At 48.9% G+C, this 57671-nt stretch carries 59 protein-coding genes and 3 riboswitches (2 of these 62 only partly in view); of the genes, 12 read left to right on the top strand and 47 right to left on the bottom strand.

All coding sequences use genetic code 11. The annotated features are described in order from the left end of the window. A protein-coding gene (locus KNP99_RS13170) for a multidrug efflux MFS transporter (RefSeq protein ID WP_088837959.1) crosses the window boundary here: on the bottom strand, positions 1 to 379 show its start. Its footprint begins 818 nt before the window's first position; 379 of the gene's 1197 nt are visible here — the first part of the coding sequence; it begins with the start codon at positions 377 to 379; its stop codon lies beyond the left edge, outside the window. A gap of 306 nt (positions 380 to 685) precedes the next feature. Between KNP99_RS13170 and KNP99_RS15360 the strand changes: the two genes are divergently transcribed. Continuing rightward, positions 686 to 955 (top strand): hypothetical protein, encoded by a 270-nt coding sequence (locus KNP99_RS15360; RefSeq protein ID WP_251133103.1) that lies wholly within the window; start codon positions 686 to 688, stop codon positions 953 to 955. Positions 956 to 966: 11 nt separating this feature from the next. Then, positions 967 to 1419 (top strand): hypothetical protein, encoded by a 453-nt coding sequence (locus KNP99_RS15355; RefSeq protein WP_251133102.1) that lies wholly within the window; start codon positions 967 to 969, stop codon positions 1417 to 1419. A 71-nt stretch (positions 1420 to 1490) separates the two neighbouring features. On the opposite strand, the gene KNP99_RS13160 is transcribed toward KNP99_RS15355, so the two are convergent. The 31 genes from KNP99_RS13160 to prfA all read right to left on the bottom strand — a co-directional run bounded on the left by KNP99_RS13160 (position 1491) and on the right by prfA (position 30316). Further along, positions 1491 to 2414 (bottom strand): siderophore ABC transporter substrate-binding protein, encoded by a 924-nt coding sequence (locus KNP99_RS13160; RefSeq protein WP_215193310.1) that lies wholly within the window; start codon positions 2412 to 2414, stop codon positions 1491 to 1493. Positions 2415 to 2434: 20 nt separating this feature from the next. Beyond that, a complete protein-coding gene (locus tag KNP99_RS13155; RefSeq protein ID WP_214802880.1) occupies positions 2435 to 3193 on the bottom strand; it encodes an iron ABC transporter ATP-binding protein in 759 nt (252 codons plus the stop codon). After that, entirely contained in the window at positions 3190 to 4137 is a 948-nt protein-coding gene (locus KNP99_RS13150) for an iron chelate uptake ABC transporter family permease subunit (RefSeq protein ID WP_215193309.1), read from the bottom strand. The genes KNP99_RS13155 and KNP99_RS13150 overlap by 4 nt, the downstream gene beginning before the upstream one ends. Then, on the bottom strand, positions 4124 to 5080 hold the full coding sequence (locus KNP99_RS13145; protein ID WP_088837963.1) for an ABC transporter permease: 957 nt from the start codon (positions 5078 to 5080) through the stop codon (positions 4124 to 4126). The genes KNP99_RS13150 and KNP99_RS13145 overlap by 14 nt, the downstream gene beginning before the upstream one ends. A gap of 961 nt (positions 5081 to 6041) precedes the next feature. Then, complete coding sequence (gene mreB, locus KNP99_RS13140; RefSeq protein ID WP_088837964.1) at positions 6042 to 7022, bottom strand: rod shape-determining protein MreB; 981 nt, start codon at positions 7020 to 7022, stop codon at positions 6042 to 6044. A 174-nt stretch (positions 7023 to 7196) separates the two neighbouring features. Further along, on the bottom strand, positions 7197 to 8501 hold the full coding sequence (gene murA, locus KNP99_RS13135) for a UDP-N-acetylglucosamine 1-carboxyvinyltransferase (protein WP_029331739.1): 1305 nt from the start codon (positions 8499 to 8501) through the stop codon (positions 7197 to 7199). Positions 8502 to 8734: 233 nt separating this feature from the next. Next, positions 8735 to 8968, bottom strand: a complete 234-nt coding sequence (locus KNP99_RS13130) for a DUF1146 domain-containing protein (RefSeq protein ID WP_029331740.1) — start codon at positions 8966 to 8968, stop codon at positions 8735 to 8737. Positions 8969 to 9277: 309 nt separating this feature from the next. Then, positions 9278 to 9691, bottom strand: coding sequence for a F0F1 ATP synthase subunit epsilon (locus KNP99_RS13125; protein ID WP_088837965.1), 414 nt, complete (start codon positions 9689 to 9691; stop codon positions 9278 to 9280). 26 nt (positions 9692 to 9717) lie between these two features. Next, the gene (gene atpD / locus KNP99_RS13120; RefSeq protein ID WP_088837966.1) at positions 9718 to 11136 is read right to left on the bottom strand and encodes a F0F1 ATP synthase subunit beta; all 1419 of its coding nucleotides are present in this window, start codon (positions 11134 to 11136) and stop codon (positions 9718 to 9720) included. 36 nt (positions 11137 to 11172) lie between these two features. Next, positions 11173 to 12024, bottom strand: a complete 852-nt coding sequence (atpG, locus tag KNP99_RS13115) for an ATP synthase F1 subunit gamma (RefSeq protein WP_088837967.1) — start codon at positions 12022 to 12024, stop codon at positions 11173 to 11175. Between the two features lie 58 nt (positions 12025 to 12082). Beyond that, positions 12083 to 13591, bottom strand: a complete 1509-nt coding sequence (gene atpA / locus KNP99_RS13110) for a F0F1 ATP synthase subunit alpha (protein ID WP_029331744.1) — start codon at positions 13589 to 13591, stop codon at positions 12083 to 12085. A gap of 19 nt (positions 13592 to 13610) precedes the next feature. Further along, positions 13611 to 14144, bottom strand: a complete 534-nt coding sequence (locus KNP99_RS13105; protein WP_088837968.1) for a F0F1 ATP synthase subunit delta — start codon at positions 14142 to 14144, stop codon at positions 13611 to 13613. After that, complete coding sequence (atpF, locus tag KNP99_RS13100; RefSeq protein WP_088837969.1) at positions 14144 to 14677, bottom strand: F0F1 ATP synthase subunit B; 534 nt, start codon at positions 14675 to 14677, stop codon at positions 14144 to 14146. The genes KNP99_RS13105 and atpF overlap by 1 nt, the downstream gene beginning before the upstream one ends. A gap of 125 nt (positions 14678 to 14802) precedes the next feature. Then, on the bottom strand, positions 14803 to 15015 hold the full coding sequence (gene atpE, locus KNP99_RS13095) for a F0F1 ATP synthase subunit C (protein ID WP_012371545.1): 213 nt from the start codon (positions 15013 to 15015) through the stop codon (positions 14803 to 14805). Between the two features lie 75 nt (positions 15016 to 15090). Then, positions 15091 to 15834 (bottom strand): F0F1 ATP synthase subunit A, encoded by a 744-nt coding sequence (gene atpB, locus KNP99_RS13090; protein WP_088837970.1) that lies wholly within the window; start codon positions 15832 to 15834, stop codon positions 15091 to 15093. Between the two features lie 8 nt (positions 15835 to 15842). Next, entirely contained in the window at positions 15843 to 16229 is a 387-nt protein-coding gene (locus KNP99_RS13085; protein WP_088837971.1) for an ATP synthase subunit I, read from the bottom strand. Further along, complete coding sequence (locus tag KNP99_RS13080; protein WP_014971404.1) at positions 16226 to 16444, bottom strand: AtpZ/AtpI family protein; 219 nt, start codon at positions 16442 to 16444, stop codon at positions 16226 to 16228. The genes KNP99_RS13085 and KNP99_RS13080 overlap by 4 nt, the downstream gene beginning before the upstream one ends. Before the next feature lie 1130 nt (positions 16445 to 17574). Continuing rightward, a complete protein-coding gene (gene wecB, locus KNP99_RS13075) occupies positions 17575 to 18714 on the bottom strand; it encodes a non-hydrolyzing UDP-N-acetylglucosamine 2-epimerase (RefSeq protein WP_215193308.1) in 1140 nt (379 codons plus the stop codon). A gap of 104 nt (positions 18715 to 18818) precedes the next feature. Further along, a complete protein-coding gene (upp, locus tag KNP99_RS13070; RefSeq protein WP_029331752.1) occupies positions 18819 to 19448 on the bottom strand; it encodes a uracil phosphoribosyltransferase in 630 nt (209 codons plus the stop codon). A gap of 75 nt (positions 19449 to 19523) precedes the next feature. Further along, positions 19524 to 20501: a hypothetical protein gene (locus KNP99_RS13065; protein WP_088837973.1), complete on the bottom strand. Its 978-nt coding sequence runs from the start codon at positions 20499 to 20501 to the stop codon at positions 19524 to 19526. Between the two features lie 132 nt (positions 20502 to 20633). Then, entirely contained in the window at positions 20634 to 21278 is a 645-nt protein-coding gene (locus KNP99_RS13060; RefSeq protein ID WP_214767759.1) for an ABC transporter ATP-binding protein, read from the bottom strand. After that, positions 21275 to 22306 carry an ABC transporter permease gene (locus KNP99_RS13055; RefSeq protein WP_214770995.1) on the bottom strand — a complete coding sequence of 344 codons (1032 nt, stop codon included), beginning with the start codon at positions 22304 to 22306 and terminating at the stop codon, positions 21275 to 21277. The genes KNP99_RS13060 and KNP99_RS13055 overlap by 4 nt, the downstream gene beginning before the upstream one ends. A 70-nt stretch (positions 22307 to 22376) precedes the next feature. Further along, positions 22377 to 23747: a sensor histidine kinase gene (locus tag KNP99_RS13050; protein ID WP_214767763.1), complete on the bottom strand. Its 1371-nt coding sequence runs from the start codon at positions 23745 to 23747 to the stop codon at positions 22377 to 22379. Next, on the bottom strand, positions 23744 to 24412 hold the full coding sequence (locus tag KNP99_RS13045) for a response regulator transcription factor (RefSeq protein ID WP_214770991.1): 669 nt from the start codon (positions 24410 to 24412) through the stop codon (positions 23744 to 23746). Before KNP99_RS13045 ends, KNP99_RS13050 begins: the two co-directional genes overlap by 4 nt. A 112-nt stretch (positions 24413 to 24524) precedes the next feature. Next, complete coding sequence (glyA, locus tag KNP99_RS13040; protein WP_088837978.1) at positions 24525 to 25784, bottom strand: serine hydroxymethyltransferase; 1260 nt, start codon at positions 25782 to 25784, stop codon at positions 24525 to 24527. Between the two features lie 111 nt (positions 25785 to 25895). Beyond that, the gene (locus tag KNP99_RS13035; protein WP_214767769.1) at positions 25896 to 26435 is read right to left on the bottom strand and encodes a TIGR01440 family protein; all 540 of its coding nucleotides are present in this window, start codon (positions 26433 to 26435) and stop codon (positions 25896 to 25898) included. After that, positions 26436 to 26876, bottom strand: coding sequence for a ribose 5-phosphate isomerase B (rpiB, locus tag KNP99_RS13030; RefSeq protein WP_029331763.1), 441 nt, complete (start codon positions 26874 to 26876; stop codon positions 26436 to 26438). Between the two features lie 5 nt (positions 26877 to 26881). Further along, entirely contained in the window at positions 26882 to 27397 is a 516-nt protein-coding gene (locus tag KNP99_RS13025; protein WP_029331765.1) for a low molecular weight protein arginine phosphatase, read from the bottom strand. 17 nt (positions 27398 to 27414) lie between these two features. After that, a complete protein-coding gene (locus KNP99_RS13020; RefSeq protein ID WP_088837979.1) occupies positions 27415 to 28413 on the bottom strand; it encodes an L-threonylcarbamoyladenylate synthase in 999 nt (332 codons plus the stop codon). After that, positions 28410 to 29258, bottom strand: a complete 849-nt coding sequence (gene prmC, locus KNP99_RS13015; protein ID WP_214811540.1) for a peptide chain release factor N(5)-glutamine methyltransferase — start codon at positions 29256 to 29258, stop codon at positions 28410 to 28412. The genes KNP99_RS13020 and prmC overlap by 4 nt, the downstream gene beginning before the upstream one ends. Further along, on the bottom strand, positions 29258 to 30316 hold the full coding sequence (prfA, locus tag KNP99_RS13010; protein ID WP_214770987.1) for a peptide chain release factor 1: 1059 nt from the start codon (positions 30314 to 30316) through the stop codon (positions 29258 to 29260). The genes prmC and prfA overlap by 1 nt, the downstream gene beginning before the upstream one ends. A gap of 177 nt (positions 30317 to 30493) precedes the next feature. Here prfA and KNP99_RS13005 point away from each other — a divergent pair, with 177 nt between their 5' ends. The 6 genes from KNP99_RS13005 (at position 30494) to treC (ending at position 37017) form a co-directional block, all read left to right on the top strand. Beyond that, the gene (locus KNP99_RS13005) at positions 30494 to 30862 is read left to right on the top strand and encodes a GntR family transcriptional regulator (RefSeq protein ID WP_088837981.1); all 369 of its coding nucleotides are present in this window, start codon (positions 30494 to 30496) and stop codon (positions 30860 to 30862) included. Beyond that, a complete protein-coding gene (locus KNP99_RS13000) occupies positions 30856 to 31722 on the top strand; it encodes an ATP-binding cassette domain-containing protein (RefSeq protein ID WP_214767772.1) in 867 nt (288 codons plus the stop codon). The genes KNP99_RS13005 and KNP99_RS13000 overlap by 7 nt, the downstream gene beginning before the upstream one ends. Then, positions 31715 to 32680: a hypothetical protein gene (locus KNP99_RS12995; protein WP_088837983.1), complete on the top strand. Its 966-nt coding sequence runs from the start codon at positions 31715 to 31717 to the stop codon at positions 32678 to 32680. The genes KNP99_RS13000 and KNP99_RS12995 overlap by 8 nt, the downstream gene beginning before the upstream one ends. A 50-nt stretch (positions 32681 to 32730) precedes the next feature. Beyond that, positions 32731 to 33438 carry a trehalose operon repressor gene (treR, locus tag KNP99_RS12990; protein WP_214805812.1) on the top strand — a complete coding sequence of 236 codons (708 nt, stop codon included), beginning with the start codon at positions 32731 to 32733 and terminating at the stop codon, positions 33436 to 33438. A gap of 470 nt (positions 33439 to 33908) precedes the next feature. After that, positions 33909 to 35348, top strand: coding sequence for a PTS system trehalose-specific EIIBC component (treP, locus tag KNP99_RS12985; RefSeq protein ID WP_088837985.1), 1440 nt, complete (start codon positions 33909 to 33911; stop codon positions 35346 to 35348). A gap of 25 nt (positions 35349 to 35373) precedes the next feature. After that, positions 35374 to 37017 (top strand): alpha,alpha-phosphotrehalase, encoded by a 1644-nt coding sequence (gene treC / locus KNP99_RS12980; protein WP_214808895.1) that lies wholly within the window; start codon positions 35374 to 35376, stop codon positions 37015 to 37017. 197 nt (positions 37018 to 37214) lie between these two features. On the opposite strand, the gene KNP99_RS12975 is transcribed toward treC, so the two are convergent. The 7 genes from KNP99_RS12975 to ribD all read right to left on the bottom strand — a co-directional run bounded on the left by KNP99_RS12975 (position 37215) and on the right by ribD (position 45812). Next, positions 37215 to 38576, bottom strand: coding sequence for an alanine/glycine:cation symporter family protein (locus tag KNP99_RS12975; protein WP_088837987.1), 1362 nt, complete (start codon positions 38574 to 38576; stop codon positions 37215 to 37217). Between the two features lie 163 nt (positions 38577 to 38739). Then, the gene (locus tag KNP99_RS12970) at positions 38740 to 39504 is read right to left on the bottom strand and encodes a DUF6612 family protein (RefSeq protein WP_215193307.1); all 765 of its coding nucleotides are present in this window, start codon (positions 39502 to 39504) and stop codon (positions 38740 to 38742) included. A gap of 72 nt (positions 39505 to 39576) precedes the next feature. Beyond that, positions 39577 to 42228, bottom strand: coding sequence for a putative bifunctional diguanylate cyclase/phosphodiesterase (locus KNP99_RS12965; protein ID WP_251133101.1), 2652 nt, complete (start codon positions 42226 to 42228; stop codon positions 39577 to 39579). A gap of 279 nt (positions 42229 to 42507) precedes the next feature. Continuing rightward, positions 42508 to 42969, bottom strand: a complete 462-nt coding sequence (gene ribH, locus KNP99_RS12960) for a 6,7-dimethyl-8-ribityllumazine synthase (RefSeq protein ID WP_088837990.1) — start codon at positions 42967 to 42969, stop codon at positions 42508 to 42510. Between the two features lies 1 nt (position 42970). Beyond that, positions 42971 to 44155, bottom strand: coding sequence for a 3,4-dihydroxy-2-butanone-4-phosphate synthase (gene ribB, locus KNP99_RS12955; RefSeq protein WP_214770968.1), 1185 nt, complete (start codon positions 44153 to 44155; stop codon positions 42971 to 42973). Beyond that, positions 44155 to 44781: a riboflavin synthase gene (gene ribE, locus KNP99_RS12950; RefSeq protein WP_088837992.1), complete on the bottom strand. Its 627-nt coding sequence runs from the start codon at positions 44779 to 44781 to the stop codon at positions 44155 to 44157. Before ribE ends, ribB begins: the two co-directional genes overlap by 1 nt. Then, positions 44766 to 45812: a bifunctional diaminohydroxyphosphoribosylaminopyrimidine deaminase/5-amino-6-(5-phosphoribosylamino)uracil reductase RibD gene (gene ribD / locus KNP99_RS12945; RefSeq protein ID WP_215193305.1), complete on the bottom strand. Its 1047-nt coding sequence runs from the start codon at positions 45810 to 45812 to the stop codon at positions 44766 to 44768. The genes ribE and ribD overlap by 16 nt, the downstream gene beginning before the upstream one ends. 158 nt (positions 45813 to 45970) lie before the next feature. Further along, positions 45971 to 46115, bottom strand: a riboswitch (FMN riboswitch). A gap of 151 nt (positions 46116 to 46266) precedes the next feature. Next, positions 46267 to 46371, bottom strand: a riboswitch (SAM riboswitch). Positions 46372 to 46586: 215 nt separating this feature from the next. Beyond that, a riboswitch (SAM riboswitch) is annotated at positions 46587 to 46689 on the top strand. Between the two features lie 60 nt (positions 46690 to 46749). On the opposite strand from ribD, the gene KNP99_RS12940 reads away from it, so the two are divergent. After that, entirely contained in the window at positions 46750 to 47508 is a 759-nt protein-coding gene (locus tag KNP99_RS12940; protein ID WP_088837993.1) for an alpha/beta hydrolase, read from the top strand. A 183-nt stretch (positions 47509 to 47691) separates the two neighbouring features. Here KNP99_RS12940 and KNP99_RS12935 read toward each other — a convergent pair whose 3' ends face one another. Further along, positions 47692 to 48309 carry a thymidine kinase gene (locus tag KNP99_RS12935; protein WP_034801409.1) on the bottom strand — a complete coding sequence of 206 codons (618 nt, stop codon included), beginning with the start codon at positions 48307 to 48309 and terminating at the stop codon, positions 47692 to 47694. A 182-nt stretch (positions 48310 to 48491) separates the two neighbouring features. Between KNP99_RS12935 and KNP99_RS12930 the strand changes: the two genes are divergently transcribed. Then, positions 48492 to 49142 (top strand): DedA family protein, encoded by a 651-nt coding sequence (locus KNP99_RS12930; RefSeq protein WP_214767790.1) that lies wholly within the window; start codon positions 48492 to 48494, stop codon positions 49140 to 49142. A gap of 35 nt (positions 49143 to 49177) precedes the next feature. Here the strand turns inward: KNP99_RS12930 and KNP99_RS12925 are convergent, their stop codons facing one another. Together KNP99_RS12925 and rho are read right to left on the bottom strand one after the other, a co-directional pair. Then, entirely contained in the window at positions 49178 to 49423 is a 246-nt protein-coding gene (locus KNP99_RS12925) for a type B 50S ribosomal protein L31 (protein ID WP_012371588.1), read from the bottom strand. Between the two features lie 97 nt (positions 49424 to 49520). Next, entirely contained in the window at positions 49521 to 50885 is a 1365-nt protein-coding gene (gene rho, locus KNP99_RS12920) for a transcription termination factor Rho (protein WP_029331794.1), read from the bottom strand. A 351-nt stretch (positions 50886 to 51236) separates the two neighbouring features. Between rho and KNP99_RS12915 the strand changes: the two genes are divergently transcribed. Together KNP99_RS12915 and KNP99_RS12910 are read left to right on the top strand one after the other, a co-directional pair. Next, the gene (locus tag KNP99_RS12915) at positions 51237 to 51923 is read left to right on the top strand and encodes a C40 family peptidase (RefSeq protein WP_088837995.1); all 687 of its coding nucleotides are present in this window, start codon (positions 51237 to 51239) and stop codon (positions 51921 to 51923) included. A 122-nt stretch (positions 51924 to 52045) separates the two neighbouring features. Beyond that, the gene (locus KNP99_RS12910; RefSeq protein ID WP_214808908.1) at positions 52046 to 52819 is read left to right on the top strand and encodes an SDR family NAD(P)-dependent oxidoreductase; all 774 of its coding nucleotides are present in this window, start codon (positions 52046 to 52048) and stop codon (positions 52817 to 52819) included. A 506-nt stretch (positions 52820 to 53325) separates the two neighbouring features. Here KNP99_RS12910 and glpX read toward each other — a convergent pair. The 5 genes from glpX to KNP99_RS12885 form a co-directional block, all read right to left on the bottom strand. Then, entirely contained in the window at positions 53326 to 54291 is a 966-nt protein-coding gene (gene glpX, locus KNP99_RS12905) for a class II fructose-bisphosphatase (protein ID WP_088837997.1), read from the bottom strand. Between the two features lie 32 nt (positions 54292 to 54323). Beyond that, positions 54324 to 55574: a UDP-N-acetylglucosamine 1-carboxyvinyltransferase gene (murA, locus tag KNP99_RS12900; protein ID WP_215193304.1), complete on the bottom strand. Its 1251-nt coding sequence runs from the start codon at positions 55572 to 55574 to the stop codon at positions 54324 to 54326. 27 nt (positions 55575 to 55601) lie between these two features. Then, positions 55602 to 56249: a fructose-6-phosphate aldolase gene (gene fsa / locus KNP99_RS12895; RefSeq protein WP_029331801.1), complete on the bottom strand. Its 648-nt coding sequence runs from the start codon at positions 56247 to 56249 to the stop codon at positions 55602 to 55604. A gap of 165 nt (positions 56250 to 56414) precedes the next feature. Beyond that, entirely contained in the window at positions 56415 to 57269 is an 855-nt protein-coding gene (gene fba, locus KNP99_RS12890; protein ID WP_088837999.1) for a class II fructose-1,6-bisphosphate aldolase, read from the bottom strand. Positions 57270 to 57401: 132 nt separating this feature from the next. Next, on the bottom strand, positions 57402 to 57671 hold the 3' portion of the coding sequence (locus KNP99_RS12885; RefSeq protein WP_088838000.1) for a response regulator. The gene runs 105 nt beyond the window's last position; only the last 270 of its 375 coding nucleotides appear in the window; the start codon falls outside the window, past its right edge — the gene reads right to left on this strand; the stop codon is at positions 57402 to 57404.

The following is a 57671-nucleotide window of genomic DNA, read 5'->3' as shown; positions in this document are numbered from 1 at the left end:
TTTGAGAAGCAATCAAGGTGATTCCGGCTGAAATGAATCCGGAGACCGCTCCCATGACGAGCCGTAAGAAAACAAGCTGATACACATCTTGCACAAAACTGATTAAAAACATGACAATCGACATGCCGAGGCTTGCCCGGAGCAGCATCAATTTCCGTCCTTTTCTATCGGCAAGGCGTCCCCAAATCGGTGAGACGATGGCTGCGACGAGGAACGTTGCTCCGAACGCAATCCCGGACCAGGTCGTAATCTCCTGACGTCCATCGACGCCAAGCTCTTCAATGAATAATGGCAAAAACGGTAAAACGAGACTGAGTGCAGCGGCAGTCAAAAAACTCCCGATCCACACGACGATTAAATTTCTTTTCCACAACGGCATTGTGGCATCACTTCCTTTTTAATGGTAATTCCGAGGTCAAGCAACAACTTCTAATATACACTTCACAATGTGAAATGTCTAGGTTTTGAACTGATGCAATAGTCTCAAAGACTATTGATGGATACTGATTTTAAGCAAACGAACCGATAGTAGGAGTACCTTGCAGACGGAGTGAACACTAGTTTTCTCGTCAGTCTCGTCTGCGTCTCGTTTTTCAGTCTGTTGCTGCCGTCAAGCGGTAAAGCCGCTCTCCCCGTCACGCGCCATACGGTGATGTGATCGATTCCGGAAGCGAAGTCCATCCCCGTGAAAATCAATCAGCTCGCCAACCGGCAGATGAAGCGTGTCTATCTTCATGTTGCTGTGGAGGGGGACCGGATTCTCTATCGAACATTCGTCGAGGCCGCGCATGCAGCAGGAATTGAAGTTTACTTCCTGTTCGGACAACCACGCTGGATTACGAATGAAGGCGCGACCTTCCGACCGAATGCCGAAGACCCGCTCGCCTGGATTACCCTCTATCAAAGTGAGACGATGCAGCATCCGGATGGAATCAGCGTCGATCTCGAACCGTAGGCCCTACCGGAGTGGACGACGAATCAATCTGCCGTTATCGCTTCTTATCAACGAATCCTGACTGCCTTTCAGGAGCGGGCAACGATGGAAGGGCTACCGCAACTCTTTCTTCCGTTTTGGTTCCTACGGTCACGGATGTCTCCGGACGTCCTGTCAGTGCCTGGGCGATGGATCTTGCAAGCGAAGTGACCTTAATGAGTTACCGGACTGTCTACGGTGGTGGAAACGGCTTATCCGCCATCACGCTCGTCGATACGTTGTATGCGGCAAACTACCAGCACAACCTGTCGTACGCTCTCGAGTTCACGGAACTACCGGAGACACCGAGCATCACCTTTTATGGTCAGTCACGGCAAGCCTTGAACCAACTCGTCAATCAGACGATGAATAGCTCCCTCCCCCCGCGTGCCATCGACTATCATGACTTTGAGGCCTATCAGGCGTTCATGCAAAATACGAAGTGATTGATTGGCAAGATTCTTTCAGCTATCGATGAAAAAAAGCTCAGTCCTTCACGGATTGAGCTTTTTTGCTGTTACAGTGCTGTTTTGATTTCTTCCAACATTTTTTCGATCGATTGGATACCGCCACCAGACAGATACCACACGTCTCCACTCAAGTAGACGACCTTATTATTTTTGACGGCATCGACTTTTTTCAATAATTCATTGTCCATCGCTTGTTTCGCCGTTGCGCCTTCACCGATTGCTTCTCCACGATCGATGACGAAGATGATGCCCGGATTTTTTTTGACGATGTATTCGTACGAGACATCTTGTCCGTGGACGGCTTGATCAAGAGTCGTATCGATTGCTTTTAAACCAAATGCATCGTAAATCAAGCCAAAACGAGAGCCCGGTCCGAACGCACTCATGCTCTTATCCCCTGCGAGCAGGACAAGTGACTCAGGTGCTTCTTTAGCATCCTCTTTGACTGCCGCGATTTTTTCATCTACTTCTTTTAATGCAGCTGTCGCTTCTGCTTCTTTTCCGAACAATTCACCGAGCATGTTGACGTTATCTTTGAACGATGTCATGTAGTCCTGTGTATCGATTCCTACATAAATCGTCGGTGCAATCTTGCTGAACTCTTTATACATTTCCGATTGACGGGCTGAGATCAGGATGACGTCTGGTGCAAGTTCACTGATTGCTTCAAAGTTTGGTTCTTTTAAACTTCCGACGTTCGTATACTGCTCTGCTTCATATTGCTTAAGATAGGCTGGAACGAGTTCTTTCGGTAGACCTGCCACTTCGACACCGAGTTCATCGAGTGTATCGAGTGCACCAAAATCAAAGACGACGACTTTTTTTGGGTCTTTGACGACCTCAGTTGAACCTAATTCATGTTTGATTGTCATTTTTTCGTCGCTTGAAGCGGCTGATTCATTTGTTCCTTTTCCACACGCACCGAGTGCGACGACACAAATTGCAATAACGAGTAAGAACCACTTTTTCATGTTAATTGATCTCCCTTATGTTAAGTATAGTAGAGGCAAATTTTATGATCATCCATCTGTTCCAACGTTAAATCCATTTCATACAGGTTTTCGAGTAACGACTGTTCCATCAATTGCTCTGTCGGACCCGTCGCAACGATTTGTCCTTCTTTCATCGCGACCATCTGATCTGAGTAAACGGATGCGAAGTTCAAGTCGTGTAAGACGACGACGATCGTTTTATCTTCCTCGTCGACGAGCTTCCGGAGTAACTTCATCACCTGGACGGCATGACGCATGTCGAGGTTATTCAATGGTTCGTCGAGCAAGATATAATCCGTATCTTGGGCAATTACCATGGCGATGAAGGCACGTTGCTTCTGACCTCCGCTGAGGGCGTTGATTTGTTTATCTTGCATCTCTTCGAGGCCGACGTATGCAATCGCTCGATCGATTTTCTCGTGATCAAGGGCGGTCAGTCGTCCTTTCGAATACGGAAAACGACCAAACCCGACGAGCTCACGGACCGTCACACGCAGTCCGAGGTGATTGCTTTGTTTTAAAATCGACAGTCGCTTCGCCAAGTCATCTGACGGAAATTGACTGATTGCCGTCCCATCCAGTGTGACGACGCCCGCATCCGCTTTCGCGAGACGGCTAATCATTGAGAGGACCGTACTTTTTCCCGCACCGTTCGGTCCGATGAAGGATGTCAATTTACCTTTCGGGATCGTGAATGTCGCCTCTTCGACGACGGTCTTCGTTCCGAACCGTTTCGTGATGTTGTCAATCGTAATCATCGGTCGACTCCTTTCAGCAAGAGATAAATAAAGTAGCTACCACCAATCAAGTTCAAGATGACACTGAGCGTCGTCGAGAAGTTCAAGACGTGCTCGACAATCAACTGCCCCCCGACTAACGCGATCACACCAAGTAAAACTGTCGCGACCGCTAAAGCGTGATGGCGGTACGTCGGGATGAGTTGATAGGCGACGTTGACAATCAATAGCCCTAAAAACGTAATCGGTCCAATTAAAGCCGTTGCAATCGAAATATAGATGGCGACGATGATTAACAGACGTTTGACGATTTTTTCATACGGAATGCCCAAGTTAATCGCATGGTCGCGTCCGAGTGCCAATACGTCGAGGAAGCGGACATACCGCCAAAGCCAAGCCGTATTCAAGACGAGGAGGACTGTCGCTAACATCAATAAGTCCGAATCGACGTTGTTGATGCTCGCGAACGAGCGATCTTGCAACAATTGAAATTCGTTCGGGTCCATCAGCAGTTGAAGGAACGAGGTGATGCTACCGAAAAACGTTCCGAAGACAAGACCGACGAGGAGAAGGAAGTAGACGTTCCGCCCTTCCCCTCGGAACAGCAATTGATACAGCACGATCGCAAAACCGACCATCAAAAGAATCGTTGCGACGAAGCGGACTTCGATTCCGACTTTAAGCAGGATTGAGCTGCCGAACAAAAACAAGAGTCCGGTTTGAAGCAACATATACAGTGAATCGAGACCGATGACGTTCGGTGTCAAAATCCGGTTCATCGTCACGGTTTGGAAAATCAAGGTCGAGACCCCGATTGCGACACTCGTGACAAGCATCGCTGCTAACTTTGTAAAGCGCCTTGGAATGACATATCCGAGTGCCCCTTGTAAGTTCAACGTCATATAGCCAACCATGCATAATAACGCGAGGACGCCCAGCCAAATCAACCGTTTACGATAAGCCATAACGATCCCTCCTAAACAAGAGGTAGAGGAACAAGCCACTGCCAATCGTCCCGACCATCAAGCTAATCGGAATCTCATACGGTGCAATCAACAGGCGGCCCGCAATGTCACAGACGAGGACGAACAAGGCACCGAACAGAGCCGTTAACGGTAACGTCTTTCGTAAGTGATCGCCGTACCAAATCGAAATCAAGTTCGGCACGATCAGACCAAGAAACGGAATCACACCGACCGATAAAATCACGGCTGAAGCGATCAATGAAACAATCGCCAGCCCAAGCTGCATGACACGCTTATGGGAGATACCAAGATTTTGTGAAAATTCTTCGCCCATTCCGACAATCGTAAACCGGTGGGCATAACGATAAGCGACGAACAGCAACGGAACAGTTATGTAAAGCAATTCGTAGCGTCCCTTTGTGATCATCGAAAAGTTTCCTTGCATCCATCCTTCTAAGCTTTGCAGCAAGTTAAACCGCAATGCGAGAAACGTCGTCAAGGCACCGACGATACTGCCGAGCATCAACCCGACGAGAGGAATGAAAATGACGTCCTTCATTTTGATCCGTTCGAGAATCCGCATGAACAAGAGCGAACCACCAAACGCAAATCCAAATGAAATGAGCATCTTAATCAGTGGATGTGCATCACTAAAGCCAATCATTGAAACGACGATTCCGAGTTTCGCGAAATCCATTGTTCCCGCCGTCGTCGGTGAAACGAAGCGGTTTTGTGTAATTTGTTGCATGATCAATCCCGCAATGCTCATACCCGCTCCAGCTAATAAGATACTTAAAAGTCGTGGTATCCGACTCATCAAGAACAATTCCCATTCCGTCTCGCTCCAAGATAAAATTTCTGTTAAATCGAGGTCAGCGACACCAACAAACATGGAGCCAATCGAGACACATACGAGGAGGATTCCCCAAATCATAATCGACATCGTAGTCTCCTTGTAAAGATAATGATATTCATTCTCATTGAGAACATTCTCATTCTCTCTTTTTTCCAGGCTTTCGTCAACCGTTATTCTGATATTTTTTTAGAAAGTCTTTTTCGCGGTCACATAAAAGTGCGTTTTTTTGAACAACATTCAGTACAGTGACCTCGTGGGTTTTGAACAACATTCGCTTCTACCACGGTTCGCTTGCTTAGGGGCAAGCGGGAAGCCGCTTCGCTTTTTACAAAAGCTGCAGGGTCTCCCTTGCTTGCTCGTAAACCTTTTCAAGGTTCACTCATTCCCTCAAGCGTCTCACCGTTTTCGAAGCGAGTTGTTCAAATCATCAGTATTTCCATTTAAGACGCTACATCTTATCGATTGGTGTTCTCAGCTCAGACACGAGTGAACCAATCTGTTCCAAAACGTCATTCGACAGAAAAGAGCCTTCCTAAAAGATTCGCTTCCCGTGACTCCTACGGGAAAAAGCGCAAGAAACTCTTGCGCTGTCAGAGGCAAGCGAGACCCTGCTACTTGTCCCGGTAGGATCAAGTAGCAACGGCTTGCGCCTCGCCCGAGGAAAGTACGGGAAGAAAGAATCTTTGTCCTGCACCATTCTTGAATCGTTCATGATACTGTACTTTGTCCATTTTCAATCTAATCCGATCTATTCGAGAACGGCATTCGACAGAAACGCACCTGCTCAAAAGATTCGCTTCTCGTGACTCCTACGGGAAAAAGCGCAAGAAATTCTTGCGCTGTCAGAGGCAAGCGAGACCCTGCTACTTGTCCGGATAGGATCAAGTAGCAACGGCTTGCGCCTCGCCCGAGGAAAGTAGGGGAAAGAAAGAATCTTCATCCCGCAACATTCTTAAATCGTTCTCTACGCAAAATAAAAAGAGGTAACCCCCACAATTAAGTGAATGGTTACCTCATCGCTTGACGATTTATGCCAAACAAGAATTTCTTATTTTCCTAAGTTATCGAGCATGATGCCTGTCCCGCGTGCGACACATAACATTGGATCTTCTGCAATCAAGACCGGTAACCCAAGCTCTTTTGCCAACAACTGATCGATTCCGTCGAGCAATGCCCCACCACCCGTTAAGATGATGCCGCGGTCGATGATATCTGCTGCGAGTTCCGGTGGTGTCTTCTCGAGAACCCGTTTTGTCGCTTCAACGATTTCCATCGCTGATTCTGCGAGTGCTTCATGAATTTCCTGTGAGCTGACCGTAATGTTATGCGGCAGCCCTGTGACGAGATTACGTCCCCGGATATCCATCTCTTCCTGACGTCCGTCTTCTGAGACCGTTGCGACCGTCATCTTGACGTTTTGCGCCGTCCGTTCACCGATGATTAACTTATGCCGATCTTTGATTGCCCGAATGATATCGTGATCAAATCGATCTCCTGCAACTTTGATTGTTTCGCCACAGACGATATCTCCCATCGAGAGTACTGCAACATCCGTCGTCCCGCCACCGATGTCGATGACCATATGTCCCGCAGGCATCCAAATGTCCATCCCTGCTCCGACCGCGGCTACTTTCGGTTCGACTTCGAGGAAGACGGTTTTCGCGCCCGATTTTTCTCCTGCTTGACGAATCGCTTTTGCTTCGACCGTCGTGATGCTCGCTGGTGTACAAATCAACATCCGAACGCCACCGAACATGCTGCGGACCTCAATTTTATCGATGAAGTGACGTAACATGGCTTCCGTCATCTCGAAATCTGCGATCACACCATCTTGGAGCGGACGAATCGCGACGATGTTTCCCGGTGTCCGGCCTACCATTAAATGTGCTTCCGTACCTACTGCATGAATTTTGCCGGTCGCTTTATCAATGGCGACGACTGAAGGTTCATCGAGGACAATTCCTCTTCCCTTTACATGAATGACGACATTGGCAGTTCCTAAATCAATTCCGATATCTTTTGAAAACATCTCGCGTGATCTCCTTTACCAGCTGGCTATTATTCCATAATTTAGAACGTCGTTTGGACGTCTAACCCATTTATGTATACATACCTTTCAATTTTAGCACAGGCAAGCAAAAAGAGACGACTTTCTTTTTCAGAAAGTCGTCTCTCGTTAATGAAATGGAATAATAGCTTAAGATTAAAGCTTTGTCGCTGCCGTTTCTTCGACAACCGCTGTTTCTTCCGTGATGCGCTCGACATCTGCGCCAAGGGCTTGCAGTTTCAAGTGGAAGTCAACGTATCCACGATCGATGTGATGGAGTGCACCGACACGTGTTTCACCTTCAGCAATCAAACCAGCTGTGACGAGCGCTGCACCAGAACGAAGGTCTGTTGATAAGACTTCTGCTCCTTGAAGCTGAACACCACCTGTGATGATGGATGAGCGTCCTTCGATTTTGATATCAGCATTCATGCGGCGGAATTCTTCCACGTGCATGAAGCGGTTTTCGAAGACCGTTTCCGTGATGACCGATGTTCCTTCAGCTTTTAAGACAAGCGCCATCATCTGTGCTTGAACGTCTGTCGGGAAACCAGGGTGTGGCATCGTCTTCACGTCGACAGCAACCAATTTCTTAGGTCCGACAACACGAAGCCCTTCTTCTGTATCCGATACTTGAACACCCATCTCTTCCATTTTTGAGATCAATGGACGAAGATGCTCACGCTCAGCACCGATGACTTCGACGTCACCTTCTGTGATTGCAGCTGCAATCATGAATGTTCCGGCTTCAATCCGGTCTGGAATCACATAGTGGTTGCCACCGTGTAATTTTTCGACACCTTCGATACGGATCGTTTCCGTACCTGCGCCACGGACTTTCGCGCCCATCGCGTTCAAGAAGTTCGCGAGGTCAACGATTTCAGGTTCTTTCGCAACGTTCTCGATGACTGTCGTGCCTTCAGCGAGTGTTGCCGCCATCATGATGTTTTCTGTCGCACCGACAGAAGGGAAATCAAGATAGATTTTTGCACCTTGGAGACGACCATCGACTTGTGCTTCAACAAAACCGTTTCCGATGATTGTTTTAGCGCCCATCGCTTCGAATCCTTTTAAGTGAAGATCAATTGGACGTGATCCGATTGCACAGCCACCCGGCATCGCAACGCGTGCGCGACCGAGACGTGCAAGGAGTGGACCCATGACAAGAATCGATGCCCGCATTTTACGAACGTATTCAAGTGGTGCTTCGTCTTTTAGTTCCGGTTCTGCATTGACGGTAACCGTATTCGCTTCTGCATCGAATTCAACTTGTGCGTTTAAGTTCCGTAAGACATTGTTGATTGTATAGACGTCTGCAAGACGTGGTACGTTTTGAAGGACCGATTGACCTTCTGATGCGAGCAATGTCGCAACCAACGTTTTTAAGACTGCATTTTTTGCACCTTCTACTTTTACTGTTCCAGCTAATTTACGTCCGCCACGGACAACAATTTTTTCCATTACCCATACTCCTCTGCTTCGTTTCTTTTCTATTCGTACAATTCGTGATTGGTGTTGATCATAGTTGAAAAGTCAACGAATGATAGAAAGAAACTTTCCTATAGTTATCTCTCGTGCCAAAAGCCAATACGATTTTCAGTGTCATAATCAATGTGTTTCTTCATTATAAGAATACTATCCTTTTCCATACTAATTCAGATGACCAAATTAGGGTTTACAAGGAAGTTACAAGTTCAGCCTACTAAAAATTGAAGACGTTGGGCGAATCCCGAATACTCCAGCAAAAAGCGACCGACGAGGGAACCGAGTGCAATCGCAAGCAACGTCCGTAACGCAATGGCGTGTGGACCTTTAGGATGTTGGAGGATTTTTTCCCACTTGACTGGTAAGAGTGACCACCAGGCAAGAACAATTGCCATTACATAAACGAGCATACTCACTAAAGCACTTAAACCAATTGACGTCACGCGCTTGCACCTCTTCTTCGTGTTTTCTTCAACCTTACCATGATTTCACAAAATGAATGATTTCGCAAACAAAAAAGCACAATATGCATTTATTTTAGCGCATAAAATATATTTATTAAAGATGATTGTCACAATTTCTATAGAAGTAAGGATGAAAAGTTTGTGAATAAGAGGTCTATATGGTACTTTTACTATTTTTCGCCATCTTAAACCTGAATCGCCTTAATCTTAAAGAAAACGCTTTTAAATTGACGTTTTCTATAAAAAAAGACCCGATTTCCACGAGGGAAACCGGGTCTTTTACTTGAATCAATCGCGACCGTAGTCTTTTAAATCGAGACGGTTAATTGCCCGTTTCAATGAAAGCTCTGCGCGTTTGAACTCAAGATCTGATAATTTCGTGTCCTGGAGACGTCGTTCTGCACGAACCTTCGCAGCCGCAGCACGGTCATAATCGACCTTATCTGCCTGCTCCGCCGTTTCTGCAAGAACCGTTACAGTATCCTGGCGCACTTCCATAAAGCCACCGCTGATAGCGATCAACGTGCGTCCGCCATCTTCGTGGCGCAACTTCAAGATGCTGATGTCGAGTGGTGTTACGAGCGGTACGTGGTGCGGGAGGACCCCGATTTCACCCGTTATCGTTTTCGCAACGACCATACGGACATCGCCATCATACACTTCGCCATCCGGGGTGACGATATTGACATGAAGTGTGTTCATCTCAAGTCCCCCTTATGCTTTGTCACTTAGACAAGCGCCTTCGCTTTTTCAATCGCATCTTCGATCGGACCGACGAGACGGAATGCTTCTTCCGTCAAATCATCGTGTTTGCCATCGAGGATTTCTTTGAAGCCGCGGATCGTGTCCTTAACTGGGACGTACGATCCTTTTTGTCCTGTGAACTGCTCAGCTACGTGGAAGTTCTGCGACAAGAAGAACTGGATACGACGCGCACGGTGAACACTTAACTTGTCATCTTCCGACAACTCGTCCATACCGAGGATTGCGATGATATCTTGAAGTTCTTTATAACGCTGAAGTGTTTCCTGAACTTGACGTGCTACAGCATAATGCTCTTCACCGACGATTTCAGGTGAAAGGGCGCGTGATGTAGAAGCAAGTGGATCCACGGCAGGATAAATACCCATCTCAGAGAGACGGCGCTCAAGGTTCGTCGTTGCATCTAAGTGAGCAAACGTCGTCGCAGGAGCCGGGTCAGTATAGTCATCGGCTGGTACATAAACCGCTTGGATTGATGTAACCGAACCTTTGTTTGTTGACGTGATACGCTCTTGGAGCATACCCATCTCTGTTGCAAGTGTTGGTTGGTAACCAACGGCAGATGGCATACGACCGAGAAGGGCTGATACCTCTGAACCAGCTTGCGTATAACGGAAGATGTTATCAACGAAGAGAAGAACGTCCTGTCCTTGCTCATCACGGAAGTACTCAGCCATTGTCAAACCAGTCAAGGCAACACGAAGACGTGCACCAGGTGGTTCGTTCATCTGACCGAAGACCATCGCTGTTTGTTTGATAACGCCTGAATCCGTCATCTCATGGTACAAGTCATTACCTTCACGTGTCCGCTCACCAACACCTGCGAATACCGAGATACCGCTGTGCTCTTGAGCGATATTGTTGATCAATTCCTGGATGAGGACGGTCTTACCTACACCGGCACCACCGAAGAGACCGATCTTACCACCTTTGATGTAAGGCGCAAGTAAGTCAACGACTTTAATTCCTGTTTCAAGAATTTCAACTTTTGTTGAAAGGTTGTCGAACGTTGGTGCTTTTTTGTGAATCGGAAGACGTTCCACGCTTGCATCAAGTTCTTTTTCATCAATTGGGTTACCGAGTACGTTGAATACGCGACCGAGTGTCGCTTCACCGACGGGTACCGAGATTGGAGCGCCTGTATCCAGGACTTCCACTCCACGGCGTACACCATCCGTCGAATCCATCGCAATGGTACGGACGACATCGTCACCAAGGTGTAATGCGACCTCAAGCGTTAAGTCGATAGCCACTTCTTCTACAGTTTGCGGCGTATATTGAATACGAAGCGCGTTGTAGATGTTCGGTAAGTGTCCTTCGAACTTAACGTCGATGACAGGTCCCATGACCGCGACGACGCGGCCTTTTAAACCGAGTTCGTTCATCGTGTTTCCTCCTACCTATCATTACGTCCTTGGGGCTTACTGCTGCGCAGCTGCTCCACTGACGATCTCTGTGATTTCTTGCGTGATTGCAGCTTGTCGAGCCCGGTTGTAGACGAGAGTCAATCGACCGATCAAGTCATCTGCGTTATCTGTCGCACTTTGCATTGCTGTCATACGTGACGCATGTTCTGCTACTTTCGCGTCAAGAAGCGCACCGAAGATCAAGCTTTCCGCATAACGCGGAAGGAGTTCAGAAAGGATTTGCTCCTCACTTGGCTCATACTCATAAGTCGTCGAAGACGAAGCTTCGATTTCTCCGAGTGGGAGAAGGGTTTCGACTTTCACTTCTTGGCTGATGACAGACAAGAAATGGTTGTAGCTCAGCTTGAGTTCGTCGATTTCACCGTTCGTGAACGCACTCACTGTACGCTTCACGATTTCAGCTACATCAACATACGAAGGAGAATCGTTGAGTCCTGTGATCGCGTCTGTGACCGTGATTCCGCGTGAACGGAAGAACTGAACACCGACTTTACCGACCACATACAGAACGTAACTGTCCGTAGTGTGCTTTTCTTTGATTTCCCGGTAGACTTCACGCAGCACGTTGGCGTTATATGCACCAGCTAAGCCGCGATCCGATGTGATGACGATAAATCCAGTCTTTTTGACGGGACGTTTCTCGAGCATCGGATGGCTCGCACCTGTCGTGCCATTCGCAATGGTTCCGAGAACCTCCTGCATTTTCAGCATGTAAGGCTGGAACTTCGCGCTATGTGCTTGAGCGCGGTTTAGTTTCGACGCCGAAACCATGTTCATCGCTTTCGTGATCTGTTTCGTACTTTTCGTCGAGTTAATCCGCGTTTGTATCTCGCGCAACGATGCCATTTCGATTCACCACCTTGTTAGTATCAAGAGCGTTCAGGCGAAGCCTAAGAGTTGACCCTTAGACTGTCGCTTGGAACGTTTTCTTAAATTCTGAGATTGCTGTAACGAGTTCTTCGTCAGCCGGAAGGTTACCTGTTTTACGGATCTCATCGCAAAGCTGTTTGCGGTTTTGATCGAGCCAGAGGTTGAGTTCCTTTTCAAAACGACGAATATCCGTAACGGCAACATCATCAAGGTGACCACGAGTCAAGGCATAGATGATGATGACTTGCTTGTCGACAGTCAACGGTTGGTTAAGATCCTGTTTCAGAACCTCTACTGTCCGCTCACCACGGTTAAGCTTCGATTGTGTCGCTTTATCAAGGTCAGATCCGAACTGTGAAAAGGCTTCGAGCTCACGGTAAGAGGCGAGGTCAAGACGGAGCGTACCCGCTACCTTCTTCATCGCTTTTACTTGAGCCGATCCACCAACACGCGATACCGAGAGACCCGGGTTGATCGCTGGACGGACACCTGAGAAGAAGAGATCCGATTGAAGGAAGATTTGACCATCCGTAATCGAGATAACGTTCGTCGGGATGTAAGCCGAGATATCCGACGCTTGTGTCTCGATGAACGGAAGTGCTGTTAAGCTACCTGCGCCAAGCTCGTCGTTCAATTTCGCCGCACGCTCAAGAAGGCGTGAGTGAAGGTAGAAGACATCCCCTGGGTAAGCTTCGCGGCCTGGTGGACGCTTCAAGAGAAGCGAAAGCTCACGGTATGCAGCTGCTTGTTTTGAAAGATCATCATAGATGACAAGAACGTGCTTGCCGAGATCCATGAAGTGTTCACCCATCGCTACACCAGCGAATGGTGCGAGGTAAAGAAGTGGTGCCGGCTGTGAAGCAGCGGCAGAAACGACGATCGTGTAATCAAGTGCACCGTTTTTACGGAGTGTTTCAACAACACCACGGACTGTTGATTCTTTTTGTCCGATTGCGACGTAAATACAAATCATGTTTTCTTCTTTTTGGTTGATGATTGTATCGATGGCGATCGACGTTTTACCTGTCTGACGGTCACCGATGATCAACTCACGTTGTCCACGACCAATTGGAACGAGGGCATCGATTGCCTTGATTCCTGTCTGAAGTGGTTCGTGAACCGATTTACGTGCCATAACGCCAGAAGCTTTACGCTCGATTGGGTTATAGTGTTCCGTTTCGATTGGACCAAGACCATCGATTGGCATACCGAGCGGGTTAACGACGCGACCGAGCAATGCGTCCCCTGTCGGTACTTCCATGATGCGTCCTGTACGGCTAACTGAATCGCCTTCTTTAATATCAAGGTAGTCACCAAGAATGATGATACCAACGTTGCCTTCTTCTAAGTTTTGCGCCAAGCCCATTGTGCCGTTAGCGAATTCTACGAGCTCTCCCGACATGACGTTGTCGAGTCCGTGTGCACGAGCGATACCATCACCAATTTGGATGACCGTACCCGTCTCGTTCACTTCCATCGTAGAACCGTACTGCGCGATACGCGCTTTAAGCAGGGCGCTGATTTCTTCAGCTCTAATGCTCATGCGTTTCACCCCTATTTTCTTACGCTTTTAACAGCTCACGCTCAAGTCGCGTTAGTTTCGTTTCGATCGTGCCGTCATATGTCGTGTAACCGATTTGGACGCGAAGTCCTCCGATTACGTTCGTATCAACAACATTTTCTACTTCAAGCGTTTTACCTGATTTTTGGCCGAACGTTTCTTTCACTTTCGTGATTTCCGCGTCTGACAATTTGTATGCACTCGTCACGACGGCTGTCGCAACGTTACGGTGTTCATTCAATAACGCAATGAAATGCTCCGGCAAAGACAATACTTCCGCCGCACGGTCGTTTTCGACCATGACGAGGATGGTATTCAAAACAATCGTGTTGAAGCCCGTGAAGCTCGTCTGTAAGACTAACTTCAGCTCTTCCGCAGAAATCGATGGGTTACTTAAAACCGATGCGAGCTCTGGTGTTGCGTGGAGCACTTCGCCGAGCGTCCGCACATCAGCTTCTGCTTGCTCGAGCACATGATGCTCAAGCGCAAGATCGAAGAGCGCTTTTGCGTAGCGTCCCGCTACGTGATCACGCATTAGTTCGTGCCCTTAGTGTCAGCAAGGAATTGATCGACGAGCGCGCGCTGAGCGGCTTCGTCTGTCGCAAGCTGTGTTTTCATGACGTGGCGTGCTGCAGCGATTGCTTGAAGAGCAACATCGTTCTTCAAAGCAGCTTGTGCTTCAGCGCGTTCACGGTCGATTGCACGGCGAGCTTCTTCCTTACTCATTTCTGTCTCAAGACGTGCCTGCTCCATCGCACGTGCTTGTTCTGCCTCAGCTTGACGGCGTGATGATTCTAATAAGTCACGTGCTTCCGTACGTGCCTTATTTAATTCTTCTTGTTGTTGTTCTACGTAGACTTCAGCGTCTTTACGGCTTTTTTCAGCCGAGTTGATCTCGCTAGCCACATGCTCTTCCCGCGCTTTCATCATGTTGATGAGCGGGCCCCAAGCGAATTTCTTCAAGAGGATGAGGAGCAAGAGGAAAACGACGATCGTGACGATCATATTGGCAAGTAAAAGGTGGCTTTCTTCGCCGCCTGCTTCTGCCGCAAGATACGTAAGATTCATTCGATTACACTCCCCTCGTGGTTGGTCCAACTTCTTATATCTACATAAGGGAGCAAAAGCTCCCGTGACGGTTCACTCCTGTCGAACGAATAACGCCCTATGTAGCTCGTTTCTTAAACTATGAATTAAGAGTTGAGGAGAAGGAAACCGACCGCTACACCGATGATTGGAAGTGCCTCAACAAGACCGATACCGATGAACATTGTTTGACGAAGTTCGTTTTTGAGTTCTGGCTGACGTGCTTGTCCTAATACTGTACCGTTTACGATAAGACCGTTACCGATACCAGCGCCAAGTGCGCCGAGTCCGATGATGATCGCTGTTGCAATAAGTTCCATTATAAATTGCCTCCCTAGATTGTGTTCGAAATTTGGTCGTGCGATTATCGGAAAAGCAGATGCTTTACCTTCGAATTAATGGTCGTGCGCTGCCTTATGTCCGATGTAAACCATTGTCAGGATAAGGAAGATATACGCTTGGATCGCTCCGATGAAGAGTGAGAATCCTTGCCAAATCAGCATTGGAATCGCTGAAAGGATGACACCGACTGGTCCGAGGAATTGGAAATCGTTCGTTCCAGAGATGATTCCGATCGAGAGAATGATTCCGATCATGATTTCACCAGCGAAGATGTTCCCGTAAAGACGAAGACCGAGCGTCAACGTGTTTGCGAATTCTTCAATGATGGTAATAATAAACATCGGCGTCATAAACGTTTTCGCATATGCACCGAAGCCGCGCATTTTCACACCGTAATAATGGCTCATGACCACTACCATAGATGAAAGTGCAAGTGTCACGTACGGATCCGCAGTTGGTGAGTTGAACCAAATGTAGTGACCCGTCACAACGTTAAATGGGAGACCCATTAAGTTGGACACGATGATGAATAGGAACAGTGTCATTCCGAAAGTAAGGAAGCGACCCCCTGTTTTCCAATCCATCGTACTGCTGATGATTCCGCGAACGAATTCGAGGAACCACTCTAGCGTGTTTTGAAAACCGGTTGGCTTCATCGCGAGACGTCGCGTACCGGCCACGGCAATCAGGAAGACGAGAGCAGCTGCTATCAGCACTGTGATCAAGTTCGTCCAGCTACCGTACAGAACGAAGTCGCCCCAGAGTGGGATTTCGTAAAGTGGCATTTCGTGGTTCATTTGACTATTCACCTCTTTTCCCGCTTAAGTTCGTGAGTCAAGAACTCACAAAATTGTATGACGTGGCCGGCGAGAAGGCCTATTACCACCGCAGTTAATGACAATTCGGCTTCGTACTTCAAACCGATCATCACACAAAGTACCGCGACCGCCATGCGTGATACGGTCCCTCGAGACATCGGCTTGCGCCCACGCTCGATTACACGATACATTCGATCGACGCTTAATCGTTGCAGCGTCAAGATCATGAAGCTACCTGCCCCACCTAATGCCAGCCCATAAATCACTGGATCACTCGGATAACCGACAAGTAACAAGACAGCCAGGATTCCATAATAGAGTCCAAACCATCGTAAGTACGCACGATACAACGCATCTTGAAGGATTATGTTCATGTCTTGTCTCCTAACAAGTGCCTGATCATTGCGATCATGCAAAGAATGCCGATGAAAATCCCGATGAACACTGAGAATGTCGCTCCCATCTTTTGCCACCAGTCTTGCTGTTCCCCATAGTTCCCAACAAGGAAGCCGATGACGATTGGTGCGGCAAGTGCCGTCGAAATTTGCGAGGCCATGACCATACTCGTTGCGAGCCCTTTTTGGCGCACTAGAGACGACCCCCTTTTCCCAATTGCAGGTTCTTTTTCTTTCCCACAATTTGCGGATTTTCATACTAGTCAAGAATACAATGAGAACCATTTCATAGTCAAATGAATTCACAAATAAAATAGACCGCTGAAACCATTGTATATCAACGATTGATAAGGTTTTCACAGAGGTACCCCATCCACCTCTTTTCACGAAGATGTGAAGAAAATATGTAGTACTATCAACGTTTAAAGAGATGGTTCACTTGATGAACAAAACCATTGAACAGTAACGTTATATCGCGTTCTGGAATGAGAAACAAGCCGTCTAAAATTGATTTGTGTCGATTTTGTGAAAAAGTATTTTTTGTTCAAGATTGGAAGCGCTTTCGATTCGGGACAGGAAAACCGCTCTGACATCTGTTTGTAACAAAGGATTTAAAGCATTTCCAATTTGTCTGTTGTGTTACTTGTCACAGCTTGAAATGTCATGAATGGATTATAGGTTTTAAGGTCAGCACGGTGATTTAGATTTTACATTTTCTTCACAATCAGGCAGATTGAGGCGTTTATTTCTTAGTTAAAGATATATTGATGTATGTTTACTCACTGCTTTTTGTTTAGTGATTATCGGATAGACCATTATTGATTATTGAATAGACCTTTCGCTATTTCCTCTCACTTTCCTTGGGCGGGACGCAAGCCGCGATTTCCCTATCGGGTAACCGGGTCTCGCTTGTCCCTGTCGGAAGCGTTCCGCTTCCTCTTCCCATAGGAGTCGAGAGGAATTGCTCAAGGCGATTCAATTTACAAGTGACTAACAACACTACGCCTTGACCAAAGTTTAGTAGAGCGTAATTGAAAAGGACGTACCCAGGTCGACTCGACTCCTACGGGAAAAGAAACCACAGTTCATCGTGGTTTCGTCAGAGGGAAACAAGACCCGGCTTGGCACACACCGTGTACCGAGTCGCGACTTGTCCCTCGCCCGAGGAAAGCGAGGTCGACGGGAACGTCTGAAACAACTTATGGAAGTTAACCTTAAACGGAATCATTAAAAAGGACGCATCCGTTCGTCTTGATTCCCGTGGGAACGGCAAGATATACGGAAACGCCCTAAATAAACATTTTTTGGACTGGATTACTTCATTTTAGATATCTGCATGAAAGGGTTCTGGAGTTTCCCCTTGATTGAAGTGCGCTAAAATCGCTGCTGCAATCCGCTCCGACGCATGACCGTCCCCGTAAGGATTTGAAGCATGCGCCATTTTTGCATAGGCCGCTTCGTCTTCAAGCAACTCGCTCGCCATCCGGTAAATCGTCTCTTCATCTGTTCCGGCAAGTTTCAACGTACCGGCTTTGACTCCTTCCGGACGCTCCGTCGTATCGCGTAACACAAGGACAGGTACGCCGAGCGAGGGTGCTTCTTCCTGTACGCCGCCGGAATCGGTCAGGATTAAATGGGCACGACTGGCAAAGTTATGAAAGTCGAATACATCGAGCGGCGGAATTAACGTGATGCGGTCGTGTCCCCCAAAGATTTCAGCCGCTGTTTCCTGGACGACCGGATTCAAATGGACCGGATAGACGACGTGCACGTCCGGATATGTATCGACGAGTCGACGGATCGCCCGAAACATCTGATGCATCTTCTCTCCGAGGTTTTCTCGCCGGTGTGCCGTCATCAAGATCAGGCGTCGTTTGCCGACTGCCTCGAGCATAGGGTGAACATAATCCGGCTGGACCGTCGTCTGCAGGGCATCGATTGCCGTATTTCCCGTCACATAGACACCAGCATAACGATTTTCAGATGCTAAGTTCGCTGCCGCCTGATCGGTCGGCGCAAAGTGCAGATCTGCGAGTGTCGACGTCAATTGACGATTGACCTCTTCCGGAAACGGTGAGTATTTATTATATGTACGGAGTCCGGCTTCGACGTGTCCGACGGCGATTTGATTGTAGTAGGCAGCAAGACTACCGACGAACGTCGTCGTCGTGTCGCCATGAACGAGAACGAGATCCGGTTTGACATCCTTCATGACGAGATCAAGTCCTTCGAGACCACGCGTCGTGATGTCGACAAGCGTCTGACGGGGTTGCATGATATTGAGGTCAGAATCCGGTTCAATCTCGAACATCCGTAACACTTGATCAAGCATTTCCCGGTGTTGCGCCGTGATCGTCACATGGACATCGAACGCTGGATTTTGTTTTAAGGCATTGACGAGCGGTGCCATCTTGATGGCTTCCGGTCGTGTTCCAAAGATGGGCATGACTTTGATGGGCATCATTACTTCCTCCTTTTTCTACTTCCTCCATTTAAGCATAGTTGAAAGCTGTCCTGCATCTTACAACAAAAAAAGCAGCCTGCCGGGAGTGGCAGACTGCTTCTGTCTTACTTCGTACCGAACAAACGATCACCGGCATCCCCGAGTCCAGGGACGATATAACCATGATCGTTCAGTTTTTCATCGAGTGCCGCGAGGTAAATATCGACATCCGGATGCTCTTCCTGAACGCGTTTGACGCCTTCAGGTGCTGCACACAGGCAAGCCAGTTTAATGCTTTTCGCGCCTTGTTTCTTTAAAGAGGAGATTGCGTCAGCAGCCGAGCCGCCTGTCGCAAGCATTGGGTCGACGACGACAAAATCACGTTCTGCGACGTCAGTCGGCAACTTGAGGTAGTATTCCGTTGGTTCAAGCGTCTCTGGATCACGGTAAAGACCGATGTGACCGACTTTGACGTTCGGCATCATCCGAAGCATCCCGTCGACCATCCCTAGTCCTGCGCGAAGGATCGGAACGATTCCGAGCTTCTTGCCTTCAATCATCTTCTGCGTCGTTTTCGTGACCGGTGTCTCGATTGCGACTTCTGTGAGTGGAAGGTCACGCGTGATTTCATATGCCATCAATGAAGCCACTTCGTCGACAAGCTCCCGGAATTGTTTCGTCCCCGTTTCGACTTTACGCATGATTGTCATTTTGTGCTGAATCAATGGGTGATCAAATACATGTACTTTACTCATTGTTTGCATCTCCTCTCAATTCTCTTTTCGCATTGTACTCCAAAAAGTGACCGCTTGGGAACTGTTTTTTTGGAATCACTCCTCCCCAAGCGTACTTTTCCCGTCAAGAATCGCTTGCGCCGCATAGGACCATTCATTATCTGGTTGCTTCGCTAATTCTTCTAACGTCGCCTTATAATCGCCGACCTTATTCTTTTGTTCATAGACGGCCTGCATCCATAACACATCACTCATGTAACCGGAATCCGGGAAGTCCTCTCGATACGCGACATAATCCGTTTGTTTCGTTTCACCTAACTTGCCTCCAGCAATCAATTGATAAAAACGTGCCATGCCCTTCGTTGCGTCATCCGTTAACACAGTTCCCGTCAACAAGCGGTTCGCTGACTTATAATCTTTTTCTTGCGTCGCAGCGATCGCCTGTTTCAATGTTTCTTCGGGAGAAAGCGTCTTCTTTGCATCCGTAGTCGCTTTTGGTTTCGCTGTCTCTTTTGGTTTCGTTGTGTCTTTTGATTTCACTGGTGCTTGTTCTGTCAGCTGTTCATTTTTTTCTTTTAATTGCTCGACTTCTTTTTCAAGCGCGGCCAATTTTTGTTCAACGTTCTCTTGATTGGTCACGACCGGCACTTCTTCCGGTTGTGAGAAATCAAGTTGAAAGAGACCGAGAACGGCAAGACCCGCAACAAGCAATCCGCCGAGCATCCACGGATTCGATTGCAGCTGCTTTTTCCACGGTTTGAGCTGCGGATGATTTTGGACAGCTGCCGGGAGCATGGAAAAACGCTTTTTGACGAGTCGCTTCCCGCCCGCTTTTCCGGCGATTGCTAACCGGTACCGCTGGAGCTCCGCCGGAATCCCTTTGTTCTTCCACTGGCTGAACCGCGTGTCCGCTTGTTCATAAAAGCCTGCTTCTTGCATGATGACGATTGCTTTAAAGTCTTCACTGAGTCGTTTATATTCACGTTCTGTTTGACTTTTTTTAGTCAGCCAGTCCGCAATTTGAGTCGTATTGATTGTTTCGAGTTCTGATTGGACCAGTGCTGAAAATTTCATCTGACAGTTTCCACCCTTACCTTATTTTACTAAGGTTAAGTATACCAAAAATCATGGTCGTAAAATATAAGTCTTCTGACGCATGGTGGACAAAACACGGACGCCGCCTCTTGTCTCGAGACGACGTCCGCGTTATTCCACTTCGCTCAAGTAACCATCCTCGATCCGCAGGACACGGTCACAATACTCAAGCATCCGCTCATCATGGGTGATGACGATGACCGTTTTTTGTTCCTCATGGGCTTGCTTTTGTAACACTTCCATCACTTGGCGTCCGTTCGTATAATCAAGGCTTGCCGTCGGTTCATCTGCGAGGACGAGTCGCGGCTGATTGACGAGTGCCCGAATGATCGCGACACGCTGTCGTTCTCCACCCGATAAGGCGTGTGGCAAATGGTGTGCACGGTCTTTTAATCCAAAAGCGGCGAGCATCGCGGCGGCGTCAACTTTCCGCCCCGCTTCTTCTGCGACGAGTTCGAGTTGTTCCGCCGCCGTCAGGAACGGAACGAGATGCGATTCCTGAAAGATGAATCCGATCTCTTCGAGGCGCATCTTTCGGCGTGCTTCGTCCGATTGCTGATTGACGTGCTGTTCCCCAAACTGAATGTCTCCCGCTGTCGGTGTTTGCAACAATCCGAGCAGTTGGAGCAACGTACTTTTTCCACTTCCGCTCGGTCCGACTAAGGCAATCAGTTCACCCGCTTTCGCTTCGAATGAAACATCATGGAGCACGGGGACGTCACTGTAAGTCTGTTCGACATGTGTCATCTTAATCATCCTGCCATTCCTCCCATCGCGTCTGCCGGCTCAAGTTTTTTTAAGGCCCGGAGCGGAATCACGGATCCAATTAATGCCGTACCGATCAACAATGCCCCGTAACCGAGACTCGTATCCCACTCAAAACGAAACGGAATGCCGCTCGGTAAGACTTGGCTGACACCGAGCGTCACGCACAGGCTGAAAGCAAGCGACAGGAGCGTCAAGACGAACACCTGCAAGACGAGCGCGCTTCCAATCGTCCGTGTCCGAATCCCGATCGCCTTCAAGATGCCCAGTTGCTTCATTTTTTGCATCGTCAAAATATAGAAAAACGCCGTCAAAATCAAGGCGCCGATTACGACAAGCGCCAGCCGCATCATCTGGAATGAATTTTGTTCCGCTGCGTAACCGGGAACCTGCTTGACGATGTCTGCTTTCGTATACGTCGTCAGGTCCGTTTTGAATGAATCCTGACTGACAAATGCCGAGACATAGTTCGTCTGCATCTTCGCTTGCCAGTCGTCCCACGACGCAAGCGTCGTCCATAACACAGGCGCATGGCTGTAACGTCCATCCGTGACGGTACCGACGATCGTAAACGTCATCTTCGTCCGAAAATCGGTTACTTTGTCGCCGACTGCGGTCCCGGTCTGTTTCGCATAAGCGGTATCGACGAGAACTTCGCCTCGTTTCAACGCTTGCAGTTGCTTTGGACCGTACGCCGTCTCAGCAGGTAACGCAAACACCGTCACATCGTCCTTCGTCCCGTCCTGTTTCTCGAGAACCATATTTTGGACGCCGAGTGCCTCCGTCCCTTTTGGTTGCTCCTGTTCCTCTAAAAATGATCGCGTCAGTTGCCCTTCCGCCTCTTGACTGAGTGCCACCTGCTCAACCGGTAAATTCCGGATGACGGCTCCATTATCGTATGCCAGTCCGTCTGCGAGCCCGGTGATCATTAAAATCAAGACGATGATCAATGTCGTCACGAGCCCCATCAGACCGAAGCGTTTTTTCATCCGGATTAGTTCGCGCCAACCCATTTTCATTTAATATCCCTCCTGTATGTGCGTTACAGGTCTTATCTTACGGATACTATATGAACGGAGCATGAACAACTTACGTCGCCCGTAAAAACGTCAGGATGAACGTCGTCCCCGCGCCGATTTTCGAATCAATCTCGACCGTCCCGTGCAACTGCTTGACGGTCTCGGCGACGATGGCGAGCCCGAGCCCCGTCCCGCGCGAACCGCGTGCCGTGTCGGCTTGATAAAAGCGGTCAAAGGCATGGGCAATCATGTCGTCCGACATACCGGGACCTTCGTCCGTGATGCGGACAGTGACGTGCTCCGCAGTCTGTTCGGCTTCAATCGTAATCATGTCCCCGTCGTTTGAAACATGGAGGGCATTCCGGATGACATTTTGAAAAACATGTTCGAGTGCGGCGGCATCCGCCTCGATCGTCATGTCACTCGCGACATCAACAGCGACAGCGACACCACGTTCATCGATTTGGTAGGCGAGTGTCGCGAGCGTCGTCCGAATCGCTTGTCCAAGATGGATTGACTCCAGTCGCATCCGACTTCCTTCATCGAGCCGGGCGAGGACCAGCAGTTGCCGGGTCATCTCTGCCATCCGGTCTGCTTCACGCGCAATCGTTGCCAGTTTATCCTGTCCGACAGGTGCGACATGCGGTTGCAGTTGACCGGCGTACCCTTTAATCGTCGTCAGTGGCGACTGAAACTCGTGCGAGACGTTGGCGACGAACGTTTTGCGCTCAGCATCCGACTTCGCGACTGCTTCCGCCATCTCACCGAACCGCCGTGACAACTCTCCAATCTCATCGCGCGAGGTCGTCGCCACATGAACGGCATAGTCACCGGACGCGACTTGTTTTGTCGCATCCGTCAAGCGTTTAATCGGACGCACGAGATAGCGGATTGAGAAGGCAAGCAACAGAAAACTGATGACGACGAGTAAGCCGAGGAAGGCTCCGACGAACAAATGGAGTTCACGGATTTGTCGGCTCAAATCGGGTCGAATGAAGACGGCGTCGGTCCCGTTTGGCGTTTCGAGCGACGCACCGACTGTATTGACGACTTCATTGTCAAACAGACCGAGTAAAAAGAGATGAAACGGATAGTCCCGCATTCCGTGATAGACTTCCCCGGCGCGGACCCGTTCGATGATCGCCGGTGCCAGTGTTTCGTCGCGGAATGTATTCCCGTGGCGGATAACGGGGCCTGTCTCCGGGACGACATAGAGCTGAAAACCCGTCGCGCTCAACATGTCGTAGAAGGAACCGGTCTGTCCGTCGCCATGCCGTTCATAGTAGGCAAACGATTGATCGACCGCCTCTTCGACCTTTTGACTATAGGAAGACTGCAAGACATTGTAGTAAAACAAGTTGCTGATCAGTAAGGAAATCAAGGCCGACACGAGCAGGACCAGACAGACGAGTCCGACGATTTTCGTATAAAGTGACTTCATCCCTTCGCCTCCAGTCGGTAACCGAGACCGCGGACGGTACTGATGTGAATCGCGTCCGTATGGCGCAAGCGACTGCGCAAGCGTTTGATATGGACGTCAATCGTCCGATCATCACCCATGAAGTCGAGTCCCCAGACCCGTTCAATCAATTCCTCCCGACTGAAGACACGTCCCGGAAAACTCGCAAGCTGATGTAACAAGTCGAACTCACGCCTAGGCAACGTCAATTCCGTTTCGCCAAGCATCACCTGTTGACTGCGTTTATCAATCGTTACGTCACCAAACCGGAGAATCGGAAGCGCCGCCTTTTGATACCGCCGGGCGACGGCGTGTAAGCGGAATAATAATTCTTCCGGGTCAAACGGTTTCGTGATGTAATCATCGGCACCTGCCGTAAATCCGGCGCGTTTATCTGTCAACTCTCCGAGCGCCGTCAACAGCAAAATCGGCAGTTCATCTCGTTGCCGGAGCTGTTCACATAACTCAAGTCCACTCCGCCCGGGGATCATTACGTCGAGAATCGCCGCCTCGAACGTCAGCTCGTTTATCCAGCACGCCGCTTCTTGCCCGTCTGCCGTCGCCCGGACGCGATGGCCGTCTGCTTCGAGCGTCTCGACAATCAGGTGTTGAATGTTTTGGTCGTCTTCTACGACTAAAATCTCCATCTTTCGTCCCTCCTATCCTATCGTTTACTCGTCAATCAAAAAAACCACCTCTGACTTCTCAGCGATCGAAAAGAAAGAGGTGGTTCAACAGATGGGTCGGCATGCGTTCCGATTACCCGCGTTCCGGGTAAAGCGGGAAGCGACCTGTCAATGCAAGGACTTGCTCGTGTGCATTTTTTAATGTGTCGTCGTCTTCCGGGTTTTTGAGGACGAGTTCAATCAATGCCGCAATTTGTTTCATTTCTTCTTCTTTAAAACCACGTGACGTCATCGCTGCCGTCCCGATGCGAATCCCGCTCGTGACGAATGGGCTGGCCGGATCGAATGGAATCGTGTTTTTGTTGACCGTGATACCCGCTTCATCAAGGGCATGCTCAGCGAGCTTACCTGTGATGCCGAGCGGCTGTAAGTCGACGAGCAACAAGTGGTTGTCCGTGCCGCCTGAAACGATCCGCAGACCACGTGCCGTCAATTCTTCACCGAGTACTTTTGCATTCGTGACGACTTGACCAATGTAGTCTTTGAATTCAGGAGCAAGTGCCTCACCGAACGCGACCGCTTTTGCTGCGATGACGTGCATGAGGGGACCGCCTTGAATACCAGGGAAGATCGATTTATCGATCGCTTTCGCATGTTCTTCTTTACACAGAATCATCCCACCACGTGGCCCACGGAGTGTCTTGTGCGTCGTCGTCGTGACGAAGTGTGCATGCTCGACCGGGTTCGGGTGAAGACCCGCTGCAACGAGCCCTGCAATATGCGCCATATCGACCATCAAGTATGCGCCGACGCTGTCTGCGATTTCACGGAAACGTTTGAAGTCGATGACGCGCGGATAAGCCGATGCTCCCGCAACGATCAATTTTGGTTTGTGTTCTTCTGCAAGCTTCGCGACGACATCGTAATCAATCATCTCTGTCTCTTGATCGACACCGTATTCGACGAAGTTGTATTGAACACCGGAGAAATTCACAGGACTACCATGCGTTAAGTGGCCACCGTGTGAGAGGTTCATCCCGAGGACCGTATCGCCCTGGTCAAGAATCGTGAAGTAGACGGCCATGTTCGCTTGTGCACCCGAGTGCGGTTGAACGTTTGCATGTTCGGCACCGAAGATTGCTTTCGCACGATCACGTGCCAAGTCTTCTGCGAGATCAACGAATTCGCACCCACCGTAATAACGGCGTCCCGGGTAACCTTCTGCATACTTGTTCGTCAGCACGCTACCTTGTGCTTCCATGACAGCTTGCGAGACGAAGTTTTCTGACGCAATCAACTCGATATTATCGCGTTGACGTCCTAGTTCCTTGCGCATTGCCGAAAAGAGTTCCTCATCTTGCTGTTTCAGATACGTAAGCGGTGTTTGTTCCATCTGAATTCCCCCATTCATTTTCGATACGCCTATCTTAACACGAATAATCAGTCCGCGGCACCCACAAAAAGTGCAGAAAAATAGCAAGAGGTATGCAACCCCTTGCATGAATCATTCGTATTTAGCACGCATTCCACCAATTAACTTCGGACGCGTCGTTGCTGCCGTAACATGTGCCTCACCGATTTCCCGGTGTGGAAGGCGAACCGGGATGGCGACCGGCTTCAAGTGCATGCCGATGAACGTGTCTCCGATGTCGATTCCGGCATCAGCTTGAATCGATTCGACGACGACCGGGGCAGAAAAACGTTCATAGGCGATACTCGCCATCGAACCACCTGCTTCCGGTACCGGGACGACCGTGACCGGTTCCAGTCCAAGTCGTTCAACCGTTTGGCGTTCGAGCGTCAAGGCGCGGTTGATGTGTTCACAACCTTGGAACGCAAGATCGATTTGATGCGAACGACGAAATGTATCGAACACCTCAAACAATGCTTCCGCGACTTCCGGCGAACCCGCTTTTCCGATTTGTTTACCGATGACTTCACTCGTCGAACAACCGATGACGAGCAGCTTCCCTTTGAGGGGGAAGCGCTCATTCAAATCAGTCAACGAGGCTTCAAGATCCTGTTTAATCTGTTCGAGATCCATTTACTTCACCTCATAATCCGAGATTTTGCAGACACGGTTTTCGTGACGTCCACCTTCGAACTCCGTCTCTAACCAAATCTTTGCGATATCAAGCGCAAGACCCGGTCCGATGACACGTTCGCCCATCGTCAAGATGTTCGAGTTGTTATGCTGACGTGTCGCTTTTGCGCTGAACGTATCATGGACGAGTGCCGCACGAATCCCTTTGACTTTATTCGCTGCGATTCCGATTCCGATTCCTGTTCCGCAAATCAGGATTCCACGATCAAATTCACCGTTCGCGACGGCCTCAGCGACGGGAATCGCGACGTCCGGGTAATCAATCGAGTCAGACGAATACGTACCGAAGTCCGTATAGTCGATCCCGAGTTCTTTTAATAAACCGTTGATTTCTGCTTTGAGTTTAAAGCCACCATGATCTGCACCGATTGCTACTTTCATCTGAACTATTCCCCCGTTTGTCTAGGTTGTTTTTTCGGAAGTTTCCGGTTGTCCGGCGCTTTTCTTCCATTTCCGTTCTGCGTTAATTTTAACACAAGACGGTTGACGAGGGGTTCGAGTTCATTTCGAACTTGGCGATAAACGTTCATCGATCCACCGTACGGATCGTTGATGTCCCGCTCAAGCCCTGTCACATATTCATAGAGGGTGAACGTCCGGTCCTTCAGTTCCGGGTAACGTTCCCCGACTTCTTGTTTATGACTCCGCGTCATCGTCAAGATGATGTCAGACCAGCGTCCGAGAACATCATCGAAAACTTGCGTATAATGCTCGAGTTCAATTCCCCGTTCCCGCAATACTTGGAGTGCGTTCTCTGACGCATCGAAGCCTTGCATCGAACGCAGTCCCGCAGACCGGACATCAAACTCTTGATCTGCGACTTTTGAGCGTAGTAATGCCATCGCCATCGGGCTCCGGCATGTATTTCCAGTACAGATAAACAATACGCGACGTGTGCTCATCTCAGTATCCTCCTTCTTTACGGGCGAATGATCCGACCACCTGCTGCCTTATGGAGCCGATTTCGGACTGCTAGCCCAACCCCTTCTTCTGATAGGTCCCGTACAAAAATCTGATCCACCGTCGTCTGATCAAATCGCCGTAAACAATCGTAAAGACGCTGTGCCGCTGTTTCTGCGGTCGTGCCGAGGAAACAGCGGACATCTGCTTCGACGTCTTCTCCGTCAAAGAGAATGACGCCGGTCTTTTGTCCGGTTTGGCGTGCTTCATCGATGAGCTGCTGCAGGAAAGAGAGGTCGCCCGCCACGACGGACAGTGTTGCTTCCGGTGCGTAGTGCGTGTACTTCATTCCCGGTGCCTTCGGTGTTTTATCTTTCATCGATAAAGCAGGATCGAGTGCCACGGTGCCGATCTCGCCTTCCAGCTGCTCACGTGTGACGCCGCCCGGTCGTAAAATGACCGGAGGTGTCATCGTACAGTCGATGACGGTCGATTCAACACCGATACCGGTTTCTCCCCCATCGACGATTGCTGCGATTCGTCCCGAGAGGTCATAGGCGACATGTGCCGATGACGTCGGAGAAGGTTTTCCGGAACGGTTGGCACTCGGTGCCGCTAACCCTAGTCCTGTCGCTTCAATCAATTGAAGTGCAAGAGGATGGTCCGGCATCCGTAATCCAATCGTATCAAGTCCTGCGGTGACGAGGCTTGAAGCGGTTCCGTTCGATTCTAGAATGATCGTCAAGGCACCTGGCCAAAACGTATCCATCAAACGTTTCGCGACAGCCGGAATATGAGTGACGAACTGCTCTGCCTGTTCGATTGACGCGACATGGACAATCAATGGGTTGTCGGACGGTCGGCCCTTCGCGGCGAAGATTCGCCGAACGGCCGTCTCGCTCGTCGCATCCCCCGCAAGACCATAAACGGTCTCTGTCGGCATCGCGACGACTTCCCCTGCTTTTAATAAGTTTACTGCTACATCCAGTGTCTGTTGATCGATCATTTCCGTCTTCACTCTGTACAATCCTTTCGTTCCGCATACACGATACGGTCTTTACCGTTTATATCTTTTAAAATACCCGTTTCCGCAGTAGGATAACGCTCTTTTAACATCATTTGCACTTCACTTCCTTGATTGTGTCCGATTTCAAACACAATCAAGCGAAAATCGTCCTTTAAAATACGTGTGCTGCCGTCAATCAAGCGACGATAAAAGACGAGACCGTCTTTTCCGCCGAACAGCGCGAGATGAGGCTCATGGTCAAATACGACGTCACTGAGCAACTCATCTTCTTCAATATAAGGCGGGTTCGAGACGAGGACACGGACCGATTGATCGGCGAGCGGCTCAAGCAGATCCCCTTGTAAAAAAGTTACGTCGCCGCCAAGTGCCGCTTGATTTTTTTTCGCGACCGCAAGTGCGTCTTCTGAAATATCGACCGTCGTGACCGGCTGTCTAAGCTCGAGCGCGAGTGTGACCCCGATCGCTCCGCTTCCCGTTCCGATATCGACGATTTCACCCGGGTGGAATGTCTCCCCGCCTAAACGACGGACGACGAACTCAATCAATTCTTCCGTTTCCGGACGGGGAATCAGGACAGCTGGCGTAACCTGAAAATCGCGTCCATAAAAGGGTTGGTACCCGATCAAATGTTGGACGGGAACACCATTGACGTGTGCCAGTAAGTATTCGCTGAATAACAGGTCATCGTCCGGCGATAATTCGTCCGAAAGTCGCACGAGCAATCCCGTCCGGTCGACTTGTAACACATGCATAAGTAACCATTCGGCACTCGACGCCTCGCGTCCTGCCGCGGCTAACATCGTTTGTGCTTGATTCAATCGTTTCGCAATCCGCATCAGTTCGCCGCCTCCGATGCCCGTGCCTGGTACTCCATCACGAGCGTGTCGATGACTTCATCCATCTCGCCTTGGAGAATCCGGTCGAGCTTTTGAATCGTCAAGCCGATTCGGTGATCCGTCACCCGGTTTTGAGCGAAGTTATACGTCCGGATCCGCTCGGAACGGTCGCCCGTCCCGACAGCTGATTTGCGTTTTTCATCGTACTCGGCCTGCTGTTCGCGTTGAATTTTATCATAGACGCGTGCTCGTAACACTTTCATTGCTTTTTCTTTATTTTTAATTTGCGATTTCTCATCCTGACAGCTGGCGACGATTCCTGTCGGCACGTGTGTCACGCGGACAGCGGATTGTGTCGTATTGACGGACTGACCGCCGGGACCGCTCGATGTAAACGTATCGACGCGGACATCTTTATCGTGAATTTCGACTTCGACATCTTCTGCTTCCGGCAAGACGGCGACGGTCGCTGTTGATGTATGAATCCGTCCGCCTGACTCTGTCGAAGGCACACGTTGGACGCGATGGGCGCCGTTCTCATATTTCAGTTTCGAGTACGCCCCTGTCCCTTTGACGATGAAGATGATTTCTTTATAGCCGCCGAGTTCCGTGTAGCTCGCATCGATGATTTCGATTTTCCAGGCTTGTTTCTCAGCAAACTTCGAATACATCTTGAAAAGATCAGACGCAAATAAGGCTGCCTCGTCGCCTCCTGCCGCACCCCGAATCTCGACGATGACGTTTTTGTCGTCGTTCGGATCCTTCGGTAAGAGTAACGCTTTTAATTTCGTTTCGAGTTCCTTGATTTCCGGCTCCAGGATTGTCACTTCTTCTTTCGCGAGGTCCCGCATCTCGGGATCCGTCAACATTTGACGTGCTTCCTGATAGGCTTCCATCTTATCGCGGTAAACGCGATACGTTTCGACGGTCGGCGCGAGCTGGGATTGCTCCTTTGAGACCTCTCGTAATTGATTCGTATCATTAATGATCGCCGGGTCAGCCAACTGATCATTTAATTTTTCATAACGGTCCTCTAACGCACTTAATCGATCCAACATAATCGGTCATCCTTCCTGACGGTTCTTCTATCGTCAGTATAGCAAATATTTAGAACGTCAGTAGCAAGACCTCCTCGCGACCGACACTTCCGTCGTCAGACCGGTAGTTGACGTCAGACGGTCATTTTCCTATAATTAGTGTACTAATTGAATTAATACACTTAAGGAGGTGGAAGGATGTTTACCGTTGATCCGAAAAGTCCGCTCCCGATTTACGAGCAACTGGTCACGCAAATCATCCGCGCGATTGCGCGGGGAATCCTACGGTCGGGCGAACAGATGCCGTCGGTCCGCGATCTTGCGAGCACGTTACTCGTCAATCCAAACACTGTCTCCCGTGCTTATCAGGAACTCGAAAGCCGAGACTTTATCGTGACGATGCGAGGAAAAGGCTCCTTCGTCTCGGATTTGCCGCTTGACCAAGTCAAACAAGCTGCCATTCAAGAGCACATTACGACACTTTGCCTTGTCGCGAATGAACTATCGATTTCGAACGAAGAACTTTATCAGTTACTCATACAACACAGGGAGGATTCATCATGTTGACCGTGTCACACTTAACAAAACAAATCGATTCGACGATGATTTATGAAAACGCCTCGTTCACATTGCCTGCTGGTACGATCACAGCATTGATTGGACGAAACGGCGCCGGAAAAACGACGTTACTGAAAACACTTGTCGGGGCACTCGAACCCTCGCGCGGGAAAGTCGAATGGAACAACCAGTCAATCCACGACGTCCCGGCAGCACGGAAGCATCTATTTCTCGTCCCCGATTCCATCGGCGTCTACCGTCAGATGACACTCGGATCACTGATTGAGTTTTATCAGGCTTTTTATCCGAACTTCGAACGGACCTACATCGAAAACTACTGTCGCTCGTCGAACCTCGATCGTGGTCGGAAAGTGACGTCGCTCTCGAAAGGACAAGCGCAACTGTTCTTGCTGCAACTCGCCTTTGCGACGAACGCCCCTGTTTTGTTACTCGACGAACCGACAGACGGACTCGACCGGATTAATAAGCGCAACTACTTACAGCAACTGGTCTCTTTACTGACGGAGCGTCAGACAGCCGTCTTGATTGCCTCACACCAACTCGAGGAACTCGATACGCTCGCGGACCGCGTGATGACGATCGAACAGCACCTCGTCAAGGAACCGAAGACGCTCGACGATGCAAAAGCGAGCATGCAAAAATGGCAAGTCGTCTACGAGATCGTCCCCGAGCTGAAGCACCATGACATTCATGTCCTGACACAAACGGGACGCGTCGTCACCTTGCTCGTCTTATCGGACGCAGGAAAGCTTTACTTAGAGAAGACGAATCCCTTATTAAAGGACGCCTTACCGGTCCAGATGGAAGACTATTTTTTAGGAACGTTCGGAGGAAATCGTCATGATTAAACAATTGATTCGTTATCATATCAAACAAGGCATTTGGCCGCTCGCGACGTTCTTTTTACTCGCAATCTTCAGCTACGGCTTCAGCAGTTTCTCCGCCATCGAAAATTTCGATACGTATCGTCTTGATGCAAAACCAAATCTCTTGCAAACCGTACTCGTCAGCCCGATTTTCGCCGGTTTCGGAGCGCTTTTGATTGCCGTCTTCGCCATTTTGATGGTTGGTCAAGAACGGGGCAGCGGACGCAGTTTAATCCTCCATGCCTTACCGATTCATAAAAAACATCTATTCTTCATTAAGTTGAGTATCGGGGCCGCCGTATTGATCATCATTCCAATCCTCGGCTTTTTCTCGAGCTGGTTCATCTTACAAGGCATCGGGGGCATTCATCCGTTTGATTACGTCACTTTGAGCGATCTGACATATGACTTTTTTAAATTCTTCATCTTCGATATGACCGTCTTCGCTATTTTCTTGTTCGCAGGAACGATTGCGGGTGATATCATCGGTCAGCTCTTAATCGGGATGTTCCTGTTCTTTTTGAATTACTTCACGTTTTTTGCCATCGCTGCCGTCACGACACTCGGTTTCGGACTTAAGGATGATTTCACATCGTCACTGGATTTTTTGATGACGGTCACAACCCCGTTCCCGTTGTTGTTCCAATCGAATGATTTAACCGGTCCTGCGATTTACAGCGCTGCTTTGACGATCCTGCTTCTCGTCATCAGCCGTCAGCTTTATGTGCGTAGCGAAAACGAGCGACTCGGTCGCTTTACCGTCTTCCCGAAGTCGCATCCGTTTTTCATCATTCTCTTTACGGTCTATACGACGTTCATACTCGCTGCCGTCATCGGCGTCATTTCGTCCGAGAATCAAATCCTGTATTGGCTCGCCGTCTTGATTCTCGCCTGGCCTGCCTTCAGTTCCTACCGCCGGATGATTGGGTGGAGTCGCTGAATCCGTGCTACACTTGTTTCAAATCTTTTAAATAAGGACGGTCTACACCCATGCCAAAATATCTTCAAATTTCCCGACAACTCGCCGCCCGGATTCAGGATGGATCATTACCTGCTGAAACGAAATTACCGTCAGAAACGGAATTGATGGCAGAATTCTCTTCGAGTCGCGGGACAGTCCGTAAGGCAATCGATGCGTTGCTCGAAAAAGGCTTTGTTCGTAAACAACAAGGAAAAGGCGTCTTCGTCTTGAGTCAAGATGCGATCGAGTTTCAGTTCAATGGCATCGTCAGCTTCTCGGAAGCCCATCAAAAAATGGGGCAACACGAAGTTGAAACGGACGTTTTGTCTTGCGACGTCATCGATGCGACGGATGAGCTCGCTCAGTTATTCAGTGTAAAAAAAGGAACATCGATCACACGAATCAAACGGATTCGAATCATCGACGGTGAACGCGTCATTTTTGATATCAACCACTTCGTGACAGAACTCGTCCCAGGACTCACTTCAGCGGTCGTTTCCGGCTCGATTTATACGTATATCGAACAAAAGTTGAACCGGCAAATCAGCTATGCGAAACGAAAAATCGAAGCGCAACCTGCGACAGCTGAAGATCGGGAACAACTCGACTTAGAAGGGACGACACATGTCATCGTCATCACGAATGACACGTATTATTATGAAGGGCAACATTTCGAACATACGGAATCGCGCCACCGTCTCGATAAATTTCAATTTACGGATATCGCGCGTCGATAGACCGCAAGATGGCCGCTCAAAAGACGATTCGAGACAGATTGCGCTCTAAACCGTTTGCATTCCTGGATTTTCCTCATGGTATGACCTGAAAAGTGTCACGTTTCGTTGACTCCTACGGGGAAAAGTGCGTTTTTAACGCACGTTCAGAGGCAGGCAAGACCCTGCTCGTTGTCCGTGAGGATCAAGGAGCAACGGCTTGCGTTTCGCCCGAGGAACACAACGAAAACAGACGCTTGATTTCCCGGTAGCACGTTGTCTACAGTCTTAAACCGCCTCCCGATTTTGTCGGAGAGGCGGTTTTTATCTTGATTCAGAAAGGATTGAAGTCTCCTCTTCTTCAATTCTTTCAAACTTATCTATATAAGTTATTGACTTAACTTATATAGATAAGTTAAGATGAATTTGCGCAGATAAGAAAACGTTTTCATTTCAAGTGATGTCTTCAGTTCAATCCAAAAGGAGAATGAGAGATGAAACCTAATTACCGTCAAATTGCTGAACAACTCATCGAACGAATCGGTGGGAAAGATAATATTGAGCAAGCCGCCCATTGTGTGACGCGGCTCCGCCTGACACTGAAAGATCAAAGCCTCGTCGAACAAGATGCCTTACTCGAAGTCCCGCTCGTCAAAGGGGCATTCCTGAATGCCGGCGTCTATCAAATCGTCATCGGCGCCGGGGATGTCGACCGCGTCTATGCCGAATTCATTCAATTGACCGGATTAAAAGCAACGACCATCGCCGACGTCAAATCGTCCGGTGCTTCGAAGATGAATCCGTTCCAGAAACTGATTAAAGTCTTCTCCGACGTCTTCATGCCAATCATTCCTGCCATCATCGTCGCTGGTCTCTTGATGGGGATCAACAATCTCTTCGGCATCGAGTTCGGCGGAAAAACGATGATTGACCGCTACCCGAACCTCCAGGGGTTATGGGATTTAATCAACATGATGGCGAACACCGCCTTCGTCTTCTTACCGGCACTTGTCGGCTGGTCGGCGACAAAACGGTTTGGCGGAAGTGAAGTCCTCGGGATCGTTATGGGACTGATGCTTGTCCACCCGGACCTCTTAAATGCCTGGAACTATGGACAAAGTGCGTTAAAAGGCGAGATTCCGACATTCAACATACTCGGTCTCTTCGAAATCGAAAAGGTCGGTTACCAAGGTCAAATTCTGCCTGTACTCGCAGCAGCCTATGTCTTAAGTACGATTGAAAAATGGCTCAAGGAACGTGTTCCGAATGCAATCCAACTCCTCGTCGTACCGATAACGACGATTACTTTAACTGGTTTCCTTGCCCTTGCTGTCATCGGTCCCGTCACGCGTCAGCTCGGCGACTGGATCACGATTGGTGTCGTCAATACGTTTGAAGCCGTACCATTGCTTGGTGCCTTGTTGTTCGGTGCCCTCTATGCACCACTCGTCATCACGGGGATGCACCATATGTTCATCGCCGTCGATCTTCAACTGATTGGACAAAGCGGTTCAACCTTCATCTGGCCGATGATCGCCATCTCGAATATCGCTCAAGGATCAGCGACGCTCGCCATGCTCTTCCTCGCGAAAAACGCGAATGATAAAAACATGGCGTCGACGTCCGCGATTTCTGCCTACTTCGGCATTACGGAACCGGCGATGTTCGGTGTCAATTTACGCTTTAAATATCCATTTTATGCAGCACTCGTCGGATCAGCCATCGCTTCTTCCTTCATCGCCGTCAGCGGTGTCTTAGCTCCTGCAATCGGTGTCGGTGGTTTACCTGCCTTCATCTCAATCGTTCCCGGATCGATTTTGTCGTTCATCATCGGTATGGTGATTGCGATTGTTATCCCGGTTGTCTGTACGTTCCTGTTCCATTACGTCTCGACGAAACGCGCACGAAAAGCGGCACTCAAAGATGCTGCGTAACTGTTTTTAGAAAGGTGTGACTTGTATGACGCTCACAACGACCGACTGGCGGAAATCCGCTGTTTATCAAATCTATCCGAAAAGTTTTTACAGCCCGGAAGGAAAAGCGACGGGCACCCTCCGTGGCGTCACGGAAAAACTCGACTATCTCGCGTCACTCGGCATTGATTATTTATGGCTGACACCCGTCTATGCCTCACCACAAAATGACAATGGGTATGATGTCAGCGACTATTATGCGATTGACCCTTCTTACGGGACGATGCAAGACTTCGATGACCTGCTTGCGGAAGCAACAAAACGTGATTTGTCGGTGATGATGGATATCGTCGTCAATCACTGTTCAACGGAGCACGACTGGTTCCAACAAGGACGGAATCCCGACAGTCCGTATCATGATTATTTCATTTGGCGGGATGAACCGACCAACTGGCAGTCGAAGTTCGGTGGTCCGGCCTGGTCGTTTGATGAAGTCGCCGGCAAATATTATCTTCATTTGTTCGATCAAACCCAAGCCGATCTCAACTGGGAAAACCCGCGTCTTCGCGAAGACATCTATCAGATGATGCAGTTTTGGCGCGACAAAGGGGTCCGTGGATTTCGCCTGGATGTCATCAATCTCATCTCGAAGGATCAATCGTTCCCCAATGATCCGACTGGAGACGGCAGAACGTTTTATACGGATGGACCTCGTGTCCATGAGTACCTCCAGGAAATGAATCAACGTGTGTTTGACGGTTATGACTTGATGACGGTCGGTGAGATGTCCTCGACGACACTCAATCATTGCCGGCAGTATTCAAATGTCAGCGAGGAAGAGTTGAAGATGACCTTTAACTTCCACCATTTAAAAGTCGACTATCCGGACGGTCAAAAATGGATAGCCGCGCCATTCGATTTTCTTGAGTTAAAACGGATCCTGTCGGACTGGCAAGTCGGGATGCAGGGAAAAGCGTGGAATGCCATCTTTTGGTGCAACCACGACCAGCCCCGTGTCGTCAGCCGGTTCGGTGACGATACCGTCTACCGCGTCGAAAGCGCGAAGATGCTCGCGACGACGTTACACGGTCTACAAGGCACACCGTATATTTATCAAGGCGAAGAAATCGGGATGACGAATCCGGACTTTACGGATCTTACAGATTATCGTGACGTCGAAACATTGAATCTCTATGAAGAAAAAATTGCTCAGGGCGAAGCATCTGAACAGATTCTTGCGGCAATCCGCCAAAAATCACGCGACAATGCCCGAACACCGATGCAATGGGACTCGACGCTTCACGCCGGTTTTTCAGAAGCAACGCCGTGGATCGACGTCGCTCCGAACTATACTGACATCAATGTCAAAGCTGCCGTCGCTAATCCTGATTCGGTGTTCCACCACTATAAAAAGTTGATTCAATTACGAAAACAATATGACGTGTTGACGAACGGAATGTATCGTCTTCTCACACCGGACGACTTGTCGATTTGGGCGTACGAACGAACGACAGAGGACGAACAGCTGCTCGTCCTCTCGAACTTCTACAGTTCAGAAACGACGTTCACGTTACCAGAGACGATGTCGGACGCCGACGTCTTGATTCAGAACTATCCTGATGTCGCACAAGACGGGCGCAACGTCACATTACGTCCATATGAGTCGGTCATGTTCTACCGGACCACTTAACGATTTGAAATGAATAGAGGGAGGTGGATTTCCAGTGTATGATCCGGAAATCCACCTCCCTTTCTCTTGTGAACGATAAGAATTTGCATAGAAACGGCCGATGCTTCCGTAAAAAGTCGGAAGCGTCGGCCGTTTGATGGATTGTGATCTGACTCCTGCGTCGGATTCACCTCCAAAGGAAATGATCGCTTTTGGATTCAGGAGGCGTTTCGATTTGCCTGTTCTTTTTTCAGCTGTTCGCGGAACAACCTCGTCTCGGCAATGACGACGCCGGACAGACCAAGCAGACCAATCAAGTTCGGTATTGCCATCAAACCGTTGAAGACGTCCGAGATGGCCCAAACCATGTTCAAGTTCGTCGTCATCGCGCCCAGTCCGGCGACGAGAACAAATACGACGCGGTACGGCACGATTGATTTTTGACCAAAGAGATAATAAATCGATTTTTCACCATAATACGACCAGCCGAGGACTGTTGAAAAGGCAAACAAGACAAGTCCAATCGTGACGATATACTTTCCGGTCGGACCGAGGAACACTTCAAAACTTGCAGTCGTCAATTCGACTCCTTCTAATCCGGTCCCGATTTTTCCACCCATGACGAGCGTCAATCCTGTCATCGAACAGACGAGAATCGTATCAAGGAAGACTTGTGTCATCGAGACGAGTGCTTGTCGTCCCGGGAAATCGGTTTTCGCAGCCGCCGCCGCGATTGGCGCTGAACCGAGACCCGCCTCATTCGAGAAGACGCCTCGGGCGACACCGTAACGAATCGCCGCCCCGATTGCACCACCCGTAATCGCTTCATTCGAGAACGTGCTGCTGAAAATTGTTGAAAATGCCGCTGGAATCAAGTCGTAGTTCATGATCAGGATCAATAAACCACTTCCGACATAAAAGAAAATCATGAATGGCACGAAAAAGCTGACGACTTTCCCAATCGATTTGACACCACCCAAAATGACGCCACCTGTTGCGACCATTAAGACGATTCCGGTCACGTAGAGCGGTACATCGAACGTTGACTTCATCGCGAGCGCGACCGAGTTCGTTTGAACCCCGTTACCAATCCCGAAAGCGGCAATCGAAGCGAAAGCGGCAAATAAAATCCCGAGCCACTTTTGCTTGAGCCCCCGTTCAAGATAGTACATCGGCCCTCCGGCCATCTGCCCCTTTTCATCGACGACACGGTATTTGACGGCGAGAATCGCCTCCGCATATTTGGTCGCCATGCCGAATAATCCGGATAACCACATCCAGACGATCGCACCTGGTCCCCCAAGGACGACAGCTGTTGCGACACCGACGATATTCCCCGTACCGACCGTTGCTGCCAGTGCGGTCATTAATGCCTGAAAATGACTGATGTCCCCTTCCGATTGTTTCGAGTCCTCTTGTTTCGTAAACGCGAGCTTTAACGCATAAGGAAGTTTTGTAATTTGAATGAATCCTAAACGAATCGTTAAGTAAATGCCTGTTCCGACTAATAGGATCAGTAACGGTGCTCCCCAAACCAAATTTGACACCGAACTTACCCACTCAGTGAATGACGTTCCCATGCTTTTCCCCCCTCTGCAATTCGTATGTAGACTTTCCCATTTTTTCAGAATTGACAGAATACTGTCAACCCTATTTCCTAAGTTCCCCTTTCAGAGATGTTCCACACATGAAAAAAACGCCGACCTCCTCCGGCGTGTCACGTCGGGGAAAATCGGCTGTTCGTCATTGGTTCATATCAGTAATCGATTGGGCCTCTTTTGCCTCTTCCGGCAGCTCAATCGACTCGATGGCATTGAATTTCGAAAACGTGGATTCATTCGTCATCTTAAAGGTCGTGCCTTCTGTGATTTCAAACTCCATCGTCATATCGAGCGTCTTCGGATAATACGTCTTTGCGTCATATGTCATCGTATATTCCATCTTTTTATAATCCACTTGATCCATCATCTCTTTCATCTGCGCCATCTGTCCCGATTGTTCGAGCGCGTCTTTCATGAAGTTTTTCAAGTCGTCCCCCGTCAAGTCCACATCAATTTGATAGAGTTCACCTTTTCTTTCGGCTGTCCAATTGTCTTTATACTTCTTCAACAGTTTCAGGTTTTGATCGGTCGAGACGGATGATTCCATGATGTCATTCATCTCCGAGATGTCTTGGACAAACCATTGCCCGTCCTGTGCGATATACATCTTGTCGTCGAGCATATAGCTCTCCATTTGTACATCCGAGCCATCTTCGACATTCTTCATCTTAATCGTTTGATGCATCGTATAAGGTTTTTGAATGACATCTGCTGCGACTTGCTGACTGACAGGCAGACCGCCGACTTCTGAAAAGATGTCGCTCTCCATATGAAACGACTGAATGTCCTCCTTTGCTGCCGTCGCCTTTTTTAACAGTTCACTATTCGACAGGTCGTCTTGACTGCATCCGGCAAGACCGACCGAAGAAACCATTGCCAGCGAAAAAAACCATCTTCCCTTCTTCATGTGCGTTCCCTCCTCGTTTACCTGTGTCTACGAGTCGATTTTGGAAAAAGTTTCAAACTGATTCAGTTACGCTTAGCGCTGATCCGGATAGAGCAACGGCTCAATGGCTTCAGGCCGCATCGGACGACCGAAATAATAACCTTGCATCCGTGTACACTTCAAGCGATTCAAGACGTTGACTTGTTCGAGCGTCTCGACCCCTTCCGCGATGACTGCTACATCCAGCGATTTTGCTAAATGAATGATGGAGGAAATCATCGCATACCCACTCGTCTCGATATTGATTTTTTTAACAAATTCACGCGGAATCTTTAACGTATCAATCGGGAAATCGACGAGACGGGATAATGAGGAATAGCCTGTCCCGAAATCATCAATCGAAATCGTGAACCCCAGCTCTTTCAAACGATGCATCGTCTTGACCGTATCCTCGATGTCTTCGACTGCCGATACCTCCGTGATTTCTAAATCGATTCGTCTCGGGTCGACGTCTGTTTCTGCTAAAAGTTGCATCAACGTCAGGACGAACGTTGGGTGATGGAACTGTTGCATCGATACATTCAAGCCTACCTTCAAGGCGATGTCTGCCTGTTCCCAGCGCTTCGCCTGCAAAAAGCCTTCACGTAAAACCCATTCGCCAAGACGAATGATCATCCCCGCTTCTTCCGCGAGGGGAATGAAATCGTTCGGTGAAATCATTCCGAGCTTCGGATGATTCCAACGGACCAACCCCTCGACACCGACCATCTGATACGTGATGGTGTCGACTTGAGGTTGATAGTACAGGACGAGTTGATTCGTCTCAATCGCATGGGGGAGCTCCGACTCAAGTCGTAGCCGGTATGACGCCGCTTCCGCAATATCATCAAAGAAGACGACCGTTTTTCCGCCTTTTGCCTTTGCCTGATACATCGCTAAATCCGCTTGTTTTAATAACGTCACGACATGTTTCGGTTCCGTTCTTTGATGGCGAACTACTCCGATGCTCGGGCTCGAGACGACTTCAAGTCCTTCAATATTGTACGGTATGCTCAACTGGTTAAGAAGGCGCCCGGTCCGGGTTCTCGCCCCTTCTTCCGACACGATATGACGGAGAATGACCGTGAATTCATCGCCTCCTTGTCGGGCGACGACGTCTTCGATTTCTGTCGCGCGGCGTAAGCGTTCTGCGACTTGAATCAGCAATTGATCGCCGATGTGATGTCCAAACGAGTCATTCACGAGTTTAAAATCGTTTAAGTCGATGAAGCAAAGAATGATCGTTTCTTGACTTTGTTCTTGCTCGACTAAATGGTGTAACATCTCTTCGAAGTACTTTCGATTGACCGCTTTCGTCAAATGGTCATAGTACGCAAGCTGATGGATTTTCAATTCATTTTTCCGCATGTCTGTGATGTCACGACCGATGCCGAACAAACCAACAAGTCGTTTTCGGACACGAATCGGAATTGTCGTCACGCTGAGCAGGACATTGTTGCCACCTTCCTTTCGAAACACCGTCTCGAATTGTTCAGCGCTCATCTTATCTTGATCCGCCATGGCAGAAGTCCCTTGTCCAAGCAATTGATCGTACGACCGACCAATCAACTCGATCTCACAATGTTCCGTCAGTTTTTCGAATGATGGGTTCGCACTTTCAATTTGTCCTTTCAAATCAAGAGAATAAACGGCATCCGGATGATACGTAAAGAGTGATTCATAACGTTCCTTACTCTCTTCCAACTCGTCCGCCTTATGGTGGATTTCTTGAATCAATTGATGGTTACTTAAAATCATTAAAATTTGCCGGACTAAAATTAAGAGAATCGTCACCCCGCAACCAATCATCAATCCATTTAAGGCATCTCCCCGTTGCGCATAAAACAGCATTGTTGAGAACAATAGAAGTACGAGGAAATACGGTAAAAACAATCGCCCGAGATGCAAGGATTGCCTTTCTTCCTGATCGACTCGGATATGTTCCATCGTCACTTCTCCCGCATGACCGGAAATCGCGACTAACAATAAACTTAAAATGAATAACGGATCAATCGCTGCGGTGTTCTCATACCCATGGATGGTCGTCATATATAGAAAAAGGGTATCGGCGATAATCTGAATTAATATTCCGATTAACAAAAAGGAGAAACAGGTCGGTCGTGTGACAGTTTGTCGTTTTTCGATTAAGAAGTAGATGCTGATGACACAAAACAGCAATACGACATCATTCATCGGATACGCGAACGCGACGAAGTTTTCCGCTGTCGACGCTTGCCCATCCGCTAAAGAAGGACGAACCAAGAAAAACCAGCTGTATGTCACAGCGACAGTCATGACGATTAAAATATCAAACACGAATCGAATCAATTGATGTTTCGTCACGTATTTTCGAATCAAATGAAGAAATGCCATAAAGAAAAAGAACGATTGCAACATATAAAAAGGGTCCGGCAGACCGGGAAAAGGAACGGCAACCTGTTGGATATTTTCATAAGACATCCAAATCAGTTCCGCAATCAGATAACTTCCTGTTCCGAAAGCAAGATAGAGAAAAAACCGGCCTTGGTCCCGGCCATTCGTTCGATATGTGTGCAGTAAGAATAATGTTGCAGCTATACAGCCTATGATAGAAAAAATGTTATTTCCCCACGATGCCAGTTCCGGTCGATCGGCATAAAACCAGATCCAACTATAATAGCTCAAACTAAATAAAAGAACGCCGTATACGTAATGAATCCGCTTCATGTTCATTCGCCCCCCTTTCTTCCAAACCTCTAAGTTTTCCGTACTTTTATTATTATACGGTGGTTATACCATCCCGTGTATCCGTGACCATGAATTATTGATAAAAACCAAAAAAATTTCTATCGCATGTAAGAGGGGCGCGACCTCAAAAAGGAATCGCTCATTTTCCACGCGCTTTCCTGCAGGAGTCGCGTGAAACGAGTGATTCCTTTTGAACGATCTAACAGGTGGCGGATTGACTTTTACGTCTGTCCCCGTTTTACATCCGATAGAGAAACATTACTGAAAGCTGCGTAACAAGTTCGCCATCTCGATGGCAGAGACCGCCGACTCATACCCTTTGTTCCCTGCTTTCGTGCCGGCCCGTTCGACCGCTTGTTCAATCGAGTCCGTCGTCAATACACCGAAGATGATCGGAACACCCGTCTCACGCGACGCACCGGCAACACCTTTCGCGACTTCATTGCAGACATAATCGTAATGCGACGTCGCACCGCGGATGACGGCACCGAGTGTGATGATGGCATCATACTTACCGCTTTTCGCCAGTTTCTCCGCGACGAGCGGAATCTCGAATGCGCCCGGCACCCACGCCGTATCGACGCTATCCGCTTCGACACCGTGACGACGGAAGGCATCGTTTGCTCCTCCGACTAATTTAGAAGTGATCAATTCATTAAAACGTGCTGCGACGATCGCAACCCGGAGTCCTTCGCCCGTTAAAAATCCTTCGTATACCATCTTATTTTCCTCCTTCGAGATCGAGCAGATGCCCGAGCTTCGTCTGTTTGGTTTTGAGATACTGGTGGTTTTCTAAACTTGCCGGTACTTCATGCGGAACCCGCTCAAGCACAGTGATGCCGTACGTTTCGAGCGCTTGCTGTTTATCCGGGTTATTCGTCATCAAACGGATTTTCGTGACACCGAGGTCCTGAAGCATCGCTGCTGCGACGGCGTAGTCGCGTAAGTCGGCTGCGAATCCGAGCGCATGGTTCGCCTCGACCGTATCGAGTCCTTGTTCTTGGAGCTCATAGGCTTTCAGCTTCGCCATCAGACCAATCCCCCGACCTTCTTGCCGCAAGTAGAGGACAGCACCACCTTCTTGTTCAATCCGGTCGAGCGCCGCGTCGAGTTGCGGACCGCAGTCACACCGTTTTGATCCGAAGACGTCACCCGTCAGACATTCGGAATGAACGCGGACGAGCATCCCGTCTTCTGCTTCACCTGATAGCACCGTGACATGTTCCTTGGCGTCAGGTGTCGTATAACCAAGCATCCGAAACGCCCCGTGCGTCGTCGGTAACAAGACTTCCGCTTCACGGCGGACAGAGCGCTCGAGATAGCGGACGAGAGCATCGATCGTAATCATTTTTAAATCATGTTCTGCTTTATACGTCACTAAATCATCAACCCGTGCCATCGTCCCGTCGTCTAAAATGATTTCACAGATGACGGCCGCTTCGGCGCTTCCCGCGAGCCGTGCCAAATCAATCCCTGCTTCCGTATGACCACGCCGGACGCGAACGCCGCCTTCGTTTGCGATCAACGGAAAGATGTGTCCGGGACGCTTGAACTGCTTTGGACCATCCGTCAACATCCGCTGAATCGTCATTGCCCGTTCCGCTGCACTGATGCCGGTTTTCGCATCTTCATGATCAATGCTGATCGTAAAAGCCGTTCCGTGCGGATCCGTGTTGACATCTGTCATCGGCCGGAGTTCGAGTCGTGTTGCGATATCCGGACTGACCGGGACACAGACGAGTCCTTTGCCGTAAGTGATCATGAAGTTAATCATCTCGGGTGTCGCATGTTCCGCAAGTAACACGAGATCCCCTTCGTTCTCACGGTTTTCATCGTCACAGACGATGATCGGTCGTCCGCGTTTTAAGTCATCCACTGCTTCTTCAATCGAATCAAATCCGTTCATCATGCTTCGCCTCCTAAAAATGCCGACCAGTCCGTTTTCGCATCCTTCTGCGTAAAGTGATAGAGATGTTTCGCCATCAAGTCACATTCGATATTGACGAGGGCACCCGTCTGCAAGCGATCGAACGTCGTGACTTGGCGTGAATGGGGAATCAATGAAATCGTCACCGCGTCGTTTCCGACATGTTGCAGTGTCAGGCTCGTCCCATTAATCGCAATCGATCCTTTCGGAATACAGTACTTGCTCCAGTCGCCTGCCTCAAAACGGTATTCCATCGCTTCACCGTCCGGTCGCCGGCTGAGAAACCGAGCCGTTCCGTCGATATGACCGCTGACGAAGTGACCGCCGAACCGTCCATTCGCCGGCATCGCGCGTTCGAGTTGAACGGCTGCTCCGACCCGTAACGTCTGCAGCGACGTCGCTCGGATCGTCTCATGGACGGCATCGGCCGTGAATCCGCTCTTCGTCATCGCCGTCACCGTCAAACAAATCCCATCAACGGCAATGCTGTCGCCAATCTTTGTTCCGTCAAGCACTGCTGTCGCTTCAATTTCGAGCGCCAGCCCGTTCGGACGGGGGACTTTCCGTTTTATTGTGCCGAGTTCTTCAATCAATCCGGTAAACATGTCATCCTCTCCTTTCGTACATACTGGAGATGGACGTCCTGTCCGATTTGGTTCATTTTCACTAAATCAAAACAGTCTTCGATGTCCTGTGCCATTGTCAGAGATTTTGTCCCACTGAAGAGGGACGGTGCCTGGTAAAGTTCGATCGTGTCGACAAGGTCCGCTTCTAAAAATGCGGATTGAATCGTGGGACCACCTTCAATCAACAGACTGCGAATACCTTGTTCATATAAAAGTTCGAGGATTTGGTCCGGTGTCGCATACGCCCCGACGAAAACCGTCACGTTCGCCCGTTCGCTTGTTCGTGGCTGTTCCGTCAGCCAGTACGTCGGATTCAAGCCATCGTTTAAGACTTGGAATGTTTCAGTCAGGCGCCCGCGGCGATCGACAATGACACGGACCGGTTCGATGCCGGTCGAACTGCGCAACGTCAGTGCCGGGTCATCGATGATCACCGTGTCGCTTCCGACGAGAATCGCGTCGTGTATCCCGCGTAACTGCCGTCCGTCAGCACGTGCCGCTTCCGAAGTGATAAAGCGTTGTTCACCCGTCGCAATCGTCCCGTTCATCGTTTGGGCGACTTTCACTGTGACATGCGGACGTTTTCGTTCAATCGCCGTCCAAAATGGTTCATACAGTGCCACTGCCTCGTCTTTTAGTAGACCGACTTCGACGTCAATCCCCGCCTGACGGAGACGTGTGATACCGCTTCCTGCGACGAGCGCGTGGCGGTCCTTTGTCGCGACAAAGACGCGCGCAATGCCGGCTTTTAGAATCGCTTCCGTACACGGCGGTGTTTTGCCGTGATGATTGCACGGTTCGAGTGTCACGTAGAGATCGGCTCCGCGTGCTGCTTCACCTGCCATGAGGAGCGCTTCGACTTCGGCATGGGGTCCTCCCGCATAACGGTGGGCCCCAAAACCAACAATCCGCCCCTGTTTGACGATGACGCAGCCGACACTCGGATTCGGGCTCGTTTGACCGTTTAACATGTGTGCTAGTTGCATCGCATAACTCATGAATGTTTCCATTTTTTCCGCTCCTTTCAATAAAAAAGACGCCTCCTGTAAAAGGGGCGTCGTGATTGAAGGATTGACGAAATAAGCGTCTCGCGTTTCTGTTTTTACACATACAGAAACAGACCTTTCCCTGAAAACATTTTTTCAGAAAATGGCAGCAAGCGCATTGTTTCGTCCTTCTCCCATCCGGACTTTACCGTCGGCCCTGGAGTCTCACCAAGTCAGCCACAGTGCGTACACTGCAGGTCGCGGGCTCATCGATTTATCAATCGCATCACCGCCGGTTGGGATTTTCACCCTACCCCGAAGAACTGGTTATTGAGTTATACAGCTCAAGACTAGCACAGGTCATTCTAAAATACAAAATGAATTGTATTTCATTCTCTTTTTTAGGAAAACATCAAAAAAAGAACCCTTCTCTTAAAAGAAAAGGATTCTTCCATCTGCACTAAGGCAGAATCCGCTCCGCTCATCTTTCAGACAAACGTCTGACGGAATTGGCACAGTACGACGTAAGAAGTCTGTTGCCGAGGTTTCGTAGGGCCAGTCCCTCCACCTCTCTCGATAAGTGCTACGGTATGAAGTTCATATGTGTGATGTTTCAAGTCGTTCTTATGTCGTGAATCTAATGCTTACACTACGGGGATTCCCTTCTCAAGTCAACCATATTTTCAAAATTAAACCAAATTACCCAGTTTATCAATTTCGACTTCTTTTTGACGTCTTGACAACGTATTTCAATCAATGCTATCCTCTTCACAATGATTATTCCGACAATTCCTATACGATATATCAAGAGTGGGCGAGAGATCTGGCTCTACGAACCCACGGCAACCTGCAACATGCAAGGTGCTCCGACCAGCAAAGCCGATGCTTTGGATGATACTTACGAGAATCTCGTAGTGCGCCTAAAGCACTACGAGTTTTTTAATAGAAGGAGGAACCCTTTATGAATTCATCATCACCCGTCCTGTTTGGCGCAGAAGCTTTTTTGATTGAACGAGGTCCAATCGGTATTTTACTGTCTCACGGTTTTAACGCAACCCCTCAAAGCGTCCGTACTGTCGGAGAGCAGTTTGCCGCCCAAGGGTTTACCGTGTATGCCCCGCGTCTCGACGGACACGGGACGAGCATCCGTGATTTCGAAGCGTCGACTGCTGAAGATTGGAAACAAAGCCTCCGCCAAGGGTTCGACGTCTTAACCAATCATTGTTCGTCCATTTTCATCGCCGGACAATCGATGGGTGCGACACTTGCCCTTGCACTCGTCGCGGAAGGATTACCTGCTGACGGATTGATTACGATCAATGCAGCGTTAGCGATTCCTGCCTATGAAGCATTATCTTTTGAAGACTGTCCACGCTACTTAAAAGAAAGTACCCCAGACATTAAACGTGAAGCGTTTGAAATCATCTATGACCAGGTCCCTGTCGTCTGCGCATCGGAACTTTTGACCTTGATTGACCAGACACGTCCACTCTTACCAGCCATCGAGATTCCAACACTTATTTTATATTCTGCCGAAGACCATGTCGTCCCGCCTGAAAGTTCGGATTACCTTTATCAAGTCATCGGTTCGACGGACAAACGGAGCTATTGCCTGCTTGACTCCTATCATGTCGCGACCCTCGATTATGATCAAGAAACGATTGTCCGCGAGGCAACACACTTTGTACACCAATATAGTCGTTTGACCCACACCGGTTGATGTCTTTCCTGCGCAAAAGCAAGGGATGAAGACTGTTTCGATGCGTGTTTCAAGCATCGACTAAGCCGTCCAGAACAATATGAATGCGCAAAAAAAATGGCCGATGCTCCCTTGAAACGATGGGAGTATCGGCCATTTGATTGATGTGGTCCTGACTGATGAATCAGTCCTTCGTTTACTTCATCAGTTCTGTTGCTGTTTCTTCCATTGTTGCAGGGCTTGCGATTTCCCCGGCACTTCATGGCAGTGGCGACAACGCGGCTCATACGACTCTGACGCGCCGACTAAAATGATTGGATCATTGTAGTTGGCAGGTCGACCGTCGATTAAACGTTGCGTCCGCGATGCCGGGTCACCGCACGACAGGCAGATCGCCTGCAGTTTCGTGACGAACTCTGCCCGTGCGAGAAGTTCCGGCATCTTACCGAATGGTTCCGCCCGGAAGTCTTGATCGAGTCCGGCACAGATGACACGTTTTCCGTCCTGCGCGAGGGCCTCGATGACATCGACGATTTCATCATCAAAGAACTGAACTTCGTCAATCGCGACCACTTGTGTCTCTTGTGCGACTGCCGCGTACACGTCACGGCTCGTCGCCATCGGTACCGCGATGACAGAGTTGCCGACGTGCGAGACGACATGTTCTTCATGATAACGGTCGTCGATTGCCGGTTTAAACACTTGGACCGGCAACTTCCCGTACTGAGCCCGGCGAACGCGTCGAATCAATTCTTCCGACTTACCAGAGAACATACTTCCGCAAATCACTTCAATCCAACCATACTGATTTATTACATGCATCATTGCAGACACCGTCCTCTAAAATTAGTCACTTTAACGAGTATAGCCCGAATCGAATATAAGGAAAAGAGTTGACTTCTCGAAATCAAAAATCCATCCGTTCATTCCCATGATTCCCCACCTTGTCGTTTTAACCAGTCCTCATTTCCTGTACACTATAGAAGAAGAATTTATGAAGGAAGGTGTTCCCGATCCATCACATATTACATGAAGTGCTTCATCAATATGGTTCATTCGGACTTGCGATCCTTCTAGCCGGGGGGATCATCGGGCTTCCTGTTCCGGATGAAACGTTACTGATCATGTCCGGTTTTTGGATGCATCAAGGCAATTTACCCTTAATCGGAACGATTCTCGCCGCTTACGCCGGAAGCTGTATCGGGATGACGATCAGCTACCTGCTTGGTCTGAAACTCGGAATGCCGTTGCTTCATCGAATCGGACCGAAGTTTCGCATTTCTGAAAAACACATTGTCACGGCAGAAGCCGGCTTTCTTCGTTACGGCAAGTCGGTCTTGATTATCGGTTACTACATACCTGGCCTTCGCCAACTGTCCGCTTTTTTTGCCGGTGTTTCGAAGATGCCGTTTCGGGTTTTCGCCGTCTATGCGTATACCGGGGCTTTGATTTGGATTAGTGTCTTTCTCGGCGCAGGTTTTTTCCTCGGCCGACATTTTTCCTTCAGTCGTCTCTTCGAACAATTCGCGACAAATCCTGACTTGCTCCCGTATATCACCGGCATTGCCGGCGCAATCGGCTCATCGTTCGTGTTGAAGACTTACCTGACCTATCGCGCCCAGTTCAGTCTATACAAAAACAGCCTGCTCCAGTGATGGAGACAGGCTGTTTTTTAATGGATAGGTCGCAATTACTTGCGGCCGTATTTTTTGTTGAAGCGATCGACACGACCGTCTGCAGCGTTGAACTTTTGACGACCAGTGTAGAATGGGTGCGAGTCCGAAGACACATCCACGCGGATGAGTGGGTACTCGTTTCCATCTTCCCAAGTGATTGTTTCGTTCGAAGAACGAGTAGAACCAGTTAAGAATTTGTACTCAGTAGTTGAATCCATAAATACAACTTTGTTGTAGTTTGGGTGAATTCCTTGTTTCATGGTTGATTTCTCTCCTTCCGCCCTGGTTCATTTGCTGAGCCAGAGTAAGTTACCTTCCTATACTAAACGATTTTTCATCGTCTCGCAATACCTATTTTCAAGTCGGTGTATCTGTTTTGATCGTCCGTGGTTTAGCTGCTGCCCGGCGAATCGGCTTCTTCTTTTCCTTCAACAGTTCAACGAAGAATTCTTCATTATTTTTCGTATCCTTAATCTTGCGCAAGAAACTGTCGACGAACTCGTTTGATTCATTCATCGTCCGACGAATCGTCCACAACGCATCGAGTTGATCTTTCGGTAGGAGCAACTCTTCTTTCCGTGTGCCGGATTTCCGGATATCGATCGCCGGGAAGATGCGACGCTCTGATAGTTTCCGGTCAAGATGAAGCTCCATGTTGCCGGTCCCTTTAAATTCTTCATAGATGACATCGTCCATCCGTGAACCGGTCTCAACGAGTGCTGTCGCGAGAATCGTCAAACTGCCGCCATGTTCGATGTTCCGTGCTGCTCCGAAGAAACGTTTCGGTTTATGGAAGGCAGCCGGGTCAATCCCCCCTGATAAGGTCCGTCCGCTTTGCGGGACGGTCAGGTTATAGGCACGCGTCAGACGTGTGATCGAGTCCATCAAGATGACGACATCTTTTTTATGCTCGACGAGACGCATCGCCCGCTCAAGGACGAGTTCTGAAATCCGGACGTGGTTATCCGGTGTCTCATCAAACGTCGAACTGACGACGTCTGCTCCCGGTACGGAACGTTCGATATCCGTCACTTCCTCCGGTCGTTCATCAATCAAAAGAATGATTAACTCAACATCCGGATGGTTGACTTGAATCGAATTCGCAATCTCTTTTAACAAGGACGTCTTCCCCGCCTTCGGTGGTGCGACAATCAATCCGCGTTGCCCGAATCCGACCGGCGCAATCATGTCCATGACACGAACCGACAGATGACGCGGTTCTGTTTCAAGACGCATTAAACGATCGGGGTAGATCGGTGTCAGCGCAGGGAAGAATAAACGGTTTCGTGCCGTGTCCGGCGCTTCTCCATTCACTGCTTCAACACTCAATAAACCTTGGAAACGTTCATTTTCCTTCGGTGGCCGGACTTTTCCCGTGACGACATCTCCATTGCGAAGATTAAAACGACGAATTTGTGAAGCGGCGATGTAAATATCTTCAGAGGATTGTGAGTAGTTGATGGGACGAAGGAAGCCGAAACCACCATCGTTTTGCATCTGTGGATTGCCGGGGATGACTTCAAGCACCCCTTCGAGGAAGTAGAGACCGGTTGATTCTGCTTGTGCTTTTAAAATCTTGAACATTAACTCACGCTTTCGCGCTTCCCGGTATTGCGGAACATTTTTTGCTTTCGCAATTTCATATAGATCCTTCAATGTCAGATTACCGAGTTGGGCAAGTGTATAGGAACGTTCTGGTTTATCGGTTTTTTCAGTTGGCATATGCATTCACCTATTCTTTATAAATTCAACAGCAAAGTTCTGTAACGTATTTAATGATAAAGCAAAAAAATCTTTTGTGAATTAAAGGTATCACATATCTACCACTTTCGTCGTGATTTAGCGAATGGAAATTTCTTCTTTGTAATATTCCACGATATTATTGCAGTTATATTACAGAAAAGCGGTATTTTGTAGCGGAACTGAAAAAACGTTTTCACACGACCGCATGCTAAGATATTCCTGCAGAGAAAAACTTACAAAGTCGTAAGGATGACTGCCTAAACAAACACTCAATGATTTCATTATATAACTCGGTCACATAAATTTTAATTAAAATGGAGGAATTCACATATGAAACGTTTTCTAGCATCGGTCGCGACAGCCGCATTAGTGGTTTCAGGTTTTGCGTCAGTGGGAACAGGTAAAGTTGAAGCTGCTACAATTACTAAAGTCAAAATCATGGATAACGGATTACGCGTTCGTTCAGGTGCCTCTACAAAATCTTCAATCGTCGGTAAAGTTAACGCAGGTCAAACATTCCGTTATAAAGGAAAGTCAGGTAGCTGGACGAAGATTTATTACGGTGGGAAAACACGTTACGTGTACACGAAGTATACAAAAACATACAAGAAAAAAACATCAACTTCAACAGCTAAGAAAACAACGACTTCTTCTTCAACACGTACAAAGATCTTAAGCGAAGCAGCAAAACATAAAGGTACGCCTTACGTCTGGGGCGGTACAACAACACGCGGTTTTGATTGCTCTGGTTTCACAAGCTACGTTTATAAGAAAGCAGCTGGAAAAACACTTCCACGCTCGTCTTCTTCACAATACTCTTCATCTAAGAAAGTCAGCGTCTCAAGCGTTCAACCGGGAGATCTCGTCTTCTTCTCACACGGTAGCGGCATCCAACACGTTGGTATCGCGACAAGCAAGACAAGCATGGTCAACTCGGAAACGGGTGGCGTTAAATACTCAAGCTTCAAATCAGGATACTGGGGTTCACGTCTCGTCGGAGCCGGTTCTTACCTTTAATCCAAACACGATCGTCCAAGCGGTTGAGCATCGGCTCAATCGCTTTTTTGTTTGTTCTGCGCTATCGTCTAGTTAATACCCTTTTTCTATCAATTCAATCCACGAAACAGGAGCGTGATCCTATGAACGTATTGATTACAGGAGCCTCAGCAGGAATCGGTCGCGAGCTCGCACGGTTATATGGCATGCAAGGAGATCATCTGCTGCTCGTCGGGCGCAATGCCGAAAAACTGTTCGAGACGAAGTATCTCGTCGAACAAGAAGGAGGAACGGCTGAGGTCTATCCTTACGACATCGGACAGCCCCTCCACATCGAAGCCCTCCTTCGGGCGACAAAAGATGATTCGGTCGATCTCTTAATCAACAATGCCGGTTTCGGATTATTTGGTGAGTTTCTCGAAACCGAACTTTCACGTGAACTGAACATGATTGATGTCAACATCCGGGCCCTGACTCATCTGACAAAAGCTTATGCACAGCGGATGCGGGACCAAGGTATACAAGGTCGGATCGTACAGATCGCTTCGACGGCAGCATTTCAAGCCGGTCCGTTCCTAGCCGTCTATTATGCAACAAAAGCCTACGTCTTAAGTTTTTCCGAAGCTTTAGCAGAGGAACTCGCGCCTTACGGCATTCAAGTCACGGCGGTTTGTCCCGGTGCGACCCATACCGATTTCGAAGCGACGGCCGGCCTGTCTGCTTCCCGTTTGTTTAAACGCCCCGGCATCATGGATGCGCCAACCGTCGCTAAGCTATCCTTCGATGGATACATGCAAGGCAAGACGCTGGTGATTCCTGGTGCAAGCAATGCCTTCTATGTTTTCCTGACGCGGCTCTTACCACGTCAAACACTCACAAAGATGAGCGCTTCCGTCCAAGCACCGTTGAAAGAATAGTTGGTTCACAAAAGAAAAAGACCTTTCCGAAAAAATCGGAAAGGTCTTTCAGCGTGTAGACAAACTATTAAAAAGCGTAAACATATGGTATCGAGATGCAATCCGTTCGCGCTTCCCTGTCTCGCCTCGTCTTCAAAGCGGCAATCGGTCACGCCGCTACAGCAAAGCTGCAGGGTCGCGACCGATTGCTTTTCGCGGTTCTAAGCGATTCGAAACGGATTGCGCTCTAAAACGTCTCCATGTCCGGCTTTTTGGTCACGGTATTAGCTAAAAAGCGTCATGTTTCGTTGACTCCTACGGGAAAAAGTGCGTTTTTAACGCACTTTCAGAGGCAGGCAAGACCCTGCTCGTTGTCCGTAAGGACCAAGGAGCAACGGCTTGCGCCTCGCCCGAGGAAAGCAACAAATAAAGACGCTTTTTTTTCCTGATAGCACTTTGTCTACAGTCCGAAAGACCTTTCCGAAAAAATCGGAAAGGTCTTTCTTTGTTTTGCTCAGTTTCATGCATTACTTGATGACGAGCTTCGGTTTCTTTTTGAACGAGTGATGTCCTTCGACGAAACGAACGGTTCCTGATTTTGCGCGCATGACGACAGAGTGCGTTTGTCCACCTTGTCCGGAGAACTGAACACCTTTCATCAGCTCACTGTCCGTTACGCCCGTTGCAGCAAAGATACAGTCATCTCCTGAAACAAGATCGTCCATCATGAGGATTCTTGACGGATCTTCAATCCCCATCTTTTTACAGCGTGCGACTTCCGCCTCGTCTGCAGGAAGCAGACGGCCTTGGAGTTCACCGCCGAGACATTTGAGCGCAACGGCTGCAAGCACACCTTCAGGCGCTCCGCCTGAACCGAGCAGTAAATCAATCCCTGTATGCGGGAATGCGGTATTGATTGCCGCTGCGACATCACCGTCACCAATCAAGCGAATCCGTGCTCCCGTTGCCCGAATCCGTTGAATGACTTCTTCATGACGTTCACGATCAAGAATCGAGACGACGACGTCTTCGATGTCTTTATTTTTAGCTTTCGCGACAGCGGCGATGTTTTCTTCAATCGTCGCATCTAAGCTGACGTGACCTGCCGCTTCCGGACCGACAGCAATTTTATCCATATACATGTCCGGTGCATGGAGCAAATCGCCGGCATCTGCAACAGCGAGTACGGCAAGCGCACCCCATGTTCCTTTTGCGACGATGTTCGTTCCTTCAAGCGGGTCGACGGCAACATCGAGTCGTGGGCCATATCCATTTCCAAGCTTTTCTCCAATGTAGAGCATCGGTGCTTCATCCATCTCACCTTCGCCAATGACGACCGTTCCCTTCATCGGGATCGTATCGAAGACATCACGCATTGCGCTCGTCGCCGCGTCATCTGCCTCATTCTTCAAACCTTTCCCCATCCAGCGGGCAGAGGCAAGTGCCGCCGCCTCTGTTACGCGTACAAGTTCCATTGATAGACTTCTTTCCATGTGTATGTCCCCTCTCTTTTGCTAAAAATCGGTCAGACCGTTTCGCGCCATACGAGGGCCCCGAGCCCTTTTAACTTTTCATCGAACCGTTCATAACTTTGATCGATGAGTTCAGCATGATGCAACAACGTTTCGCCTGAAGCGAGCATTCCACTTAGAACGAGTGCTGCCGCGCCACGCGGATCTTTCGCCTCGAGTTCTGCCCCAAACAACGTTTCACCACCGCGGATGATGATGGAAGCAGCATCTTCATGCGTAATCCGTGCACTCAGGCGACGCATTTCTTGGACGTGACGGAAACGTTGGGGGTACAGCTTATCAACAACGATGCTCGCACCCTTCGCTTGCAAAAGCGCCGCTGAGATGATTGGTTGCATGTCACTCGGAAACCCACCGTAATGGAAAACCCTGATATCGACCGGTTTCATTTCCCCGATTGAAGCCGTGACTGCATCGTCTGCGACTTCAACCTTCGCACCGAACCGTTCGAGCTTTTGAATGATGCTTTCAAGATGTAACGGAATGACGTTGTCGACCGTGACGCGTCCAAGGACGGCGCCCATCGTCAGAAACGTTCCCGCCTCCATCCGGTCAGGAATCAGTGTATGACGACAGCCTTGAAGCGATTTAATCCCTTTGATGCGAATTTCATCGGTCCCTGCACCTTTGACGCTCGCTCCCATGTTCGTAAGCATCGTACTGACATCGATTACTTCCGGATCATAGGCGGCATTTTCAATCACTGTCGTTCCTTCAGCCATGACGGCGACGAGTAACGCACTGATTGTCGCACCGAAGGAAGGTAAATCAAGATAGATGCGGTTACCCTTCAACTCTTCGACACGCATGTAGTAAACACCTTGTTCGTTTCGCATCGAAACACCGAGACGCTCGAGTGCTTTAATGTGTAAATCAATCGGTCGAGGACCGATGGCATAGCCACCGGGTAAACCGACGACCCCCTGTTTAAATCGCGCTGCAAGAATGCTCATGAGGTAGATTGATCCACGTAATTTCCGTGTCTCCGCTCCCGTCAAAGGCATTGGTTCGACTTGACTCGGGTCAATCGTCACCATATCGCCTTGACGTGTCACGACGGCTCCAAGCGTCTCCATGATTTGGATCATCGTCGTAACGTCGCCAATGTCCGGCACACCCTCAAGTACGACTTGCTGATCCGTCAAGAGTGCGGCCGCGAGGCATGGAATCGCACTTTGTTTCGAACCGCTGATCAAGACCGTTCCTTCAAGGCGTTGTTGCCCTACGATATACAAAATGTCCACTATCCATCAACCTTTCTTCACCATCTATTATTGCTGGGCTTTTTCCCAGTCCGCGAGAAACTTCTCGATTCCTTGAGTCGTCAATGGGTGGTGTGTCAACGACTCAATGACGTTGAACGGAATCGTCGCGATATCTGCACCTGCAAGTGCTGCATTCGTGACATGAATCGGATTACGAATCGATGCTGCAATGATTTGTGTCGGAATATCATGGACAACGAAGATTTGCGCAATCGTTTCGACGAGTCCCATTCCATCTTGCCCGATGTCATCGAGACGCCCGAGGAACGGCGAAACGTATGTCGCTCCAGCACGTGCTGCGAGAAGTGCCTGGTTCGGATTGAAAATCAATGTCACGTTCGTCGTAATTTTTTCTTTTGACAATGCTGCAACTGCTTCAAGACCAGCAGGTGTCATCGGAACCTTTACCGTAATGTTCGGTGCGATTTGTGCGAGTTCCTTCCCTTCACGAATCATTCCTTCTGCATCGAGTGCGATGACTTCCGCACTGACGGATACATCCCCGACGATTTCACAAATCTCACGGAGACGTGTATGGAAGTCGACGCCTTCTTTTGCGACGAGTGATGGATTTGTTGTAACCCCATCTAAAATCCCCATTTTATGTGCTTTTTTAATATCCTCTACGTTCGCTGTGTCGATAAAAAATCTCATTTTAATCCTTCCCCTTTCATCCCTTAAAGTATTCCCTTGAAATCGCTTACTGTTCCATTATAAATTTTTTTCGCTCGAAGTCCTAACGTTTTCCAAAAACAGTTTGCTTTCTAGATGAAAAAAAATGCGATAGACCGGAGTCTACCGCATTTTAAAGGATAAAAATTATGCTTTGTTGCTTGAACCAAACTCACGCATCTTACCGATGACTGTTTGTTTGATTGCTTCGCGACCTGGTGCGATGAATACGCGTGGGTCATATGCTTCTGGTTTCTCAGCCAATACTTCACGAACGACTTTCGCGAATGAGATTTGGTTCTCTGTGTTGACGTTGATTTTAGAAGTACCGAGCGAAATCGCTTTTTCGATATCGTGTGTCGGGATTCCTGTACCACCGTGAAGAACGAGTGGAAGGTCTGTTGCGTTACGGATTTCTTCCATTTCAGCGAAACCAAGGTTTGGTTCACCTTTGTAAGGACCGTGTACAGAACCGAGTGCTGGAGCGAGCGTGTCGATTCCTGTTTCTTTAACGATGCGAACGCACTCGTCAAGTTTCGCGTACATAACGTCACCGATGACGTCGTCTTCTTGTCCACCGACAGTTCCAACTTCTGCTTCAACAGAAACACCTTTAGCATGTGCATACTCAACAACTGCTTTAGTTGTTTCGATGTTTGTGTCGATTGGGCTGTGTGAATCATCGATCATTACAGATGTAAATCCAGCGTCGATCGCTTCTTTACATTTTTCAATGCTTGAACCGTGGTCGAGGTGAATCGCAACAGGAACTGTTACTTTCATGTCGTGAACGAGACCTTCTACCATTTTAACAACCGTGTAGAATCCGCCCATGTGACGTGCTGCACCTTCAGATACACCAAGGATAACTGGTGACTGCTCTTCTTGAGCCGCACCGAGAATCGCTTGTGTCCACTCGAGGTTGTTGATGTTGAATTGACCTACTGCATACTTACCTTCGAGCGCTTTGTTTAACATGTCTGTCATAGATACTAATGGCATAATGACATCCTCCTCTGTTTTGATCGCTGCTTACACGGAATCGTGTAATTTCAGACTGATTATAACATACTGATTCGCTTGAACGTACAGCATTTCGCTCTGTTTTCAGGTTTGTGACGACGACGTGAAGGATTAACCGCTTACATCGCTCGAAATCTGCACAGTCACTTCTTTTTTCAGTTCAAAGATATCAAACGGCTTTCCGAAGAAGGCGACGACACCGAGTCGTTTCGCTTCTTCCATCGCTTCTTTTTCACTGAGCGCCGTCATTAAAATCGTCCGGATCGGACGTCCGATTTGGTCTTGATGACGCAACACTTCAATCCCTGTTTTCCCAGGCATGTTGACGTCCATCAGCAGCAGATCGTAATCCGCTTCGCGTAATCGTTCAATCGTCTCGAT

Origin of the sequence: Exiguobacterium sp. s95, assembly GCF_018618655.1 — a bacterium.
GTDB lineage: Bacteria > Bacillota > Bacilli > Exiguobacteriales > Exiguobacteriaceae > Exiguobacterium_A > Exiguobacterium_A oxidotolerans.
Note: the sequence above shows the minus strand (reverse complement) of the source record. Positions and strands in the feature narration are given on the sequence as shown.

Coding starts and splice junctions, on each gene's coding strand:
- KNP99_RS13005 (WP_088837981.1), top strand. CDS start 30,494: ATGTTTACCGTTGATCCGAAAAGTCCGCTCCCGATTTACGAGCAACTG.
- atpB (WP_088837970.1), bottom strand. CDS start 15,834: ATGAACCACGAAATGCCACTTTACGAAATCCCACTCTGGGGCGACTTC.
- treP (WP_088837985.1), top strand. CDS start 33,909: ATGAAACCTAATTACCGTCAAATTGCTGAACAACTCATCGAACGAATC.
- fsa (WP_029331801.1), bottom strand. CDS start 56,249: ATGAGATTTTTTATCGACACAGCGAACGTAGAGGATATTAAAAAAGCA.
- KNP99_RS13125 (WP_088837965.1), bottom strand. CDS start 9,691: ATGAACACACTTCATGTCAATATCGTCACCCCGGATGGCGAAGTGTAT.
- upp (WP_029331752.1), bottom strand. CDS start 19,448: ATGAGTAAAGTACATGTATTTGATCACCCATTGATTCAGCACAAAATG.
- KNP99_RS13035 (WP_214767769.1), bottom strand. CDS start 26,435: ATGGATCTCGAACAGATTAAACAGGATCTTGAAGCCTCGTTGACTGAT.
- glpX (WP_088837997.1), bottom strand. CDS start 54,291: ATGGAAAGAAGTCTATCAATGGAACTTGTACGCGTAACAGAGGCGGCG.
- KNP99_RS12915 (WP_088837995.1), top strand. CDS start 51,237: ATGAAACGTTTTCTAGCATCGGTCGCGACAGCCGCATTAGTGGTTTCA.
- glyA (WP_088837978.1), bottom strand. CDS start 25,784: ATGGAACAAACACCGCTTACGTATCTGAAACAGCAAGATGAGGAACTC.
- atpD (WP_088837966.1), bottom strand. CDS start 11,136: ATGAACGAACTCGGTTTAAAAGGCCGCGTCGTCGCGGTCATGGGACCT.
- prfA (WP_214770987.1), bottom strand. CDS start 30,316: ATGTTGGATCGATTAAGTGCGTTAGAGGACCGTTATGAAAAATTAAAT.
- KNP99_RS12940 (WP_088837993.1), top strand. CDS start 46,750: ATGAATTCATCATCACCCGTCCTGTTTGGCGCAGAAGCTTTTTTGATT.
- KNP99_RS12975 (WP_088837987.1), bottom strand. CDS start 38,576: ATGGGAACGTCATTCACTGAGTGGGTAAGTTCGGTGTCAAATTTGGTT.
- KNP99_RS13025 (WP_029331765.1), bottom strand. CDS start 27,397: ATGAGCACACGTCGCGTATTGTTTATCTGTACTGGAAATACATGCCGG.
- KNP99_RS12925 (WP_012371588.1), bottom strand. CDS start 49,423: ATGAAACAAGGAATTCACCCAAACTACAACAAAGTTGTATTTATGGAT.
- rpiB (WP_029331763.1), bottom strand. CDS start 26,876: ATGAAAGTAGCAATCGGTGCAGATCATGGTGGCTTTAAACTCAAAGCA.
- atpF (WP_088837969.1), bottom strand. CDS start 14,677: ATGAATCTTACGTATCTTGCGGCAGAAGCAGGCGGCGAAGAAAGCCAC.
- KNP99_RS13155 (WP_214802880.1), bottom strand. CDS start 3,193: ATGATTACGATTGACAACATCACGAAACGGTTCGGAACGAAGACCGTC.
- ribB (WP_214770968.1), bottom strand. CDS start 44,155: ATGAACGGATTTGATTCGATTGAAGAAGCAGTGGATGACTTAAAACGC.
- KNP99_RS13085 (WP_088837971.1), bottom strand. CDS start 16,229: ATGAACATAATCCTTCAAGATGCGTTGTATCGTGCGTACTTACGATGG.
- atpA (WP_029331744.1), bottom strand. CDS start 13,591: ATGAGCATTAGAGCTGAAGAAATCAGCGCCCTGCTTAAAGCGCGTATC.
- KNP99_RS13055 (WP_214770995.1), bottom strand. CDS start 22,306: ATGAAAATGGGTTGGCGCGAACTAATCCGGATGAAAAAACGCTTCGGT.
- KNP99_RS13065 (WP_088837973.1), bottom strand. CDS start 20,501: ATGAAATTTTCAGCACTGGTCCAATCAGAACTCGAAACAATCAATACG.
- mreB (WP_088837964.1), bottom strand. CDS start 7,022: ATGTTTTCAAAAGATATCGGAATTGATTTAGGAACTGCCAATGTCGTC.
- KNP99_RS13160 (WP_215193310.1), bottom strand. CDS start 2,414: ATGAAAAAGTGGTTCTTACTCGTTATTGCAATTTGTGTCGTCGCACTC.
- ribE (WP_088837992.1), bottom strand. CDS start 44,781: ATGTTTACCGGATTGATTGAAGAACTCGGCACAATAAAACGGAAAGTC.
- KNP99_RS13000 (WP_214767772.1), top strand. CDS start 30,856: ATGTTGACCGTGTCACACTTAACAAAACAAATCGATTCGACGATGATT.
- atpE (WP_012371545.1), bottom strand. CDS start 15,015: ATGGAACTTATTGCAACAGCGATCATCATCGGACTCGGCGCACTTGGC.
- KNP99_RS13050 (WP_214767763.1), bottom strand. CDS start 23,747: ATGAAGTCACTTTATACGAAAATCGTCGGACTCGTCTGTCTGGTCCTG.
- KNP99_RS12910 (WP_214808908.1), top strand. CDS start 52,046: ATGAACGTATTGATTACAGGAGCCTCAGCAGGAATCGGTCGCGAGCTC.
- KNP99_RS12995 (WP_088837983.1), top strand. CDS start 31,715: ATGATTAAACAATTGATTCGTTATCATATCAAACAAGGCATTTGGCCG.
- ribD (WP_215193305.1), bottom strand. CDS start 45,812: ATGGAAACATTCATGAGTTATGCGATGCAACTAGCACACATGTTAAAC.
- murA (WP_029331739.1), bottom strand. CDS start 8,501: ATGGAAAAAATTGTTGTCCGTGGCGGACGTAAATTAGCTGGAACAGTA.
- KNP99_RS12965 (WP_251133101.1), bottom strand. CDS start 42,228: ATGAAGCGGATTCATTACGTATACGGCGTTCTTTTATTTAGTTTGAGC.
- KNP99_RS13150 (WP_215193309.1), bottom strand. CDS start 4,137: ATGGCTTATCGTAAACGGTTGATTTGGCTGGGCGTCCTCGCGTTATTA.
- atpG (WP_088837967.1), bottom strand. CDS start 12,024: ATGGCATCGTTGCGCGAGATACAAACGCGGATTAACTCGACGAAAAGT.
- treC (WP_214808895.1), top strand. CDS start 35,374: ATGACGCTCACAACGACCGACTGGCGGAAATCCGCTGTTTATCAAATC.
- KNP99_RS12935 (WP_034801409.1), bottom strand. CDS start 48,309: ATGCATGTAATAAATCAGTATGGTTGGATTGAAGTGATTTGCGGAAGT.
- KNP99_RS13105 (WP_088837968.1), bottom strand. CDS start 14,144: ATGCGTGATCACGTAGCGGGACGCTACGCAAAAGCGCTCTTCGATCTT.
- KNP99_RS13145 (WP_088837963.1), bottom strand. CDS start 5,080: ATGTCGATTATGATTTGGGGAATCCTCCTCGTATGTGTCTCGATTGGC.
- treR (WP_214805812.1), top strand. CDS start 32,731: ATGCCAAAATATCTTCAAATTTCCCGACAACTCGCCGCCCGGATTCAG.
- wecB (WP_215193308.1), bottom strand. CDS start 18,714: ATGATGCCCATCAAAGTCATGCCCATCTTTGGAACACGACCGGAAGCC.
- rho (WP_029331794.1), bottom strand. CDS start 50,885: ATGCCAACTGAAAAAACCGATAAACCAGAACGTTCCTATACACTTGCC.
- ribH (WP_088837990.1), bottom strand. CDS start 42,969: ATGGTATACGAAGGATTTTTAACGGGCGAAGGACTCCGGGTTGCGATC.
- fba (WP_088837999.1), bottom strand. CDS start 57,269: ATGCCATTAGTATCTATGACAGACATGTTAAACAAAGCGCTCGAAGGT.
- KNP99_RS13045 (WP_214770991.1), bottom strand. CDS start 24,412: ATGGAGATTTTAGTCGTAGAAGACGACCAAAACATTCAACACCTGATT.
- prmC (WP_214811540.1), bottom strand. CDS start 29,258: ATGCGGATTGCGAAACGATTGAATCAAGCACAAACGATGTTAGCCGCG.
- KNP99_RS12970 (WP_215193307.1), bottom strand. CDS start 39,504: ATGAAGAAGGGAAGATGGTTTTTTTCGCTGGCAATGGTTTCTTCGGTC.
- KNP99_RS13060 (WP_214767759.1), bottom strand. CDS start 21,278: ATGATTAAGATGACACATGTCGAACAGACTTACAGTGACGTCCCCGTG.